At 67.6% G+C, this 56613-nt stretch carries 52 protein-coding genes (2 of these 52 running past the window's edge); 25 read left to right on the top strand and 27 right to left on the bottom strand.

The window, feature by feature from the left end; genetic code table 11:
- Positions 1-1617 carry the 3' portion of a putative bifunctional diguanylate cyclase/phosphodiesterase gene (locus H3H36_RS14270; RefSeq protein ID WP_182218689.1) on the top strand. The gene continues 657 nt to the left of window position 1, outside the view, so only the last 1617 of its 2274 coding nucleotides appear in the window; its start codon lies beyond the left edge, outside the window; its stop codon occupies positions 1615-1617.
- A gap of 28 nt (positions 1618-1645) precedes the next feature.
- Here the strand turns inward: H3H36_RS14270 and paaZ are convergent, their stop codons facing one another.
- The 12 genes from paaZ to paaA form a co-directional block, all read right to left on the bottom strand.
- A complete protein-coding gene (paaZ, locus tag H3H36_RS14265) occupies positions 1646-3694 on the bottom strand; it encodes a phenylacetic acid degradation bifunctional protein PaaZ (protein ID WP_182218686.1) in 2049 nt (682 codons plus the stop codon).
- A 56-nt stretch (positions 3695-3750) separates the two neighbouring features.
- Positions 3751-4362, bottom strand: a complete 612-nt coding sequence (gene paaY, locus H3H36_RS14260; RefSeq protein ID WP_182218684.1) for a phenylacetic acid degradation protein PaaY — start codon at positions 4360-4362, stop codon at positions 3751-3753.
- Positions 4363-4379: 17 nt separating this feature from the next.
- The gene (gene pcaF, locus H3H36_RS14255; protein ID WP_182218681.1) at positions 4380-5585 is read right to left on the bottom strand and encodes a 3-oxoadipyl-CoA thiolase; all 1206 of its coding nucleotides are present in this window, start codon (positions 5583-5585) and stop codon (positions 4380-4382) included.
- A 35-nt stretch (positions 5586-5620) separates the two neighbouring features.
- A complete protein-coding gene (gene paaK / locus H3H36_RS14250) occupies positions 5621-6943 on the bottom strand; it encodes a phenylacetate--CoA ligase PaaK (RefSeq protein ID WP_182218679.1) in 1323 nt (440 codons plus the stop codon).
- Between the two features lie 78 nt (positions 6944-7021).
- Positions 7022-7432, bottom strand: a complete 411-nt coding sequence (gene paaI, locus H3H36_RS14245; RefSeq protein WP_229219921.1) for a hydroxyphenylacetyl-CoA thioesterase PaaI — start codon at positions 7430-7432, stop codon at positions 7022-7024.
- 133 nt (positions 7433-7565) lie between these two features.
- Positions 7566-9119, bottom strand: a complete 1554-nt coding sequence (gene paaH, locus H3H36_RS14240) for a 3-hydroxyacyl-CoA dehydrogenase PaaH (RefSeq protein ID WP_182218673.1) — start codon at positions 9117-9119, stop codon at positions 7566-7568.
- Positions 9120-9121: 2 nt separating this feature from the next.
- Positions 9122-9913 carry a 2-(1,2-epoxy-1,2-dihydrophenyl)acetyl-CoA isomerase PaaG gene (paaG, locus tag H3H36_RS14235; RefSeq protein WP_182218671.1) on the bottom strand — a complete coding sequence of 264 codons (792 nt, stop codon included), beginning with the start codon at positions 9911-9913 and terminating at the stop codon, positions 9122-9124.
- A 33-nt stretch (positions 9914-9946) separates the two neighbouring features.
- Positions 9947-11026 carry a 1,2-phenylacetyl-CoA epoxidase subunit PaaE gene (gene paaE, locus H3H36_RS14230; RefSeq protein WP_182218668.1) on the bottom strand — a complete coding sequence of 360 codons (1080 nt, stop codon included), beginning with the start codon at positions 11024-11026 and terminating at the stop codon, positions 9947-9949.
- A 5-nt stretch (positions 11027-11031) separates the two neighbouring features.
- Positions 11032-11571, bottom strand: a complete 540-nt coding sequence (gene paaD, locus H3H36_RS14225; protein ID WP_229219913.1) for a 1,2-phenylacetyl-CoA epoxidase subunit PaaD — start codon at positions 11569-11571, stop codon at positions 11032-11034.
- Positions 11571-12326 carry a 1,2-phenylacetyl-CoA epoxidase subunit PaaC gene (gene paaC, locus H3H36_RS14220; RefSeq protein ID WP_182218666.1) on the bottom strand — a complete coding sequence of 252 codons (756 nt, stop codon included), beginning with the start codon at positions 12324-12326 and terminating at the stop codon, positions 11571-11573. Before paaC ends, paaD begins: the two co-directional genes overlap by 1 nt.
- 15 nt (positions 12327-12341) lie before the next feature.
- Positions 12342-12626 (bottom strand): 1,2-phenylacetyl-CoA epoxidase subunit PaaB, encoded by a 285-nt coding sequence (gene paaB / locus H3H36_RS14215; RefSeq protein WP_154360552.1) that lies wholly within the window; start codon positions 12624-12626, stop codon positions 12342-12344.
- Between the two features lie 25 nt (positions 12627-12651).
- Positions 12652-13641 carry a 1,2-phenylacetyl-CoA epoxidase subunit PaaA gene (gene paaA / locus H3H36_RS14210; protein WP_182218664.1) on the bottom strand — a complete coding sequence of 330 codons (990 nt, stop codon included), beginning with the start codon at positions 13639-13641 and terminating at the stop codon, positions 12652-12654.
- Positions 13642-13829: 188 nt separating this feature from the next.
- Between paaA and paaX the strand changes: the two genes are divergently transcribed.
- Positions 13830-14759 (top strand): phenylacetic acid degradation operon negative regulatory protein PaaX, encoded by a 930-nt coding sequence (paaX, locus tag H3H36_RS14205; RefSeq protein ID WP_229219912.1) that lies wholly within the window; start codon positions 13830-13832, stop codon positions 14757-14759.
- Positions 14760-14810: 51 nt separating this feature from the next.
- On the opposite strand, the gene H3H36_RS14200 is transcribed toward paaX, so the two are convergent.
- Complete coding sequence (locus tag H3H36_RS14200) at positions 14811-15434, bottom strand: hypothetical protein (protein WP_182218663.1); 624 nt, start codon at positions 15432-15434, stop codon at positions 14811-14813.
- A gap of 226 nt (positions 15435-15660) precedes the next feature.
- Here H3H36_RS14200 and H3H36_RS14195 point away from each other — a divergent pair, with 226 nt between their 5' ends.
- Complete coding sequence (locus H3H36_RS14195) at positions 15661-16314, top strand: TetR/AcrR family transcriptional regulator (protein WP_182218662.1); 654 nt, start codon at positions 15661-15663, stop codon at positions 16312-16314.
- Positions 16311-17180: an alpha/beta hydrolase family protein gene (locus H3H36_RS14190; RefSeq protein WP_182218661.1), complete on the top strand. Its 870-nt coding sequence runs from the start codon at positions 16311-16313 to the stop codon at positions 17178-17180. The genes H3H36_RS14195 and H3H36_RS14190 overlap by 4 nt, the downstream gene beginning before the upstream one ends.
- Here H3H36_RS14190 and H3H36_RS14185 read toward each other — a convergent pair.
- Positions 17161-18246 carry a TRAP transporter substrate-binding protein gene (locus H3H36_RS14185; RefSeq protein ID WP_182218660.1) on the bottom strand — a complete coding sequence of 362 codons (1086 nt, stop codon included), beginning with the start codon at positions 18244-18246 and terminating at the stop codon, positions 17161-17163. The genes H3H36_RS14190 and H3H36_RS14185 overlap by 20 nt on opposite strands.
- 187 nt (positions 18247-18433) lie before the next feature.
- Here H3H36_RS14185 and H3H36_RS14180 point away from each other — a divergent pair, with 187 nt between their 5' ends.
- The 7 genes from H3H36_RS14180 (at position 18434) to H3H36_RS14150 (ending at position 25652) form a co-directional block, all read left to right on the top strand.
- A complete protein-coding gene (locus H3H36_RS14180) occupies positions 18434-19561 on the top strand; it encodes a M14 family metallopeptidase (RefSeq protein ID WP_182218658.1) in 1128 nt (375 codons plus the stop codon).
- 195 nt (positions 19562-19756) lie between these two features.
- The gene (locus tag H3H36_RS14175; protein ID WP_220459738.1) at positions 19757-20968 is read left to right on the top strand and encodes a cytochrome-c peroxidase; all 1212 of its coding nucleotides are present in this window, start codon (positions 19757-19759) and stop codon (positions 20966-20968) included.
- A 24-nt stretch (positions 20969-20992) separates the two neighbouring features.
- Positions 20993-22348 carry a putative porin gene (locus H3H36_RS14170; RefSeq protein ID WP_229219911.1) on the top strand — a complete coding sequence of 452 codons (1356 nt, stop codon included), beginning with the start codon at positions 20993-20995 and terminating at the stop codon, positions 22346-22348.
- 14 nt (positions 22349-22362) lie between these two features.
- Entirely contained in the window at positions 22363-22896 is a 534-nt protein-coding gene (locus H3H36_RS14165) for an FMN-binding protein (RefSeq protein ID WP_182218656.1), read from the top strand.
- Positions 22893-23732, top strand: coding sequence for an FAD:protein FMN transferase (locus tag H3H36_RS14160; protein ID WP_182218655.1), 840 nt, complete (start codon positions 22893-22895; stop codon positions 23730-23732). The genes H3H36_RS14165 and H3H36_RS14160 overlap by 4 nt, the downstream gene beginning before the upstream one ends.
- Positions 23733-23740: 8 nt before the next feature.
- Positions 23741-24229, top strand: a complete 489-nt coding sequence (locus H3H36_RS14155) for a DUF4405 domain-containing protein (protein ID WP_182218654.1) — start codon at positions 23741-23743, stop codon at positions 24227-24229.
- 232 nt (positions 24230-24461) lie between these two features.
- Positions 24462-25652, top strand: coding sequence for a hypothetical protein (locus H3H36_RS14150; RefSeq protein WP_182218652.1), 1191 nt, complete (start codon positions 24462-24464; stop codon positions 25650-25652).
- 4 nt (positions 25653-25656) lie between these two features.
- On the opposite strand, the gene H3H36_RS14145 is transcribed toward H3H36_RS14150, so the two are convergent.
- From H3H36_RS14145 to pmbA, 3 genes are all read right to left on the bottom strand, one after another.
- Positions 25657-26115, bottom strand: a complete 459-nt coding sequence (locus H3H36_RS14145; protein WP_182218649.1) for a cache domain-containing protein — start codon at positions 26113-26115, stop codon at positions 25657-25659.
- Between the two features lie 180 nt (positions 26116-26295).
- Entirely contained in the window at positions 26296-27390 is a 1095-nt protein-coding gene (locus tag H3H36_RS14140; protein WP_182218647.1) for a TRAP transporter substrate-binding protein, read from the bottom strand.
- Between the two features lie 140 nt (positions 27391-27530).
- A complete protein-coding gene (gene pmbA, locus H3H36_RS14135) occupies positions 27531-28883 on the bottom strand; it encodes a metalloprotease PmbA (RefSeq protein ID WP_182218645.1) in 1353 nt (450 codons plus the stop codon).
- A gap of 95 nt (positions 28884-28978) precedes the next feature.
- Here pmbA and yjgA point away from each other — a divergent pair, with 95 nt between their 5' ends.
- The 3 genes from yjgA (at position 28979) to H3H36_RS14120 (ending at position 30955) form a co-directional block, all read left to right on the top strand.
- Positions 28979-29581, top strand: a complete 603-nt coding sequence (gene yjgA / locus H3H36_RS14130; RefSeq protein WP_182218643.1) for a ribosome biogenesis factor YjgA — start codon at positions 28979-28981, stop codon at positions 29579-29581.
- The gene (gene mog, locus H3H36_RS14125; RefSeq protein ID WP_182218641.1) at positions 29574-30182 is read left to right on the top strand and encodes a molybdopterin adenylyltransferase; all 609 of its coding nucleotides are present in this window, start codon (positions 29574-29576) and stop codon (positions 30180-30182) included. The genes yjgA and mog overlap by 8 nt, the downstream gene beginning before the upstream one ends.
- 104 nt (positions 30183-30286) lie before the next feature.
- Positions 30287-30955, top strand: a complete 669-nt coding sequence (locus tag H3H36_RS14120) for an alpha/beta hydrolase (RefSeq protein ID WP_182218639.1) — start codon at positions 30287-30289, stop codon at positions 30953-30955.
- A 28-nt stretch (positions 30956-30983) separates the two neighbouring features.
- Here H3H36_RS14120 and H3H36_RS14115 read toward each other — a convergent pair whose 3' ends face one another.
- The gene (locus H3H36_RS14115; RefSeq protein ID WP_182218638.1) at positions 30984-31538 is read right to left on the bottom strand and encodes a carboxymuconolactone decarboxylase family protein; all 555 of its coding nucleotides are present in this window, start codon (positions 31536-31538) and stop codon (positions 30984-30986) included.
- A 232-nt stretch (positions 31539-31770) separates the two neighbouring features.
- On the opposite strand from H3H36_RS14115, the gene H3H36_RS14110 reads away from it, so the two are divergent.
- Positions 31771-33225, top strand: a complete 1455-nt coding sequence (locus tag H3H36_RS14110) for a DUF4214 domain-containing protein (protein ID WP_182218637.1) — start codon at positions 31771-31773, stop codon at positions 33223-33225.
- Between the two features lie 180 nt (positions 33226-33405).
- Positions 33406-34746, top strand: a complete 1341-nt coding sequence (locus tag H3H36_RS14105; RefSeq protein WP_182218636.1) for an aspartate aminotransferase family protein — start codon at positions 33406-33408, stop codon at positions 34744-34746.
- A gap of 69 nt (positions 34747-34815) precedes the next feature.
- Here H3H36_RS14105 and H3H36_RS14100 read toward each other — a convergent pair whose 3' ends face one another.
- The 4 genes from H3H36_RS14100 to H3H36_RS14085 are packed head-to-tail and all read right to left on the bottom strand — an operon-like array spanning position 34816 to position 39320.
- A complete protein-coding gene (locus H3H36_RS14100; protein ID WP_182218635.1) occupies positions 34816-35670 on the bottom strand; it encodes a fumarylacetoacetate hydrolase family protein in 855 nt (284 codons plus the stop codon).
- Between the two features lie 55 nt (positions 35671-35725).
- Positions 35726-36571, bottom strand: a complete 846-nt coding sequence (locus H3H36_RS14095; RefSeq protein WP_182218633.1) for a 2OG-Fe(II) oxygenase — start codon at positions 36569-36571, stop codon at positions 35726-35728.
- A gap of 27 nt (positions 36572-36598) precedes the next feature.
- Positions 36599-37903 (bottom strand): MFS transporter, encoded by a 1305-nt coding sequence (locus tag H3H36_RS14090; protein WP_182218631.1) that lies wholly within the window; start codon positions 37901-37903, stop codon positions 36599-36601.
- A gap of 10 nt (positions 37904-37913) precedes the next feature.
- Positions 37914-39320, bottom strand: coding sequence for a KamA family radical SAM protein (locus H3H36_RS14085; protein WP_182218629.1), 1407 nt, complete (start codon positions 39318-39320; stop codon positions 37914-37916).
- Between the two features lie 250 nt (positions 39321-39570).
- On the opposite strand from H3H36_RS14085, the gene H3H36_RS14080 reads away from it, so the two are divergent.
- The 6 genes from H3H36_RS14080 (at position 39571) to H3H36_RS14055 (ending at position 48073) form a co-directional block, all read left to right on the top strand.
- Entirely contained in the window at positions 39571-40038 is a 468-nt protein-coding gene (locus tag H3H36_RS14080) for a cache domain-containing protein (protein ID WP_182218626.1), read from the top strand.
- Positions 40039-40078: 40 nt separating this feature from the next.
- Entirely contained in the window at positions 40079-41779 is a 1701-nt protein-coding gene (locus H3H36_RS14075) for a methyl-accepting chemotaxis protein (protein ID WP_182218624.1), read from the top strand.
- 160 nt (positions 41780-41939) lie between these two features.
- The gene (locus H3H36_RS14070; RefSeq protein WP_182166279.1) at positions 41940-42806 is read left to right on the top strand and encodes an HDOD domain-containing protein; all 867 of its coding nucleotides are present in this window, start codon (positions 41940-41942) and stop codon (positions 42804-42806) included.
- A 57-nt stretch (positions 42807-42863) separates the two neighbouring features.
- Positions 42864-44057: a DUF2863 family protein gene (locus tag H3H36_RS14065; protein WP_182218622.1), complete on the top strand. Its 1194-nt coding sequence runs from the start codon at positions 42864-42866 to the stop codon at positions 44055-44057.
- Positions 44058-44223: 166 nt separating this feature from the next.
- Positions 44224-45396 carry a tetratricopeptide repeat protein gene (locus H3H36_RS14060; protein WP_182218620.1) on the top strand — a complete coding sequence of 391 codons (1173 nt, stop codon included), beginning with the start codon at positions 44224-44226 and terminating at the stop codon, positions 45394-45396.
- A 115-nt stretch (positions 45397-45511) separates the two neighbouring features.
- Entirely contained in the window at positions 45512-48073 is a 2562-nt protein-coding gene (locus H3H36_RS14055) for a BACON domain-containing protein (protein WP_182218618.1), read from the top strand.
- Positions 48074-48089: 16 nt separating this feature from the next.
- On the opposite strand, the gene H3H36_RS14050 is transcribed toward H3H36_RS14055, so the two are convergent.
- Both H3H36_RS14050 and H3H36_RS27355 read right to left on the bottom strand, forming a co-directional pair.
- A complete protein-coding gene (locus H3H36_RS14050; RefSeq protein WP_182218616.1) occupies positions 48090-48623 on the bottom strand; it encodes a DNA-deoxyinosine glycosylase in 534 nt (177 codons plus the stop codon).
- A 102-nt stretch (positions 48624-48725) separates the two neighbouring features.
- A complete protein-coding gene (locus H3H36_RS27355) occupies positions 48726-48860 on the bottom strand; it encodes a hypothetical protein (RefSeq protein ID WP_255461861.1) in 135 nt (44 codons plus the stop codon).
- Positions 48861-49023: 163 nt separating this feature from the next.
- Between H3H36_RS27355 and H3H36_RS14045 the strand changes: the two genes are divergently transcribed.
- The 3 genes from H3H36_RS14045 (at position 49024) to H3H36_RS14035 (ending at position 50952) form a co-directional block, all read left to right on the top strand.
- Entirely contained in the window at positions 49024-49953 is a 930-nt protein-coding gene (locus H3H36_RS14045) for a DMT family transporter (protein ID WP_182218614.1), read from the top strand.
- A 3-nt stretch (positions 49954-49956) separates the two neighbouring features.
- The gene (locus H3H36_RS14040; protein WP_182218612.1) at positions 49957-50445 is read left to right on the top strand and encodes a GNAT family N-acetyltransferase; all 489 of its coding nucleotides are present in this window, start codon (positions 49957-49959) and stop codon (positions 50443-50445) included.
- Positions 50446-50775: 330 nt separating this feature from the next.
- Complete coding sequence (locus H3H36_RS14035; protein WP_182218610.1) at positions 50776-50952, top strand: hypothetical protein; 177 nt, start codon at positions 50776-50778, stop codon at positions 50950-50952.
- Here the strand turns inward: H3H36_RS14035 and H3H36_RS14030 are convergent.
- The 3 genes from H3H36_RS14030 to hutI form a co-directional block, all read right to left on the bottom strand.
- A complete protein-coding gene (locus H3H36_RS14030; RefSeq protein WP_182218607.1) occupies positions 50938-52509 on the bottom strand; it encodes a glycine betaine ABC transporter substrate-binding protein in 1572 nt (523 codons plus the stop codon). The genes H3H36_RS14035 and H3H36_RS14030 overlap by 15 nt on opposite strands.
- A 184-nt stretch (positions 52510-52693) precedes the next feature.
- On the bottom strand, positions 52694-55375 hold the full coding sequence (locus H3H36_RS14025; RefSeq protein WP_182218605.1) for a zinc-dependent metalloprotease: 2682 nt from the start codon (positions 55373-55375) through the stop codon (positions 52694-52696).
- A 92-nt stretch (positions 55376-55467) separates the two neighbouring features.
- Positions 55468-56613, bottom strand: partial view of an imidazolonepropionase gene (hutI, locus tag H3H36_RS14020; RefSeq protein WP_182218603.1) — the 3' portion only. It continues 81 nt past the right edge of the window; only the last 1146 of its 1227 coding nucleotides appear in the window; the start codon falls outside the window, past its right edge — the gene reads right to left on this strand; its stop codon occupies positions 55468-55470.

Genomic DNA, 56613 nt, shown 5'->3' with positions numbered 1-56613 from the left:
TTCCTGCTGGCCGGCGTGCTGCTGGTGACGTTGCTGCTGCGCGTGCTGTGGCTGCTGCGCACCACGCTGGGCGCCTCCGTGACGACGCTGCACGCCAGCATCGCGCGGCTGGGCAGGGGCGACTTCGTCACCCCGATCACGGTGGAACCGGGGCGCGAGAACAGCGTGCAAGGCTGGCTGGCGGCCACCCGCGCCAAGCTGGCCAGCAGCGACGCCAGCCGCGCCGCGGCCGAGGAACAGGTGCGCTACCTGGCCCATTTCGATCCGCTCACGGGCCTGGCCAACAGCAACCAGATGCAGCTGCTGGCCCGCCAGGCGTTCGCCGACGCCGGCCGGGCCGGCCAGCCGGTGGCGCTGCTGTTCCTGGACCTGGACAATTTCAAGGACATCAACGACGCGCTGGGCCACGGCACGGGCGACGCCGTGCTGGCCGAACTGGCGCGCCGGCTGCGTGCCCAACTGGCCCACGACGACGTGGGCTGCCGGCTGGGCGGCGACGAATTCGTGCTGCTGCTGCGCGGCGCCGGACGGGCCGAGGCCCCCGCGCGCGCGCAACAGCTGCTGGCCGCCGTCGCCGCGCCGTGCCGGATCGAGCAGTACGACCTGAACCTGTCGGCCTCGATCGGCATCGCCCTTTACCCGGACGACGGCACCGAGCTGGAGCTGCTGCTGCAGCGGGCCGACATGGCCATGTACAGCGCCAAGCATGAAGGGCGCAACGGCTACCGCCTGTTCGCGCCGGCCATGCAAGCCCATTTCACGCGCCAGCTGCAACTGGTGGCGGCGCTGCGCCAGGCGCTGGGCAGCGCGCAGTTGCAGCTGGTGTACCAGCCGCAGGTGGCGCTGCACAGCGGCGCCGTGGTGGGGGCGGAAGCGCTGCTGCGCTGGCGCCACCCGGAACTGGGCGAGGTGGCGCCGGACGAGTTCATTCCGGCCGCCGAACACAGTGGCCTGATCGTGCCGCTGGGAGCGTGGGTGCTGCGCCAGGCCGTGCGCCAGGCGCGGACCTGGCGGGACGCGGGCTTGCCGCCGTTGACGATGGCCGTCAACCTGTCGGCCGCGCAGTTCCGCCAGCCCGGCTTGCCGGAGCTGGTGAGCCAGGTGCTGCGCGAGGAGGGGCTGGCGCCGGACTGCCTGGAACTGGAACTGACGGAAGGCGTCGCCATGCACGATCCGCACGGCGCCGTGCACACCATGAACAGCCTGCACGAGCGGGGCGTGCGCATGGCGATCGACGATTTCGGCACCGGCTTCTCGTCACTCAGCTACCTCAAGCAGTTCAAGATCTGCAAACTCAAGATCGACCGCAGCTTCGTGCGCGACATCGGCGATAACCCGGAAGACCAGGCCATCGTGGCGGCCATCGTCAGCATGGCGCGCGGGCTGGGCCTGAGCACCATCTCGGAAGGGGTAGAGACGGAACAGCAGCTGGCCATGCTGCGCGAGCAGGGCTGCGACGAAATCCAGGGCTACTACTACAGCCGGCCGCTGGCGGCCGACGCCTTCGAGGCCTTCGTGCGCGCGCGCCTGGCCGCGGTCCGCCTCGCCAGCGACGACGGGGTCAGTGCCAACAATCGTACACAGGCTCGGCCGATATTCGGCTCGGCTCGTGTCTGAATGCCGGACCTGACCCCGATTATGCTGATTAGCGCTTCATTACCAGCGTCAGGATGTCGTAGCTGGCCACCAGATCGTCGTGCTGGTTGGTCACCTGCACGTCCCACGCTACCACGCCCTGGCCCACGCCCTTGTCGTCGGTGCGGTTGCGGTCCACCTTGCGCTTGCACGTGAGGCGGGCGCGGATGGTATCGCCGATCGCCACCGGGGTGATGAAGCGCAGGTTGTCCAGGCCATAGTTGGCCAGCACGGGTCCGGGCGCGGGCGAGACGAACAGCCCGGCCGCCGCCGACAGCACGAAGTAGCCGTGCGCGATGCGCTTGCCGAACTGGGTGTCGCGCGCGGCGATCTCGTCGAAGTGCATGTAGAAGTAGTCGCCCGAGACGCCACCGAAGTTGACGATGTCCGCTTCGCTCACGGTGCGGCGGTGGGTCAGCAGCGAGTCGCCGATCTGCAAGTCCTGGAAGTACTTGCGGAACGGGTGCTGCTCGCTCTCGCGCACGGCCGCGCCGCGCACGTATTCGCCGGTGACGGCAGCCAGCATGGTGGGCGAGCCCTGGATGGCGGCCCGCTGCAGGAAGTGGCGCACGGCGCGGATGCCGCCCAGTTCCTCGCCGCCGCCGGCCCGGCCCGGCCCGCCGTGCTTGAGCTGCGGCAGCGGCGAGCCGTGGCCGGTGGAGTCGACGGCCGCTTCGCGGTCCAGGATCAGCACGCGGCCGTGCGAGGCGGCCGCCAGCGGCACGCAGTAGGCGGCCGTGCGCACGTCCTTGGTCACCAGCGTGGACACCAGGCTACCCTTGCCGCGCGCGGCCAGCGCCATCGCTTCGGCCATGCCGTCGTAGGCGATGATGGTGCTGACGGGACCGAACGCTTCCACGTCATGCACGGCGTCGTTGCGCAGGCCGTCGCGGCACAGCAGCAGCGTGGGAGCGAAGAAGGCGCCATGCTCCACGCCTTCGCCCACGGGCTTGAAGCCGTCGCCGGCGCCGAACACGATCTCGTTCCCGCGCGCCAGCATGGCCACCCGTTCGGCCACGTCGCGCTGCTGCTCCTTCGAGGCCAGCGCGCCCATACGCACGCCTTCCACCGACGGGTCGCCCACGGCCACCTTGGCCAGCCGCTCGCGCAGCCGTTCGCCCACGGCCTGCACCTGCTGCCGCGGCACGATGATGCGGCGGATGGCCGTGCACTTCTGGCCTGCCTTGCCCGTCATCTCGCGCGCCACTTCCTTGACAAACAGGTCGAACTCGGGATCGTCCGGCGTCACGTCCGGCGCCAGGATGGCGCAGTTGAGCGAGTCCGCTTCGGCCGTGAAGGGAATCGAGTTGGCCACCAGGTTGGCGTTGGTGCGCAGCCGCGCGGCCGTGTCGGCCGATCCCGTGAAGGTGACCACGTCGGCACCCGTCAGGCGGTCCAGCAGGTCACCCGTGCCGCCGATCACCAGTTGCAGCGCGCCTTCGGGCAGCAAGCCCGATTCGTGCATCATGCGCACCAGCGCTTGCGTCAGGTAGCTGGTGGCCGTGGCGGGCTTGCCGATGCAGGGCATGGCGGCCAGGAAGCTGGGCGCGAATTTCTCCAGCAGACCCCAGATGGGGAAATTGAAGGCGTTGATGTGCACGGCCAGCCCACCACGCGGCACCAGGATGTGGGTGCCGGCGAAGCCGCCGCTTTTACCAAGCGACATGGCCGGGCCTTCGTGCAGCACGTTGGACGAGGGCAGCTCGCGGCTGCCCATGCTGGCGTAGGCGAACAGGGTGCCGGTGCCGCCTTCGATGTCGACCCAGCTGTCGGCGCGGGTGGCGCCCGTCAGGTGCGAGATGGCGTACAGCTCCTCCTTGCGGCCCACCAGGTACAGGGCCAGCGCCTTCAGGCGCGCGGCGCGCTGCTGGAAGTCCATCGCCATCAGGGCCGGCACGCCCGTGTTGCGGGCGTAGTGGACGGCTTCGCCAAAGTCGATGCGCTCGGCGTGGGTGTGGTAGATGACGGCGTTGGTCAATGCGTTGTGCAGCGGCGTGGCCGCCTCGGCGCCGAGCCAGCGGCCGCCGATCAGGCTTTGCAGGGTGGGGGTGTGAGCCATACTCTTGTCTCCGTTCGATGCTTGGTCAGGCCCGCGCGGCGGGCCGGGTTGTTGTATCAAGGCGCGGCGTTCTTGTGCAGGTGCAGCGGCAGCGAGGTTTCCCATTCGATGCGCTTGCGGTCCGGCTCCACTTGCGTCAGCGCTTCCACTTCGCGCATCGTCTGCAGGGAGCGCACGGCCAGTTCCTGGTATTGCGCCGTGCCGTCGCTCTTCCAGCGGATCTCGTCGTCGCTCAGCGTGCGCAGCACGCGCGCGGGCGAGCCCACGGCCATGCTGCGCGGCGGCACCACCATGCCGGCCTTGACGAAGGCCATTGCGGCCACGATGCTGTCGGCGCCCACTTCGGCCTTGTCCATCACCACGGCGTTCATGCCCACCAGGGCGTTGCGGCCGATACGGCAGCCGTGCAGCACGGCGCCGTGGCCGATGTGGCCGTCGCGCTCGACCACCGTGTCGCAACCGGGGAAGCCGTGCATGACGCAGGTGTCCTGCAGGTTGGCGCCCTCCTCCAGGATCAGGCGGCCGAAGTCGCCCCGCAGCGCGGCCAGCGGACCGATATAGCAGCGCGGGCCGACCACCACGTCGCCGATCAGCACCGCGCTCGGGTGCACGTAGGCGGTGGGATGGACCACCGGCGTGACCCCGTTGATTTGATAGACTTTGACCATGGGGCCGCTCCTTTGCGTTACACGCGCTCGATGATCAGGGCGATACCCTGGCCCACGCCGATGCACATGGTGCACAGGCCATAGCGTCCGCCCGTGCGTTCCAGCTGGTTCAGCGCCGCCAGCACCAGCCGCGCGCCGGACGCGCCCAGCGGGTGGCCGATGGCGATGGCGCCGCCGTTGGGATTGACGTGCGGCGCGTCGTCGGCCAGGCCCAGGTCGCGCGTGACGGCCAGGCCCTGGGCGGCGAACGCTTCGTTCAATTCAATCACGTCCATCTGGGCCAGCGTGAGGCCCGTCTGGGCCAGCACTTTCTTGGTGGCCGGCGACGGCCCGAAACCCATGATGCGGGGCGCCAGGCCGGCCGTGGCCATGGCCACCACGCGGGCGCGCTTTTTCAAGCCGTACTGTTCGGCGGCGGCGGCCGAGGCCAGCAGGATGGCGCAGGCGCCATCGTTCACGCCCGAGGCGTTGCCGGCGGTGACGCTGCCGTCGGGCGTGACCACGCCTTTCAATTTAGCCAGCATGTCCAGCGTGGTGTCGGGACGGGGATGTTCGTCCGTGTCCACCACCTTGGGCTCCCCTTTTTTCTGATGCAGGGTGACGGGCACGATCTCGTCGCGGAACACGCCGGCCGCGTGGGCGGCGGCCCAGCGCTGCTGGCTGCGCACGGCGAACGCATCCTGGTCGGCGCGGCTGATGTTGAACTCCGTGGCCACGTTCTCGGCCGTCTCCGGCATGCTGTCGATGCCGTAACGGGCCTTCATCAGGGGATTGACGAAGCGCCAGCCGATGGTGGTGTCCTCGATTTTCGCGGCGCGCGAGAACGCGCTGTCGGCCTTGCCCATCACGAACGGGGCGCGCGTCATGCTTTCCACGCCGCCGGCGATCACCAGCTTGGCCTCGCCGGACTTGATGGCGCGCGCGGCGATGCCCACCGCGTCCAGGCTGGAGCCGCACAGGCGGTTGATGGTGTTGGCCGGCACCTCCACCGGCAGGCCGGCCAGCAGCGCGGCCATGCGGCCCACGTTGCGGTTGTCCTCGCCGGCGCCGTTGGCGCAGCCGTAGTAGACGTCGTCCACGGTGGCCCAGTCCACGCCGGGGTTGCGCGCCATCAGGGCGGCGATGGGCAGCGCGGCCAGGTCGTCGGCGCGCACGCCGGCCAGGGCGCCGCCGTAGCGGCCGAAGGGGGTGCGGATGGCGTCACAGATAAAGGCGTCGTTCACGTAGGCTCCTCGTTAGGATGGATCGATGAAGGGATTCAGGATTTTGGGCGTTTGTCGACCACGCGCCTGGCTTTGCCCGTCAGCGTGCGTTCGATGCTGTTGGCCGCCAGCAGGCGCACCTTGGTGCTCACGCCCACGTAGGTCTTGATGTGGTGCTCCAGTTCACGCGACAGCGCTTGCGTCTCGAACTCCGTCAGGCGGCCCGACACTTCGGGGCGCAGCTCGCCGATCACGTCCAGCTTGTCGAGGTGGCCTTCGCGCGAGACCACCAGCTGGTACACGGGCGCCAGCTTGGGCATCTTCAGCACCAGTTCCTCGATCTGGCTGGGGAACACGTTCACGCCACGGATGATCAGCATGTCGTCCGAGCGGCCCGTGATCTTGCCGATGCGGCGCATGGAGCGCGAGGTGGGCGGAAGCAGCCGCGTGAGGTCGCGGGTGCGGTAACGGATCACGGGCAGCGCTTCCTTGGTGAGCGAGGTGAACACCAGTTCGCCCTCGCTGCCGTCGGGCAGCACTTCGCCCGTTTCCGGGTCGATGATCTCGGGGTAGAAATGGTCTTCCCAGATCACGGGGCCGTCCTTGCTCTCGATGCATTCGCTGGCCACGCCCGGCCCCATCACCTCGGACAGGCCGTAGATGTCCACCGCGTCGATGCCGGCGCGCCGTTCGATCTCGGCGCGCATGGCGTCCGTCCAAGGCTCGGCGCCGAAGATACCGACCTTGAGCGAACTGGCCGCCGCGTCCAGGCCCTGGCGCTGGAACTCCTCGACGATGTTGAGCATGTAGGATGGCGTGACCATGATGATGGACGGCTTGAAGTCCTGGATCAGCTGCACCTGCTTTTCCGTCTGCCCGCCGGACATGGGCACCACCGTGCAGCCGAGCCGCTCGGCGCCGTAGTGCGCGCCCAGGCCACCCGTGAACAGGCCGTAGCCGTAGGCGATGTGCACCATGTCGCCGCGCCGGCCACCGGCCGCGCGGATCGAGCGGGCCACCACGTTGGCCCAGGTGTCGATATCGTTCTGGGTGTAGCCCACCACGGTCGGCTTGCCGGTGGTGCCGCTGGACGCGTGCACCCGCACCACCTGCTCGCGCGGCACGGCGAACATGCCGAACGGGTAGTTATCGCGCAGCTCCTTCTTGCCCGTGAACGGGAAGCGGGCCAGGTCGGCCAACGTCTTCAAATCGTCCGGGTGCACGCCGGCCGCGTCGAACGCGGCCCGGTAGTGCGGCACGTTGTCGTAGGCGTGGCGCAGCGACCATTGCAGACGCGCTAGCTGCAGCGCCTGCAATTCATCCTTGCTGGCGCGTTCGATGGGCTCCAGATCGTCCGGGCCGGGAATACGATTTACCATTGCTCTCTCCTTGCGGGCGCCACGGCGCCCGGTGCTGCGATGTGCGGCGGATCAGCCCTGCGGTGCGGCCGGCTGCGGCTATTGCGGCGATTGCTGTGATTGCGGCGGCGGTGTCACCTCGCCGCTCACGCGGTGCGATTTGCCGCGCATGAGCGCCAGCACCCGCCCGCTCTGGTCACTGACCCGGATGTCATAGACCCCGCTCTTGCCGGCCAGCGCCTGCTCCACCGCTTCCGCGGTCAGCACGTCGCCCAGCCGGCCGGGGGCCAGGTATTCAATCGTGCAGCCGGCGCCCACCGTGTTTTGGTTGTGGCTGTTGCACGCGAACGCGAAGGCGCTGTCGGCCAACGCGAAAATAAAGCCGCCGTGGCAGGTCTGGTGCCCGTTCAGCATATCTGCCCGCACCGGCATGCTCATGCGCGCATAGCCGGGACGGATGGAGTCGAGGGTCATGCCCAGCCCCTGGCTGGCCGGATCGCGCGCGTACATGGCGGCGCCGGCCGCCTCGGCCAGCGCCTGCGCCTGTTCGGACGTCAGCGCGGGGCGGTGGGCGTGCGCGTCCTGGTGCGCTTGTTTGTGCGCTTGTTTGTGCGCCTCCTGGTGGGCGTCCTTATTGGCGACGTTATGCATGGATGGCGGCTCCGCAAGCTTGACGGCGGCGCAGCAGTGGCGAGACGCGGTAGCGGTCCTCGCCATAGCCTGCGGCCAGGTTGTGCAGCACGTTGACGACATGGCCCACGCCCACGGCGTCGGCCCAGGCCAGCGGGCCGCGCGGATAGTTCACGCCCTTCTGCATGGCGATGTCGGCCGCCTTGGCGCTGCACACACCCTGGTGCACGGCGTCGGCCGCCTCGTTGGCCAGCATGGCGACGGTGCGCATCACGGCCAGCCCCGGCACGTCGTCGAGCCGGGTGACGGTGAAGCCGGCCGCCTGGAACAGGCCGACGACGGCGTTGAACGCGGCCGGCGAGCACTGGTCGGCGCAGGCAACGGCGATCCGTTTGGCCGTGGCGAAGTCCAGCGCCAGGTCGAACAGCACCGTGTCGGCGTGCTGGTTGTCGCGCGCGCGGGCGGTGGCCGTGCGGCCGTCCGTCAGGTAGACGGCGGCGCCGTTGCAGTGGAAGGCTGGCGCCTCACCGCTCGCATGGCCTTCCGGCGCGTGACGCAGCGGCACGCTGATGCCATGTTCGCGCAGGCGCGAAGCCAGCGCTTCGATCACGGGGCTGTGCGTGCCCGGGCCCACTTCATAGTTGACCTGTGCCGGGCAAGGCTGCGGCGCCTCGGCGCGCGGTTGCGGCGCGGCTGCGCCTGCGCCATACGGATAGCAACCACGGCCCGATTTGCGGCCCAGGAAACCGGCGTTCACCAACTCCTGTTGCTGCACGGACGGGGTGAAACGCGGGTCATTGAAATAGGCTTCAAACACGGAGCGGGTGACGGAAAAATTGACGTCATGGCCGATCAGGTCCATCAGCTCGAATGGGCCCATGCGGAAGCCTCCCGCCTCGCGCAATACGGCGTCGATGGTGGCCGCATCGGCCGCCTGCTCGTTGAGCAAGCGCCAGCCTTCCGCGTAGAACGGCCGCGCCACCCGGTTGACGATGAAGCCCGGCGTGGACTTGGCGTGCACCGGGCTCTTGCCCCAGGCGGCGGCCGTGTCGAACACGGTGGCCGCCACGGCGGCGTCCGTGGCCAGCCCGCTCACCACTTCCACCAGCGCCATCAGCGGCACGGGATTAAAGAAATGCATGCCCACCAGCCGCTGCGGCGCACGCAGTGGCGCGCCGATGGCCGTGACGGAAATGGAAGACGTGTTGGTGGCCAGGATGCAGTCGTCACCGACGATGGTTTCCAGCTCCGTGAACAGGGCGCGCTTGGCGTCCAGATCCTCCACGATGGCTTCCACCACCAGGTCCGCACCGGCCACGTCGGCCAGCGTGGCGGCGGCCTGCAGGCGCGCGCCGGCGGCCGCCGCGTCGGCCGCGCTCATGCGCTCCTTTTCCACCAGCTTGTTGAACATGCCGATGACGCCGGCGATGGCCTTGGACACCGCTTCCGGCCGGGTGTCGTACAGCTTGACGGTGTAGCCGGCGGCGGCCGCCACCTGGGCGATGCCGCTGCCCATGGCGCCGCTGCCGATCACGGCCACCGTGCGCGAAGTCGGGAGCGCGGCCATCGTCATTTACCCGTGAAATTCGGCGCGCGCTTGGCCATGAAGGCGGCCACGCCTTCGCGGTAATCGTCGCTGTTACCCAGTTCGCTCATCATGCCGCATTCGAGCGTGAGCTGCTGTTGCAGGGTGTTGGCCGGGCTGGCGTACAGCGCCTGCTTGGTGAAGGCCAGACCCTTGGTGGGCGCGCTGGCAAAATGCTTTGCCATGGCGGCCGTCTGCGCCGCCAGTTCGTCGTCGGGCACGCACTTCCAGATCAGGCCCCAGGCTTCGGCCTGCTCGGCGCTGAGCTTCTCGCCCAGCATGGCCATGCCCATGGCGCGCGCCGTGCCCACCAGCCGTGGCAGGAAATAGGTGCCGCCCGTGTCCGGGATCAGGCCCAGCTTGCAGAACACTTCCACGAAACTGGCCGATTTGGCGGCCAGCACGATGTCGCAGGCCAGCGCCAGGTTGGCGCCCGCGCCGGCGGCCACGCCGTTCACGGCGCAGATGACAGGCATGGGCAGCGCGCGCAGCGCCAGCACCAGCGGCGCGTAGTTCTTCTCCACCGAGTCGCCCAGGTCCACGCCGCGCGCGCCCGGTTCCACGGCGCGGTCGGCCAGGTCCTGACCGGCGCAGAAACCGCGCCCGGCGCCCGTGAGCACGAACACGCGCACGCTCTTGTCGCCGTTCACGCGGTGCAGCGCGTGCTTGACTTCATCGTGCATGGCCTGGGTAAAGCTATTGAGCTTGTCCGGGCGGTTCAGCGTGAGCTGGGCTATGCCGTCGGTGATCTCGAACAGGATGTTTTCGTAGTTCATGGCGTCTCGCGTAGGGTTGTTCGGTTGGTGTTTTTATTCAGCCTGGTCGAAATCGACCACCAGCGTGTCCGTCACGGGGAAGCTCTGGCAGCTCAGCACGAAGCCACGGGCGATCTCGTAGTCTTCCAGCGCATAGTTGACGTCCATGTCCACCTTGCCGTCCACCACCTTGCAGCGGCAGGTCGAGCATACGCCGCCCTTGCAGGAATAGCGCATGTCGATGCCGGCCCGCAGGCCCGCGTCCAGCACGGATTCCTTGTCCTTGTCCATGGTGAAGGTGGTGTGGTTGCCGTCCATGATGACCGTCACTTGCGTCTCGTGGCGCGCCAGCGCCGGATCGAGCGCGCGCTTCTGGTGCTGGTGCTTGGGGATGCTGGCGGCGAACAGTTCGATCTTGATGTGCGCCTTGGGCATGCCCGCTTCCTGCAGCGCCTCCGACACGCCGTGCATCATGTCCTCCGGGCCGCAGATGAAGGCCACGTCGTAGTCCTTGATGGCTATCCAGTGCTGCAGGAACTGCTGGCATTTTTCCTTGGTGATGCGGCCGTTGAACAGGTCGATGTCCTGCTGCTCGCGGCTCATCACATAGGCCAGATTGAGGCGCTCCAGGTATTGATCCTTGAGGTCCGTCAGCTCCTCCTTGAAGATCACGGACGAGGAAGCGCGGTTGCCGTAGAACAGGGTGAAGCTGCTGTTGGGCTCCGCCACCAGCGTGGTCTTGATGATGGACAGGATGGGCGTGATGCCGCTGCCGGCCGCGAAAGCGACGTAGCGGCGGCGGCTTTGCGGGTCGAGCGGCACGTTGAAGTGGCCCATGGGCGGCATCACGTCCAGCGTGGCACCCGGCTTGAGCGTGTCGTTGGCCCAGCCCGAGAACAGGCCGCCCGTGGTGCGCTTGATGGCCACGCGCAGCGCGCCGTCCTGCACCGCCGAGCAGATCGAATACGAGCGGCGCACGTCCTCGCCGTTGATGTGGGTGCGCAGCGTGAGGTGCTGGCCCTGCTGGAACGCGAAGCTGTCGCGCAGTTCCGGCGGCACGGCGAAGGTGACGGCGATGGTGTCGCGCGTTTCATTGCGCACCTGCGAGACGGTCAACGGATAGAATTTGCTCATGGTGGTCAGTGGCACTTGAAGTAGTCGAAAGGCTCGCGGCAATTCAGGCACTTGTAGAGCGCCTTGCAGGGCGTGGAGCCGAACTGGCTGGTGAGTTCCGTGTGGGTGGAGCCGCACTGCGGGCAGGCGACGACGGGTTGCGCGCCCAGTCCCGGCAAGGCACCCCGTTTGACGCCATCGCGCAGACCGCTGATATCAATCGCCTGCTGCACTGGCGGGGCGATGCCGTAGCCGCGCAATTTGGCCTTGCCCGATTCGCTCATCCAGTCGGTGGTCCAGGCGGGCGTGAGCTGGGTCCGCAGCCGCACGTCGGCCACGCCGCGCGCGCGCAAGGCGTCCGTGACGGCGTCCGCGATCACCTGCATGGCCGGGCAGCCGGAATAGGTGGGCGTAATGGTGACGGTGCAGGCGCCGCCTTCGGCCACGTCGACCGCGCGCACGATGCCCAGGTCCACCACCGAGATCACGGGAATCTCGGGGTCGGCCACCTCGGCCAGCCAGGCCCACACCTGCTCGGCGGTGACGGCGGCGGCTTGCATGGCCATCACCACTCCGCGCCCGGATAGGCGCGCTGCAGGAACTGCATCTCGGCCAGCAGGTAGCCCAGGTGTTCGCTGTGCACGCCCTGCTTGCCGCCCTTTTGCATCCACGCGTCCGGCGACGGCATGACGAGGGTGGCCTCGGCGAAGATGGCGGCCACGTGTTCCAGCCACTGGGCCCGCAGCGGCGCGGCGGCCGGCGCCACGCCCGCGTCCACCATGGCCTGGTCGACGGCGTCGTAGTTGAACATCTCGCCCGTGTACATCCACAGTGCGTCGGCCGCGGCCTGCACCTTGGCGTGGCTCTCGGGCGTGCCGTCGCCCATGCGCACCACCAGGTCGCCGCTGCGGCGCAGGTGGTAGGTCACTTCCTTGAGCGACTTCTCCGCGATAGCGGCGATACGCGCGTCGGACGACTTGGTCAGCGCGCCGATCAGGAAGTAGTGCCAGGTGTCGAAGAAGAACTGGCGCATCATGGTGTCGGCGTAGTTGCCGTTGCGCTGCTCCACCAGCAGGCAGTTGCGGAACTGGTGCGCGTCGCGGTGGAAGGCCAGGCGGTCCTCGTCGCGGCCTTCGCCTTCCAGCTCGCCCGCGTAGCTGTACCACAAACGGGTCTGGCCCAGCAGGTCGAGCGAGACGTTGGTGAGCGCCATGTCCTCTTCCAGCGCCGGCCCCTTGCCGCACAATTCGGAGATGCGCTGGCTCAGCACGAGGGCGTTGTCGCCCAGGCGCAGCAGATAGTCGAACTTGTTGTGATCCACGGTGCGCGCTCCCGCTTACAGGTTCTTGACTTCTTCCGGCATCGGGAAGAAGGTCGGATGGCGGTACACCTTGCTGTTCGATGGCTCGAACAGCGCACCCTTGTCGGCCGGGCTGCTGGCCACGATGTCGGCCGCGCGCACCACCCAGATGCTCACGCCTTCGTTGCGGCGGGTGTAGACGTCGCGCGCGTTATTGACCGCCATTTCGGCGTCCGGTGCGTGCAGGCTGCCCACGTGCTTGTGCGCCAGGCCGTGCTGGCTGCGGATGAACACTTCCCACAATGGCCATTCTTTGCTCATGCGATTCTCCTCGGTTTGGTGTTTTTCAGGCCGCGGCCTTGGCGGTGGCGTGCTTGTCGGCGTAGGCCGTGAGCGCGTCGCGGAACCACTGGCCGTCTTCGTAAGCCTTGACGCGGGTGGCCAGGCGTTCGCGGTTGCACGGGCCGTTGCCCTTCAGGACGGCGTGGAATTCGTCCCAGTCGATTTCGCCGAATTCGTAATGGCCCGTCTCGGCGTTGAACTTGAGCTTGGGGTCGGGAATGGTCAGGCCCAGGTACTCGGCCTGGGGCACGGTCTGGTCCACCATGCGCTGGCGCAGTTCGTCGTTGGAGAACAGCTTGATGCGCCACTGGGCCGATTGGGCGCTGTTGACCGAGGCCGCGTCCGACGGGCCGAACATCATCAGCGATGGCCACCACCAGCGGTTCAGCGCATCCTGCGCCATGGCCTTCTGCTCGGGCGTGCCGCGCGCCAGCGCCAGCATGATGTCGTAGCCCTGGCGCGCGTGGAACGATTCTTCCTTGCAGACGCGGATCATGGCGCGCGAATACGGGCCGTACGAGCAGCGGCACAGGGGAATCTGGTTGATGATGGCCGAGCCGTCCACCAGCCAGCCGATGGCGCCCATGTCGGCCCACGACAGCGTGGGGTAGTTGAAGATGCTCGAATACTTGGCTTTGCCGGCGTGCAGGGCGGCCAGCAATTCGTCGCGCGAGACGCCCAGCGTCTCGGCCGCGCTGTACAGGTACAGGCCGTGGCCCGCCTCGTCCTGGATCTTGGCCAGCAGGATGGACTTGCGCTTGAGCGTGGGGGCGCGCGTGACCCAGTTCCCCTCGGGCAGCTGGCCCACGATTTCCGAGTGCGCGTGCTGCGAGATCTGGCGGATCAGCGTCTTGCGGTAGGCGTCCGGCATCCAGTCCTTGGCCTCGATCTTCACGCCCGCATCGATGCGCTCCTGGAACGCGCGTTCTTCCGCGCTCATGTCATCCAGGTTGCGAACTTGCTTGAGCCCCGTTTCCACCATCTGTGCGTACATGATTGATCTCCAAGTGAGAAGAACGCATCATACGATACGAAATTTCGTTTGACTACACATTTTTTGAGTCACATCGAAATTTCGTATCTTGTCATATGCAAGTGTGAAAATAATCCTGCGCCCAAGCCGGGGCAAAGTAAACTGCTGCCTGGTTTGAATCATTAAATTTGCGGAAACAGATTTTGCCCATGACGACAACGATGACTTGCGACGACTGGATAGCCCATTTTCTGGCCACCGAGCCACCCCGCTCCAAGTCGCTGGTGGTGACCATTTTCGGCGACGCCATCGTGCCGCACGGCGGCATGGTGTGGCTGGGCAGTTTGATCAACCTGCTGGAGCCGTTCGGCGTGAACGACCGGCTGCTGCGCACCTCCGTGTTCCGCCTGGCGCAGGAAGGCTGGCTGGGCGCGCAGCGCGACGGGCGCCGCAGTTCGTACGCGATTCCGGCCGACGCCATGGCCCGGTTCAGCCGCGCCTACCGCCGCATCTACGCACCGCTGCAACTGCACTGGGACGGCAACTGGACCCTGTTATTGAGCGCCGGCGGCAACATCACACCGGCCGAACGCAGCGCGCTGCGCAAGGAACTGTTGTGGCAGGGCTACAGCATGATCGCGCCCGGCATCTTCGGCCATCCGGCCGCCGAGGCCGACGTGCTGGAAGCGCTGCTGGGCCGCGTGGGCGTGCAGGGCAAGCTGTACGTGTGCCGCGCCAGCACCCTGCCGCAGGTGAGCGCACGCCCGCTGAGCGACATGGTGGCCGAGGGCTGGGACTTGTCGGACGTGGAAGCGGGCTACCAGAATTTCATGGCCCAGTTCACGCCGCTGCTGGACTTGCTGCGGCCGCAGCCCGCCGTCTCTACCCAGCAGGCGTTCGTCGTGCGCAGCCTGCTGATCCACGCCTACCGCCGCGTCCAGCTGCACGATCCGCAACTGCCCGTGGAACTGCTGCCTGACCCGTGGCCCGGCACCCAGGCTTATGAACTGGCGCGCGACATCTACCGCCTCGTGTTCGCGCAAGCCGAGGAGTTCATCATGGCCACTTTGCGCCGCGAGGACGAACACGCCCCCGAAGCGGACGACAGCTTCTACCAGCGCTTCGGCGGGCTGCGCTGAGCCGCGCCGTTTCCCGGGGAGACGCGCTGATCGCCATTGGTTCCCGGATCATCATTCAAATGCGACGTCCTCGATACGGAAGCGGAATTTGCGCCGTTCGGGCAGGTTCCAGCCGGGGCCGGGCGGCACGTTGCGCGGCGCCGGAGCGGGTGGCAGTTGCACGACCGGGGCGGGAATCTTGGCCGCCAACAGCGCCAGCACAAACTTGGTCATGTCGTCCGGCGGGGCGGCAGGCGCCGCCAGTTTCGCTTGCCTGGCCTGCTCACGGCGCAGGCTGCTGGCCAGATAAAAGCGCTCGTCGCCGGGCCTGCGGATAGACAGGTCTGTCCAGGCATTGCGCGTGGTGCGGGCGAACGACTGCGCGAACTGGTTGGGCGAGACGGCCTGTCCACGGTGGATGATGCGATCGCCTTCCACCCGTGCGTAGTTATGTTCGCCGTAGCTCCACGAACGCAGCACCGTCCCCTCCGGCAGGAACAGCGACTTCCATTGATAGCCGCGCACGCTGTCCGCGTCCGCGCCAAGATGCCGCACTTCCCGCGCGTTGATCCAGCTGTTGACGGCATGGGATATGGCCTCGGCCAGATCTTGCGGGCCACCGTTGTCCTGGCGCAGGTGCGCGACCAGCCGCGATAAGGTGCTGCTGTGGAGGGGCAGGCTCACTGTGGATTCCATTCTATTTCTCCTTCTGTTTTTTTCTGCATCCTTCTCTTTAGATCGGAAAACGCGAAATAGGTTCATGCCGAAGAAAGCAGAAGAAAATAGAAGCGGAAATAGAAGCATCTCCAGAGGGGCCCAGGGCAGCCAACAAGGCGGACATTGCCCGCTTCCGGCTTTGCACGGATGCCTCTACCCGACAATGTTCTTGACTAGAATTAGATTCTAGAACAATATTCTAGTCATGAAGACAATCGAGACCACCGTCCCGCTCGACCGCAAAAGCGCCATCCTGGCCGCCGCGCTTGCCGTGTTCGCCGAAAAAGGCATCGAAGCGGCCACCATCGACGATATCCGCCAGCGCAGCCAGGCCTCTGTGGGCAGCATCTACCACCACTTCGGCACCAAGGAAAACATCGCCGCCGCGCTGTTCGCGCAGGGACTGGACGATTACTGGAACGGCCTGCTGGCCGGTGTGCGCGAAGCGGAAGATGCGCGCGCCGCCATCCACATCCTGCTGGCTACCCACCTGGACTGGATCGTGGCGCGGCCCGAACTGGCGCGCTTCCTGTTCGCGCGGCGGCAAGCTGTGAGCCCGGCCCACGACCAGGCTATCCGCCAGCTGACAGCCGACCACTTCAAAACCATGCTGGCGCTGCTCAAGCCCTGGTTCCAGCAAGGGATCTTGCGCCGTCTCGCGCCCGAGCTGTACGCCCCGCTGCTGCTGGGCCCCGCGCAGGAACTGGCGCGCCACTGGCTGGGTGGCAGGCTGCGGCAAGACCCGCGCGCCGCCATCGACGAACTGAGCGCCGCTGCCTGGCGCAGCCTGGCCACGGACGAAGCCTTGGCCGCCACCCTATCTCTGCAGCGCCCCGCCCACAAGGAGCCAGGCAAATGACCCGTACCCGCCACACCCTGCACGCCCACGACGGCCACGCGCTGACCGCGTATTCCCACGAACCGGCCCAGGCGGTGCGGGCCACCCTCGTGATCGGCCCGGCCATGGCCGTGCCCCAATCGTTCTACAACGACTTCGCCGCCTTCCTGGCCAAACAGGGTTACCGGGTCTGGACCTTCGACTACCGGGGGATGGGCGAATCGCGGCACGGCGCGCGGCGCGCCTGCACGGCCAACATCACGGACTGGGTCACACTGGATTACGACGCGGTGCTGCACCACGCCAGCGCCGCGCAGGAAGGCCTGCCGCTGTTCGTGCTGGGCCATAGCCTCGGTGGCCAGACGGTGCCGCTGCTGCCTTCGATAGAAAAAGTGAGCGGCGTGATCAACATCGCCGTCGGCAGCGGCGCGCTGCGCCACAACCAGCCCGGCGTGCGCCGCAAGGCGCCGTTGATGTGGCACGTGTTCACGCCGTTGCTGTGTCCCGTGTTCGGCTACTTCCCCGGCGCACGCATCGGCGTGGTGGGCGACATACCGCGCCGCGTGATGTATCAGTGGCGGCACTGGTGCCTGCAGCCCGACTACCTGCTGCAAGGCGAACCGGGCGCGCGCGAGGCGTACGCGCGCGTGCGCCAGCCCGTGTTGGGGCTGACGTTCACGGATGATGAACTGCTGCTGGAATCAGGCTCGCGCATGCTGCACGAGGCCTACCGCGGCGCGCAGGTGGACTACCGCGAACTGAGTCCCGGCCAGTTCGGCCTCAAGCGCATCGGCCACTTCGGCTTCTTCCGACGGGAGCAGGAAGCCATCCTGTGGCCGCTGGTGAGCGACTGGCTGGCACAGCGCCTTACTTGCGTCCAGCGCTGATCAGGTAGTTCTGCATGGTCGCTTCGGCCACCGAGGCCCACTGGTTCTGGTCCTGGCGGAAGCGCTTCCATGGCTCGTAGATCTTCTTGAACTTGGCGTTCTTGGCCGCTTCCTCCTCCATCACCTGCTGGGTGACCTTGTAGGCTTCGTCCATGATGTCCTTCGAGAACGTATGCAGCTTGATGCCGGCCTTGAGCAGGCGCGCCAGCGCAGCCGGGTTCTTGGCGTCGTACTCGGCCTGCATCACCACGTGGCACTCGTAGCTGGCCGCTTCGATGGCGGCCTGGTATTCCTTGGGCAGCTTGTCCCACTCCTTGTGGTTGACGTAGAACGACAGCTGCGGGCCGGCCTCCCACCAGCCCGGCGCGTAGTAGTGCGGTGCCACGCGGGCCAGGCCCAGTTTCTCGTCGTCATACGGCCCCACCCACTCGGCCGCGTCGATGGTGCCCTTTTCCAGCGCCGCGTACAAGTCGCCGGCCGGAATCTGCTGCGGCACTACGCCCATGCGCTCCATTACGCGGCCGGCGAAACCGGCCACCCGCATCTTCATGCCCTTCATGTCGGCCACGGAGCGGATCTCCTTGCGATAGAAGCCGCCCATCTGGGTGCCCGTGTTACCGGCCATGAAGTTGACGATGCCGTAGCCCTTGAAAAATTCGCGCATCAGCTCACGGCCGCCGCCCTGGTCGAACCACGCGGTCTGCTGGCGCGACGTGAGGCCGAACGGCACGGCGCAGTCGAACGCGAACGCGGGGTCCTTGCCGAAGTAGTAGTAGGACGGCGTGTGGCCCATCTCCACCGTGCCGGCCTGCACCGCGTCCAGCACCTGGAAGCCGGGCACGATCTCGCCGGCCGCGAAATTGCGGATCACGAACTTGCCGCCCGTGAGCTCGGCCACGCGCTTGCTGAACTTGTCGCAGGCGCCGAAGATGGTATCGAGCGTCTTGGGGAAGCTGGACGTCAGGCGCCAGTTGATGGCGGGCTGGCTTTGCGCCAGCGCTGGCGCGGACAAGGCGGCGGCGGTGGCGCCGGCGGCCGATTTGGTGAGGAAGGAACGACGCTGCATGAACTGGACTCCAAAGTTGGTTGCACTGGAACGACAAGCGGGCCGTTAAGTGTAGAGCCATCTTGCCAGAGGGGCAATCGCGCACGCCCCGTTTGCGGGCTGCACGGCGCCAAAGCTTGTATCATTGCGACAATTGCGCCACAAGCGCAGTCCACTTTTTTCTCTGAATCCAACAGGACCCTAAGCAATGCCCATCAAAATCAGCCATCAATTCGATGCCGGCGCGATCGACGTGCTGCGCGCGGACGACCCTTCCGCCATCGAGCTCAATATCCGCAAGGACTCGCACGCCGACATCACCCAGTGGTTCTTCTTCCGCGTGCAGGGCGCGCGCGAGACGGCGCTCACCATGCGCTTCCTGAACGCCGGCCAGAGCGCCTACCCGGACGGCTGGAAGGACTACGAGGCCGTGGCCAGCTACGACCGCGAAACCTGGTTCCGCGTGCCCACCAGCTTCGACGGCCAGGTCATGACGATCGACCACACGCCTACCCACGACAGCGTGTACTACGCCTATTTCGAGCCCTACTCGTGGGAGCGCCACCTTGCCCTGCTCGATTCGGCACAGCTGTCGCCGCTGGTGCAGCTGGTGGACCTGGGCAGCACCGTGGACGGCCGCGACCTCAACATGCTGGTGATCGGCAATCCGGCCGCCGAGAAAAAAGTGTGGGTGATCGCCCGCCAGCATCCCGGCGAAACGATGGCTGAATGGTTCGTCGAAGGCATGGTCGAAGCGCTGCTGGACCCGGCCAACCCGTTCGGCCGCCAGTGCCTGGCGGAGGCCGAATTCTACGTGGTGCCGAACATGAATCCGGACGGCGCCGTGCGCGGCAACCTGCGCACCAACGCGGCCGGGGCCAACCTCAATCGCGAGTGGATGAACCCGACCATGGCGCGCAGCCCGGAAGTGTTCCTGGTGCGCGAGAAGATGCACGAAGTGGGCTGCGACCTGTTCCTCGACGTGCACGGCGACGAAGGTTTGCCCTACGTGTTCGTGGCCGGCAGCGAATCGCTGCCCGAGTTCACGGCCGAGCAGGCGGCGGCCCAGCAGAAGTTCATCGCCGACTTCAAGATCGCCAGCCCGGACTTCCAGGACGAACATGGCTACGGCGCCACCCCGTTCACGGCCGAGACGCTGACCATGGGTTCGCCCTACGTGACCCACGCCTTCGGCTGCCTGTCGCTGACGCTGGAAATGCCATTCAAGGACAACGCCAACGATCCCGATCCCGAAGCGGGCTGGAGCGGCGCCCGTAGCGCCGAACTGGGCAAGTCCATCCTGCAACCAGTGTTGCAAGCGCTGCGCGCACAGTAAGTACTCACTTACATCTGTGGGGGGTCAGGTCCGGCATTCAGACACGAACTCATGTCGGAATGCCGGACCTGACCCTCGTTTGCCTCTTTCGAATCCCCCCCACCAAATCAAGCTAGGCCAACCGGCGTATTGCCTTCAAACAAATCGCAAATTATAATCATTCTCATTTGCAGTTAAACCACCAACTTCATTGCAATGCGAATGACTCTTTCCGCGACCATGACGCGCCTGGCGGGCGCCGCCCTGCTGCTGGCCCTGAGCGCCTGCGGCGGCGGTTCCACCTCCGGTAACAGCACCGCCCCCACGCCCACCTCCAGCCTGAGCGAACCGGCCCAACTGGGGGCGCTGATCTTCAGCGACCAGTCGCTGTCCGCCTCCGGCCGCCAGTCCTGCGCCAGCTGCCACAACCCGGCCAACGCCCACGGCCCCACCAGCGCGCTGGCGGCGGAACCGGGCGGCCCGGACGGCACCACGCCCGGCTTCCGCGCCGTGCCGTCGCTGCGCTACCTGGAACGCACGCCCGCCTTCGCGTTCGCCAAGGATGGTACGCCCACGGGCGGTTTCGACCGCGACGGCCGCGCCCAGTCGCTGGCCGAGCAGGGCCAGCGTCCGTTCCTGGCGCCGCACGAAATGGCCAACGCCAGCGTAGCCGACGTGATCGCGCGCCTGAAACAGACGTCGTACGCGGCCCGCTTCCGCCAGCAGTTCGGCGACACCATCCTCGACCAGCCCGAGCAGGCGTTCAGCCGCATGACCTACGCACTGCAGCAGTTCCAGCTGGAAGACCCGTCGTTCCACCCCTACGATTCCAAGTACGACCTGTTCCTGGCCGGTAAAGTGAAACTGGCCGACGCCGAACTGCGCGGCCTGGCCCTGTTCAACAACCCCACCAAGGGCAATTGCGCGGCCTGTCACACGAGCGCGCGCGGCGCGGACGGCGCGGCGCCCCTGTTCACCGACTTCACCTTCGACAACCTGGGCGTGCCGCGCAACCCGCGCCTGGCCGCCACCGCCGACCCAAGCTACTTCGACCTGGGCCTGTGCGGCCCGGACCGCACCGACCTGTCCGAGCGCGCCGACCTGTGCGGCGCCTTCAAGGTACCCACGCTGCGTAACGTGGCCACGCGCAAGGTGTTCTTCCACAACGGCGCGTTCAGCAACCTGACCGACGTGGTGCGCTTCTACGTCACGCGCGACACCAATCCGGCGCTGTGGTATCCGGTCAACGCCGACGGCACGGTAGAGAAGTTCAACGACATGCCGCCCCAATACCGCGCCAACGTGAACGTGAAGGAAGTGCCCTACAACCGCCAGCCCGGCATGGCGCCCGCGCTGTCGCCGGCCGAGATCGACGACCTGGTGCAGTTCCTCGGCACCCTGACCGACGGCTACAAGAATCAACCTTAAGACCCGCAGACGAGAGAGAACAAGATGAGCCAAACGATGAGCAAGATGATGAACAAGCGCGTGATCGCCGCAGCCCTGGCGGCCGCCTTCCTGGGCGCACCGCTGGCCGCCACGGCCGGCGAGGCGGAACTGATGCAGCGAATCGAAAAGATGGCCGCCGAACTGGAACAGCTGAAGGCGGAACTGCGCGCCAGCGTGAAGAAGACGGAAGCCGTCGAGCAGCGCCAGCAAGCCATGGCCGCCGCTCCGGCACCAGCGCCAGCCGCCGCTGCGGCTGCACCTGCCGCCGCACCGCAAGCGGCCGCCGAACTGGCAGCCGCCTCCGCACCGAAAACCATCGTCACCGGCTACGGCGAAATCAATTACAACCGCCCCACCAAGGACGCCAGCGCGGCCCAGGCCGACGTGCGCCGCGCCGTGATCGGCATCACCCACCGCTTCGACGACAAGACCAAGATGGTCTCCGAGTTCGAATGGGAACACGCCGTCGTCTCGGCTGACGACAAGGGCGAAAGCGAGATCGAACAACTGTACATCGAGCGCGAATTTTCCAACGGCCTGCGCGGCAAGGCCGGCCTGTTCCTGATCCCATCGGGTCTGCTCAACACCAACCACGAGCCGACCGCCTACTACGGCGTCGAGCGCAACTTCGTCGAGACGGCCATCATTCCGTCCACCTGGCGCGAAGTGGGCGTGGGCCTGTCGGGCGACACGGCCGCCGGCCTGACCTGGGACACGGGCATCACCACCGGCTTCGACCTGGGCAAGTGGGACGCCGCCTCGGAAGAAGGCCGCGAATCGCCGCTGGGCGCCATCCACCAGGAAGGCCAGCAAGCCAAGTCGCGCGACCTGAGCGTGCACGCGGCCCTGAACTGGCGCGGCGTGCCCGGCCTGCTGGTGGGCGGCTCCGTCTTCACCGGCAAGGCTGGCCACAAGGCGGCCGGTTTCGCCGGCCAGGACGCCCGCGTCACCGTGTACGACCTGCACACCCGCTACACGCCGGGCCACTGGGACCTGGCGGCCCTGTATGCGCGCGGCCAGATCAGCAACACGGAAGCGCTCAACGCCACGCTGGTGGGCAGCCCCACCCCGGTGCCGAGCAGCTTCGCCGGCTGGTATATGCAGGCGGCCTACCAGTTGCTCAAGTCGGGCGACTACGTGCTGAGCCCCTTCGTGCGCTACGAGCAGTTCAACACGGCCAAAACCTACGCCGCCCTGCCGCAAGGGCTGGACGTGGCCACCGGCACGGACGAGAAAGTGGCCACCGTGGGCGCCAACCTGAAAGTGGGCGAAGGCGTGGTGCTGAAGGCCGACTACCAGAAATTCCGCGAAGACAAAACCCGCGACCGCCTGAACCTGGGCGTGGGCTTCTCCTACTGATACGGGGGCCGGCCATGCGCTACCTTGCCCTGATCCCGCTGGCGGCCGGCGCCGCCTGCGCGCCCGCCTTCGCCACCCAGTACCTGAACGTGGAGCAGGCGCAAAAACTCATGTTCGCGGACGCCACCAGCTTCCGCGAACAGAACGTGGCGCTCACCCTGCCGCAGATGCAGCAGGTGGAAAAGCTGGCCGGCCTGCCGGCCCGCTCCGTGAACTGGCGCGTGTTCGGCGCCTACAAGGGCGACGCCCTGCTCGGCTACATGGTGCTCGACGACGTGATCGGCAAGTTCGAGCTGATCTCGTACGCCGTCGGCCTCAATCCGGACGCCACCATCCGGCAAGTGGAAATCCTGACCTACCGCGAAAGCCACGGCGGCGAAATCCGCACCCCGGCCTGGCGCCGCCAGTTCGTCGGCAAGACGGCGCCAGCGGGACTGGCCATCGGCGACGGCATCGCCAACATCAGCGGCGCCACGCTGTCGTGCACCCACCTGACGGATGGCGTGCGGCGCATCGCCGCCATCGCCCAGGTGGTACTGAAAAAATGATACGGCGCGCCCAGCCCTGGCTGGGAACCATGGTGGAGATCACCGTGGCCGGCGCCGACCTGGCCCCGGACGCCCAGCAAGCGGCCTCACAGGCCATCACGCAAGCGTTCGCGCAAGTGGCGCTGGTGCACCGCCTGATGAGTTTCCACGACGGCGCCAGCGACGTGGCCCGCCTCAACCTGGCCTGGGCCAGCGAAACCATCGCCGTCCATCCCCACACCTGGCAGGTGCTGCACCTGGCCCAGCAAGTGGCCGATCAATCGGACGGCATCTTCAACATCGCCTGCGCGCCGCGCCTGGTGGACTGGAACTGCCTGCCCGCGCCGCACCCCGACCTGCCGGCCTACCGCCCCGGCGTGACGGTGCTGCGCTGCGAGGCCAACCACATGGTGCGCAAGGCGGCGCCGGGGTGGGTGGACCTGGGCGGCATCGCCAAGGGCTACGCCGTGGACCTGGCCATCGCCGCGCTGCGCGAAGCCGGCGTGGTGAACGCCTGCGTCAACGCCGGCGGCGACCTGCGCGCCATGGGCGAAGCGCCTTGGCCGGTGGCGATCCGCGATCCGCGCGCGCTGGCGCAGGCGGGCGCCCGCGTCACCATCCGCAACGAGGCGCTGGCCACCTCGGCCAACTATTTCACGGCGCGCCAGCACGCCGGGCACACCGTCAGCGCGCTGGTGGACGGCCGCGACGGCGCCCCCATCACGGATGGCGCCAGCGTCTCCGTGCGGGCCGAAAGCTGCGCCGTGGCCGACGCGCTGACCAAGGTGGTGCTGGCCAGCGGCGACTGCAACCATCCGGCGCTGCGCGCCATGGGCGCCAGCGCGCTTCGCTTATAATCTCGGCGATGCATACCCAGACCACCCAACAACGGGCCGCGGCCCGGCTCCATATCAACCTCAAGCTGGAACGCTGGCACCGCCGCTGCGTGTACGCCAGCCTGGCCCTGCTGCTGGCCAGCGGCGCCGCCTGGCTGGTGGCGCGCTACTGGCTGCGCCAGGCCGGCCAATTCGGCGAAACCGTGCACCCGCTGGAACCGTGGTCGATGAAGCTGCACGGCGCGGCCGTCATGCTGACCCTGTTCTTCCTGGGTAGCCTGATGAACGCCCACATCCGGCGCGCCCTCAAGGCCGGCCGCAACCTGGCCACGGGCTGGGGCATGATCATCACCATGCTGTTCCTGATCGCCACCGGCTTTGGCCTGTACTACCTGGCCGGCGAGAGCGACCGCCCCGTGTGGTCGGCGCTGCACTGGGTGGTGGGGCTGGCCACGGGGGCATTGTTCGTGCTGCACATCGTGCTGGGACGGCGCACCAATCCGCACCGCCCGCACTAAACCACGCCAATCGCCCAGCCGCCGCACGCTGGCCACGCACAGGCCACGCACCGGCCACACACGGGCCAAATACAGGCCACGGACAGGCCACACCCAGGCCACACCCAGGCCATCAACAGGCAACACGCAGGGCACATACCAGCGCCTCCCCTGCGGCGCCGCAAAGCTGGCGGCCGCAGGAAAAATACACTGGACTCCATCGCGCGCCCACGCGCCGCTACGGAGATCCGCCATGAAGCTGCCCACCTGCCCGTCGCCACGCCGGGCCTGCATGCTGGCCATGCTGGCCAATCTGCTGCTGACCGCGTGCGGCACGCCCTACCATCCCCCCGTGAACCTGCAGGCCGACACCCGCTTCCCCGGCCTGGCCGACCTGCTGGCCAATGCCGGCGGCCAGCCGGTCGACGTGCTGCTGGTGCACGGCATCTGCAGCCACGACGCCAGCTGGGCCCCGCGCGTGGCCACCCAGCTGGGCCAGGCCATGGGCGCCGCATCGCCCGGGCCGGCCCCGGCCCCGCCGCCGGCCGAGGATGGCCGCGTGCAGATTGTCCCCACCACACTGGCCACCCGCTACGGCAAGCTGCGCGTGGACGCCTTGATCTGGTCGCCCCTGACCCGCCGCATCAAAAGCCAGTTGTGCTACGACCACAGCGAAGCATCCCCCGAATGCGCAGGCCAGCCCACGCTCGGCCTCACGCGCGCACGCCTGAACGCGCGCGGCAAGGACACGCTGGTGGACGACTGCCTGCCCGACGCCATCATCTACGAAGGCGCCGCGCGCGAGCGGATGCAGCTGGCCATGCGCGACGCCATCGTGCAGGTGCTGGCGGCACGGCAGAAGGAAAATGAAGAACAGGCGGGGAGCCAGGCGGCGCAAGTGCCGCTGGTGGTGATCTCGCACAGCATGGGCAGCAAGCTGCTGTTCGACACGCTGTTGCGCATGACAAGCGAAGACAGTGCCTCGCCGGCGGCGCGGCTGGCGCGGCAAGCCGTGGACCGGCTGCGCTACCTGGTGATGGCGGCCAACCAGATTCCGTTGCTGGCGATGGCCGATCAGCCGCTGGCGGCTGGCAACGAGATGCGCGCCCCGGCCGCACCGCCAGACAGCTTGCAGCAGCTGCTGGCCTTGCGCCGCGCGGGCGCAGCGGTGGCAACGACAACGCCGGCGAAGGCGGGGGTGATCACGCCGCCATTGGTGCTGGTCGGCTTCACCGACCCGAACGACCTGCTGTCCTACACCCTGCCGCCGCAACGCTACGACGGCGCCGGCGTGGTGGTGTTCAACGTCCTCGTCTCGAACGCCCCCACCTGGCTTGGGCTGCTGGAGCGGCCCGACCTGGCCCACCTGGACTACCTGGGCAACCCGGACGTGGAGCGGCTGATCGTGTGCGGCCAGCCGGCCAGCGCGCGCTGTGGAAAGTAGATGCTTACTTGTCCTTGTAGATGCCGCAGCTGACGATCAGGTCTTCGTATTTTTCGAAATACATGGACTTCGGCTCCAGTTCCTTGGAGATGGGATTGACGAACTTGTAGTCCTGCCAGCCCTTGCCCTTGGTCTTGGCCATTTCCAGGCGCTCGCGGATATACAGCTTGCCATCCTGGTCCTTGATGTCGATCAGGTTCACGCCCTGCATGCGCTTGTTGGCGCCATGGGCCAGTTCCACGCCCTTCAAGTCCATGATGGTCACGTACAGGTCGCGGTCGCGATAGGTGGGGCTGAGGGTATTGATCTCCGCGATGGTCTTGTCGCGGCCATTGGCCTTGATGGCGGCGATCACCTTGTGCACCATCTGCACGGCCTGCTCGGCCGTCCCGTGTTCTTCCGCGTAGCAGTTGCTGACCAGGCACAGCGCGCTGACCAGGAATGCCGAAATGAATTTGCGCATGTTGATATCTCCGTTGATGGTGAACCGCCGAATAATAAAATCAACAAGTTTTCTGGCGGGAAAACTACCAGTATCGCCCCGTATGCCGCCGCGCTTCAATAAGGGACACTACGTAAAAACAAATGGGGACGTAGCACACACCGGGATAATGTGCCACGTCCCCAATTGTTCATTGCGGGCTTAACGGCCGCCGCGGCCGGCGCTGATCAGGTAGTTCTGCATGGTCGCCTCGGCCACCGAGGCCCACTGGTTCTGGTCCTGGCGGAAGCGCTTCCACGGCTCGTAGATCTTCTTGAACTTGGCGTTCTTGGCCGCTTCCTCGTTCATCACGTCGTTGGCCGCCTTGTAGCACGCGTCCATCGTGTCTTTCGGGAAGTTGCGCAGCTTGACGCCGTTCTTCAGCAGGCGCGCCAGCGCCACCGGGTTCTTGGCGTCGTACTCGGCCTGCATCACCACGTGCGCCTCATAGGTCGCCACTTCCAGCGCGGCCTGGTATTCCTTGGGCAGCTTTTCCCATTCCTTGATGCCGACGTAGAACGAGAAATTGGCGCCCGCCTCCCACCAGCCCGGCGCGTAGTAGTACGGCGCCACCTTGTAGAAGCCCAGCTTTTCGTCGTCGTACGGGCCGACCCACTCGGCCGCGTCGATGGTGCCCTTTTCCAGCGCCGGGTAGATGTCGCCACCGGCCAGCTGCTGCGGCACCAGGCCCAGGCGCTCCATCACCTTGCCGGCAAAGCCGCCGATGCGCATCTTGGTGCCCTTCAGGTCGGCCACGGTCTTGACTTCCTTGCGGAACCAGCCGCCCATCTGGGTGCCCGAATTCCCGCCCAGGAAGTTGATGATGCCGTAGCCCTTGAAGAACTCGCGCGTCAGGTCACGCCCGCCGCCCTGGTCGAACCAGGCCGTGTGCTGGCGCGACGTGAGGCCGAACGGCACGGCGCAGTCGAAGGCGAAGGTAGCGTCCTTGCCGAAGTAGTAGTACGAGGCGCTGTGGCCCATCTCCACCGTGCCCGCCTGCACCGCGTCCATCACCTGCAGGCCGGGGACGATCTCGCCGGCCGCGAAGCTGCGGATATTAAACTTGCCGCCCGTGAGCTGGTGCACGCGGCGCGTGAAGGTGTCGGCCGCGCCAAAGATGGTGTCGAGCGATTTGGGGAAGCTCGACGCCAGGCGCCAGTTGATGGTGGGCAGGGCGTCGGCCGCCAGGGCCGGTGCGGCGATCACGCCGGCGCCCGTGCCCGCTGCCGCTTTCTTCAGGAAGGAACGACGTTCCATGCTGTTTATCTCCTCTGTGTGTGTGAAGGCATAACGCTGATGCACGTCACAGTGTATGAGTAGTGCGGAAAGCTTGCAACGAAAATAAAGACGGCCGCACAAGGCGGCCGTGCTGCACTGCGGCGCAGATCGACGGGCGATCAGGCGCCGGCCACCACCATCTTCTCGATCAGGATGGAGCCAGTCTGCTTGGTGCCGCGCACCAGCACATCGGCGCCCACGGCCACGATCTGGGCCAGCATGTCCTTCATGTTGCCGGCGATGGTGATCTCCTCGACCGGATACTGGATTACGCCATTCTCGACCCAGTAGCCGGAGGCGCCGCGCGAATAATCGCCCGTCACGTAGTTGGTGCCCTGGCCCATGAGCTCCGTCACCAGCAGGCCGGTGCCCATCTTCTTCAACATGGCGACGAAGTCGTCCGACGGTTTTGTATTGGACGAAGTGAGCGACAGGTTGTGGGAACCGCCCGCGTTGCCCGTCGTTTTCATGCCCAGCTTGCGGGCCGAATAGGTCGACAGGAAGTAGCCCTGCACCACGCCATCCTTGACCACGTCGCGCTTGACGGTGCGCACGCCTTCCTCGTCGAACGGGGCCGAGCCGACGGCGCCGATGATGTGCGGGTCTTCCGTGACCTGGATGTGGGACGGGAACACCGCCTTGCCCAGCGAGTCGAGCAGGAAGGTGGACTTGCGGTACAGCGCGCCGCCCGACGTGGCTTGCACGAAGGCGCCCAACAGGCCGGCCGCCAGCGGCGCCTCGAACAGCACGGGGCAGGTGCGGGTGTCGATCTTGCGCGCGTTCAGGCGCGCCAGTGCCCGTTCGGCGGCGTAGCGGCCGATCGCCTCGGGCGAGGACATTTTGGCCGGATCGCGCACCGAGCTGTACCAGTCGTCGCGCTGCATCTTGGCGCCCTTGCCGGCGATGGGCGCCACCGACAGCGTATGGCGCGAATAGGGATAGCCGCCGATGAAACCGCGCGAATTGGCCGACACGAAGTGCGACTGCTGCACGTGCACGCCGGCGCCCTCGCTGTTGGTGATGCGCGGGTCGACGGCGAACGCGGCCGCCTCGGCGCGCTGGGCCAGCGCCACGGCTTGCTCGGTCGAGATATGCCAGGGGTAGAACAGCTGCAGGTCACGCGGCGCCATTTCCAGCATGTCGGCGTCGGCCAGGCCGGCGCAATCGTCGTCGGCCGTGAAGCAGGCGATGTTGTAGGCCGCTTCCACCGTGGCGCGCAGGGCAGCCGGCGAAAAATCGGAGGTGCTGGCGTTGCCGCGCTTCTGGCCGATGAACACCGTCACGCCCATGCCCTTGTCGCGGTTCTGCTCGATCGTCTCGATCTTGCTCTTGCGGACCGAGACGGACAGGCCGCTGCCCTCGCTGATCTCGACGGCGCAATCGGTGCCGCCTTTCTCGCGGGCGTACCCGAGCACGTCGCGTGCGAGCTGTTTCAATTGGTCCTGGCTATGGGTAAAAACGGAGTCGCTCATGTGGTGATTTCTTCGGATGACCGCTAAAACAGTTATCATAGCAGTCGTTTACAGTTTATAGGGGCGGCCTTTGCGCCAAACCGCAAGTTAATATTATGGTAAATCCTAACCGCGGTGCCGTCGGCTACCAATCATCCGAGTTCGAGCAGGAATACGAACGCCCATCCAAATCGGAGCTCAAGCGCCAGATGAACGCGCTGCAGGAACTGGGCGAGGCGCTGGTGGCCGAGCCGCGCGACCGCGTCAAGCGCGTGCCCATGCCCGAGGACGTGCGCGACGCCATCCTCGAATGCCAGACCATCACCAACCACGAAGGCCGGCGCCGCCAGATGCAGTTCGTGGGCAAGAAGATGCGCACGCTGGACGAGGCCGAAGTGGCCCTGATCCAGAAGACCATCGACGGCTGGAAAGGCGCCTCCAAGGCCGACACGGCCGCCATGCACGCGCTGGAACGGCGCCGCGAGAAGCTGCTGGCCGACGACAAGGCGCTCACCGTGCTGCTGGCGGAGAACCCGGAACTGGACGCGCAGCACCTGCGCACCCTGATCCGCAACGCCCGCAAGGAGCAGGCCGAGAACAAGCCGCCCAAGGCCTACCGCGAGATTTTCCAGATCCTCAAGCAGGTCGAGGCCAAGAAGAACAAGCCGGCCGCCAGCGACGAAGTGGCCGGGGAAGACGGCGAGTACGACGATGAGTAACGATGCGGAACTGGTGATCGGCCTGGTGTCCGTGTCGGACCGCGCCAGCGGCGGCGTGTACCAGGACCTGGGCATCCCCGCCCTGCGCGACTGGCTCACGCGCGCGCTGACCACCCCGTTCCGGGTCGAGACCCGCTTGATCGCCGACGAGCGTGCGTTGATCGAGGCCACCCTGGTCGAGCTGGTGGACCAGGCCCGCTGCCACCTGGTGCTGACCACGGGCGGCACCGGCCCCGCGCGGCGCGACGTCACGCCCGAGGCCACGCTGGCCGTGGGCAGCAAGGAGATGCCCGGCTTCGGCGAGCAGATGCGCCAGATCAGCCTGCGCTTCGTGCCGACCGCCATCCTGTCGCGCCAGACGGCCGTGATCCGCGAGACGGCCGACCACGCGGCCCTGATCATGAACCTGCCCGGCCAGCCCAAGGCCATCCAGGAAACGCTGGAAGGCTTGAAGGACGCCAACGGCGCCAGCGTGGTGGGCGGCATCTTCGCCGCCGTGCCCTACTGCGTGGACCTGATCGGCGGCCCCTACATGGAAACCGATCCGGCCGTCTGCAAGGCGTTTCGTCCCAAGTCGGCGCTGCGCCCGGCCGCCACCTGATCCGCATGCGCCGGCGCGCCGCCTTGGCATGGGCTGCGCAGGCCGTACAGGCCGCCGGCGCACTGGCCACCGCCCCCTCTTACGCAAGAAAAGCAAGGAAAGCCATGAGCACTCTGCTGCAAACCATCGACATCGAATCGGCCCCGAACCCCAGCGTCGCCATCATCTGGATGCACGGCCTGGGCGCCGACGCCAACGACTTCGTGCCCATGGTGCGCGAACTGGACCTGGCCGGCCTGCCCGGCATCCGCTTCGTGTTCCCCAACGCCGAGATGATGCCCGTCACCATCAACGGCGGCTACGTGATGCGCGCCTGGTACGACATCGTGGCCACCGACCTGGGTCGCCACGAGGACGAGAAAGGCCTGCGCGTGTCGCAAGGCCAGGTGGAAGCGCTGATCGCGCGCGAGAACGCGCGCGGCATTCCGCTCGAGCGCATCATCCTGGCCGGCTTCTCGCAAGGCAGCGCCATGACGCTGCAAACAGGCCTGCGCCAGCCCGGCAAGCTGGCCGGCATGATGTGCCTGTCTGGCTACGTGCCGATCGCCGACAAGGCCATCGCCGAACACACGGCCGCCAGCAAGGCCACCCCAATCTTCATGGCGCACGGGCGCATGGACCCGGTGGTGCCGGTGGCGCGCGCCGAACAGTCGCGCGACCTGCTCAAGCAGCTGGGCTACCAGGTGGAATGGCACGAATACCCGATGCAGCACTCGGTGTGCCAGGAGGAAGTGGTGCACATCAGCGCGTGGCTCAAGAAGGTGCTGGCTTAAGACTGAAGCCTCGGCGTGGCGCCCGCCGCTAGTCCGGCAGCGGCGCCGCGCGCGATGGCGGCGCGGGCGTCTGCGCCGCATTCATCACCATCGCCAGGAAAGTGTAATAACCGTTTATTCCCATCAGGTCGACCACGCCGTGCTCGCCGAAGCGCGCCAGCGCGGCCGCGTAGGTGTCGTCGCCAACCCGCTGGCGCTGCTGCAGTTCGATGCAGAAGTCGTGCACCAGCGCCTCGTCTTCCGTCATGCCCTCGGGCCGGCGGCGCGCCGCGATGGCCTCGATAATGGCAGGCGCGATGCCGCTGTCCTGCGCGATGGGCGCATGGATGGCCCATTCCACCGGCTGGCTCCACTGCCGCGCCGTCACCAGGATCGCCAGCTCCGACAGGCGCGTGCCGATCGCGCTGCGGTAGCGCAGGTATTCGCCCATGCGCTGGGCCGCCTCCATCAGTTCCGGGCTGCGTATCAAGGGCACGAACGGGCCGTACAGCGCGCCGCGCGGGCCGTCGATCACGGCCTGCGCCGCCACCTGCTGGGCGGCGCTCAATCGCTCGAACGCGATGGGTGGAAGGCGGTCAGTCATTGCATCTTTTCCTGTTGTGAAGCGCAGGCCCATATTCGCGCAAATAGCGCCAGACGACAAGCCGGCCGTTCAGGCGCCAGACATCGCCATCAATAAAGTCATACCACCGGAACAACACCGCAAGTTATCAGTATGCAAAATTATTGACGCTTGTCATATAATTGCTTTGGTGAAATTTTTTTGATGGCGCGTTGCCCGATGCCGGCGGCGGGCATAACGATGACGAGGTCAAATGAGGATAATCCGAGCGGTGGCCGGCCTGGCCATCCTGCTGCTGGCCGGCTGCGGCGGCGATCAGAACAACGCCACACCCGATACGACGGCACGCGTATCACGACTTGGCGCCCAACGTCTTGCGGCGCCCGCCCCGGCGGCCGACTATGGGCCACTGGTCCAGCAACTCTATCTGGCCTATTTCGGCCGTGCGGCCGACAGCGGCGCGCTACCGAATTTCGAAGCGCAACTGGCCGCGCTGGGCGCGCCGACCGACATCCAGCAGCTCAGTTCCGCCTATCGCGACAACGCGGGGGTGCGCGCCCTGATCGACTCCTTTGGGGAAAGTGACGAGTCACGCAGGCTGTACAGCGGCGACACCGAGACTTTCGTGCGGGCCATCTACCAGAATGTGCTGGGCCGCGCCCCGCTCAGCGGCGGCCTGGCCTATTGGATCGATGCGATCGACCACCAGGGATTAAGCCGCGCCAATGCGTCGCTGTCGATCATGGGGGCGGCGCTGGTCAACGCCAGCGCGCAAGGGTTGCTGGACGCGGCCCTGATCAACAAGCGGGTGGCCGCCAGCGCCAGCTTCACTTCCGCGTTAAATACCACGGTGCTGGCACAGTCGTACAGCGGCAAGGCCGCCGCGGACCAGGTACGGGCCATGCTGGCCGCGGTGTCCGGCGGCACGGATTTGACGGCGTTCCAGGCCGTCATCGACAGCACCTTGCTGTCGTTAGCCCGCAGCAGCACGGACCGGCCGGACGATGCCAGCGGATCACAGGTACACGTCGTCTATGCCGTGCCTGCCGGCACGGCCGACCGCCGACTGGACTTGAGTGACCAACTGGTCAACTCGACCGGGTCGTTCAACAACTGGCTGGCGACCCAGACCGGCGGCCGCCGGCTGCGATTCGACACGGCGGGCGGCCGGCTGGACGTCACCTTCGTCAGCCTGCCCCGCAGCGACGCGGACTATGAGGCGCAAGGCGTGCGCAAGCGCGACACCATCGAGGCCGATCTGGTGGCAGCGGGCCTGGTCAGCGCGGGCAAGATCTACACCGTGTATTACGAGGGCAGCAATCCCCGCACGTGTGCCGATGCGCCACGCCCGCCCTACCTGGCGGGCCAGGTGATGGTGATGTATTTGCACGGCCTGGCCAACGTGGCAGGCGTGACGCCTTGCGACCAGAATCATTTCGCGGCCAGCCCCTCGGCCGCCGCCGGCTATCTGGACTTCGCCATGCTGCATGAAATCGTGCATACGCTGGGTGGAGCGAGCGACGGCGTGCCCAACCAGGTCGCCGGGGGCCATGTCAACACCAGTCCCACGGATTTGATGTATGCGGGGCCGCTGCCATGGCAGCCCAGTGTGCTCGACGCGAACAAGTCCAACTATTACAACCCCGCAGGCTTGCCCGCCGGCCTGTTCAACCTCGCGCAGTCCAGCTTCCTGATGCCGCCTCCATAAACAGGCAACGATGGCGCGCGCGATCTGGCCCGCCCCAAGCGGATCGCCGTCTCGCGCGCCCATACGGCTGATCGCCAGGCGCACGGGAAAAACCATACTCCTCGGCAAATATCAACAGGACGCGAGCCACTCCGGTATATCCTCGGCTGTCACCTTTCCCGCCCAGTCAACGAGGACGCCATGAGCCAAGCCAGCCACATCATCCACCGCAACCTGCGCCAGCAGCCGCCCACCGCCGTCGGCGCCGCCGGCATGCTGGTGCGCGACGCCAGCGGCAACCGCTATCTCGACGCCAGCGGCGGCGCGGCCGTATCGTCGCTGGGCCACGGCCACCCCGACGTGCTGGCCGCCATGCACGCGCAGATCGACCGCACCGCCTACGCCCACACGGGCTTCTTCACCACCGAAGTGGCCGAGCAGCTGGCGGCCCGGCTGGCGGCGGACGCGCCAGGCGACCTCAATCACGTCTACCTCGTGTCGGGCGGCTCGGAAGCGATCGAGACGGCGCTCAAGCTGGCGCGCCAGTATTGCGTGGAATCGGGCCAGCCGGAACGGACCATGTTCATCGCCCGCCGCCAGAGCTACCATGGCAACACGCTGGGCGCACTGGCCCTGGGCGGCAACGAGTGGCGCCGCCAGCATTTCGCACCGCTGCTGATGGACGTGGCGCGTGTCTCGCCCTGCTACGAATACCGCGACCGCGCGCCCGGCCAGAGCGTGGACGACTACACCCTGTGCCTGCTGGCCGAACTGGAGGCGTGCATCATCGAGACGGGACCAGAACGGGTGATCGGCTTCTGCGCCGAGCCGGTGGTGGGCGCCACCGGCGGCGCCGTGCCGCCCACGCCGGGCTACTTCCGCGGCGTGCGCGCCCTGTGCGACAAGTACGGCATCCTGTTCATCGCGGACGAAGTCATGTGCGGCATGGGCCGCACCGGCACCCTGTATGCGATCGAACAGGAAGACGTGGTGCCGGACCTGGTGGCGCTGGGCAAAGGTCTGGGGGCCGGCTACGCGCCCATCGGCGCCGTGCTGGCGCGCGCGCCCGTGGTGGCGCGCCTGCGCGAAGGCAGCGGCGTGTTCCAGCATGGGCATACCTACATGGGCCATCCGGTGGCGGCGGCCGCCGCGCTGGCCGTGCAGCAGGTGATACAGCGCGACAATCTGCTGGCCCAGGTGGCCGTGCGCGGCGCATCCTTGCGGCGCCAGCTGGAGCGCGCCTTCGGCGCCCATCCGCACGTGGGCGACATCCGCGGGCGTGGCCTGTTCCTGGGACTGGAACTGGTGCGCGACCGCGACAGCAAGGAACCGTTCGCGCCGGAGTTGAAGCTGCACGCCGCCATCAAGGAGCAAGCCATGGCGTGCGGCCTGATGGTGTACCCGATGGGCGGCACCATCGACGGCCGGCGCGGCGACCATATCCTGCTGGCGCCGCCGTTCATCGCCACCGAGGCCGACCTGGCCGAGATCGTGGCGCGGCTGGGCGAAACGCTGGCGCGGGCGCTGGCCGCTGTCCGCTAGCAAAATCGGGGACGTAACACGGTTTTCCCATACGGGAAAACCGTGTTACGTCCCCGATTTTGCTGGGTGTTAAGGGCGCGCTTGCCAGGCGATCACGTCGGCCTGCTGTTCGCCCAGTCCGGCGATGCCAAGCCGCAGCTGGTCGCCCTTCTTCAGGAAGCGCTGCGGCTTACGGCCCTGGCCCACGCCGGGCGGGGTGCCGGTGGCGATGATGTCGCCCGGCTCCAGCGTCATGAATGTCGACAGGTAACTCACCAGCTGGGCCACCGTGAAGATCATGGTCGAGGTGCTGCCGGTCTGCATGCGCTTGCCGTTCAGGTCCAGGTACAGGTCCAGCTGCTGCACGTCGTAGATGTCGTCCTGCGTCACCAGCCACGGGCCGACGGGGCCGAAAGTGTCGCAGCCCTTGCCCTTGTCCCATTGCGGACCGCGTTCGAGCTGGAACGCGCGCTCGGAGACGTCGTTGACGACGCAATAGCCGGCCACGTACTTGAGCGCATCCTGCTCGCTCACGTACTGGGCGCGCGTGCCGATCACCACGCCGAGTTCCACTTCCCAGTCCGTCTTCTTCGAACCCTGCGGCAGCATGATGGGATCGTCCGGGCCGTTCAGGCAGGTGGTGGCTTTCATGAACACGATAGGTTCCTTGGGCACGGGCATGCCCGCCTCGGCCGCATGGTCCGAGTAATTGAGGCCGATGCCGATGAACTTGCCCACCTTGGCCAGCGGCACGCCGTAGCGGGGATTGCCGCGCACGGCCGGCAGCGTTTCGGGATCGAGCTTGGCCAGCTTGCGCAAGGCCTTGGGCGACAACTGCTCCGGGCCGATATCGTCGATCACGCCCGACAGGTCGCGCAGCTTGCCGAAGTCGTCGATCAAGCCTGGTTTCTCTTTGCCGGGACGGCCGTAACGCACGAGTCTCATACTGTTCCTTGGTTGCCTAAGCGGGTTGGTTCAAGCCCGCCATTCTAACCGAAGGCTAATACACGGATTCGCGCAGCCACTTGTTGGCGATGATCTTGGTGCCGCGCACCACGGGGCAACCCGCGTGCAGGGTTTGCTGGTCGGGCCGGCCGCTGGCGTCCGTATTGAGGAAGAACAGCGCGTTGCCCTTGCGCGGGAACACTTCCAGGCCGATGTTGGGAAAAGCCGTGCCGCCGCCCTGCTCCACGTCGCTCAGGTAGAGGATGAAAGTGGCCAGGCGCTGGCCGCCGCGCCGCAGGTGGGCGCGGTGGCCATCCGCGTCGGGATTGAGCCAGTCGAAATGGGGCCGGTATTCCTGCGCCACGCCGTACTTCTGCAACTGGAACGGTTCGCCGTGCTCGACCGGCCACTGGGCAATGGCGGCCAGCCGCTGTTCGATGCGGTCGGCCAGCGCGCATTCGCCGCGCTGGATGAAGGCCATCTCGCTGGTGCGCCCGTCATGCACGGTGCTGGCCCCATCCTCCTCGCTGGTGACGGTGGAGCGCGTGTAGCGCCGCTCGCAGTGCGCCACGATGGCGTCGCACTCTGCCTCGCCCAGCACGTTCCCCAGCAGGACCACGCGCGGCTGGCGCAGCGCGCACAGGATGGCCACCTCGCGCCCCGCCACGGCCAGCCAGTTGGCGCTCGTGTCGACCTGGGGCATTCCTTGCTGCTGATCCCGCGCCGCAAGCGGGTCGGCGCCCAGCGCCTCGCCGATGGCGGCGCGCGCGAACGCCATGCTGTACTGGCCCGAACGGGCCATGCTGTCGGCCATGTCGCGCGGGCTGCAGTCCCGCGCCAGGTTATCCCTGATCCAGGCTTGCCAGTCGGGTGGCAAGGTGGCGAACACGGAAGTGGTCATGCATAACCTCCCCAGTTGAGTACGGAGTCAATGCGCCGGACTGCCGGATGGCAGGGTGATTTTACCCCCGCGCACGCCACTCGCGCGCGCCGGCGTGCGCGGGCGCCACTGGCGCCACACAAAATGCAACAGTCCCGGCAACTGCAGCGCCACCAGCACGGCGAAGCCACAGCGGTAGGCCGCAGCCGGATACTGGTGCAGCAGGTTGGCCTGCCAGCAGCCCACCAGCTGGCCGAAGCCGGCTTGCACGGCGAACGCGCCCAGGAAAATCAGCAGGTTCAAACAGGTGGCGGCCCGCCCCGTCAGGGCCGGCGGCATGCTCTGCGCGACGATCGCATATTCGATGCCGGTGCTGGTGCCCACCAGCGTAAACAGTACCGACAGCAGCTGGTAGCTGGGCGCGTAGCCGATCACAAAACCCAGCTGCACGGCGATGAACAGGGCGATGCCGGCCGCCGCCACCGTCAGCGGCCGCACGCCGCGCCGGCCAGCCCATTCCGTCACCATGCCGACGAAGATGGCGCCGAAGATGATGGCCGCCATGCCCAGGTACAGCAAATAGCCCACGGCCGCGTCGGAGAAGCGGGCCACGTCGCTGAGCCAGCGCCCTATCCACAGGCCCTGCATGCCGAAGAACACCGTATGCGGCACCAGCACCAGCGCCGTCGTCTCGCGGAACGCCGGGTGGCGGTACACGGCCAGCACGGCCTGGCGCGTGAGGGGCGCGCCTTGCGTGGGCGGCGGCGTGGGTGACAGCACGTGGATCAGCAAGCCGATGGCGGCCGCCGCCAGCCCCAGGCCGATGAACAGGCCGCGCCAGTCCGTGTAGTGCAGCGCCAGCCGCACCGGCAAGGTGGCCGAGGCGGCGCCCAGCCCGCCCACCGCGATCAGGTAGCCGTGCACGGACGGCAGTTTGGCCGGCGCGATCCAGGTCGAGACAGCCTTGACGGCCGACATGAAGCAGCCGCCCAATCCAAAGCCGATCACGGCCCGCGCCCATACCAGTTCGCTGAAGTTGCGCCCGCCCGAAAAGGCCAGCGCGCCCAGTGCCGCCACCAGCAGCAGCACCGGCTGCACCCGGCGCGGCCCCCAGCGGTCCAGCGCCATGCCCACCGGCAGCTGCACCAGCGCGAAGGCGAAGAAGAAGGCGCTGGTCAGCAGTCCTAGCTGGCCGGGGGTGAGGCCCAGCGCGGCCACCAGCTGCGGCGCCAGCATGGCGTTCACGGTGCGCATCAGGCAGGACAGGTAATGCCCGAGCGCGAACGGCAGGAACACCAGGCAGAACATGGCCGGCCCGCCCAGCTGTCCCGGTTGCCGCGTGGGCGTGGCCATGGCGTTCTCCCTAGGCCACGTTGCTGTGGACCGCGCAGGAAGCGCCGCCATCCTCGTCATGGCGGGCCGGCGTGAGCGGGATCACCTTGCGCGGCGTGGAGGGATGGCCATCGCCTTCCGTCTCGAAGAAGAACTTGTCGCGACCGAAGGCGGGGCGCAGGTCGTCCATCCAGGTCGCCTGCTCGTCGTAGCGGGCATAGAACGGCTTGCGCACCCAGTCCGCGTTGCGGGCCTGCAGGAACTGCAGTGCGAACACCTTCTCGCCACCGATGTGGGCCACGCCGTCGATCACCACCTTGCCGGGGAAGGCGCTCATGGACGGCCCGCGCACGGTGCGCGCCAGGCCCGACACCATCTGGTACGCGGCCTGGAAGATCTCGTGCGCCTTCACCAGCGGCAGCTGGAAGTATTCGCGCGGCCCCGTGTCGCGCTCGACGAACATGTAGTACGGGATGGCGCCCAGCCGCACGCCCGTCTGCCACAGCTCGGCCCAGCTTTTCGGGTCCTCGTTGATGTGGCGGATCAGCGGCCCCTGCATGCGCAGCGTGGCGCCCGTGCCGACGATGCGCTTGACGGCCTGCTGGGCGATGGGCTGGCGCAGTTCAACGGCATGGTTGTAATGGCCCATGATGGCCATGTTCTTGCCGCTGGCTACCACGCGTTCGAACAGGCGCAGCAAGTCGTCCGCGTCGGCGTCCGTCACGAAGCGCTGCGGCCAGTACGCCACCGACTTGGTGCCGATGCGGATGTTCTGGATGTGGGCCAGTTCCGGCACCAGCAGCGGCTCGATATAGCTGGCCAGCGAGCGGGTGTTCATGATCAGCGGATCGCCGCCCGTGATCAGCACGTCCGTCACCTCCGGGTGCTGCTTCAGGTACCCGGCCAGCTCGTTCGATTCGCGGGCGTCGAACTTCATGTCGTCCATGCCCACGAACTGGGGCCAGCGGAAGCAGAAGGTGCAATAGGCGTGGCAGGTCTGGCCGGCGCTGGGGAAGAACAGCACCGTCTCCTTGTACTTGTGCTGCAGGCCCTTGAGCGGCGCGTCGTTCACGCGCGGTACGTTGTGCGTCATCTGGCCGGCCGGGTGCGGGTTCATGCGCATGCGGATCTCGCGCACCAGCTTGACCAGCGCGGCCTGGTCGGCGCGGCCCAGCACCAGCTCGCGCAAGCGCGCGTACTCGTGCGCAGGCAGCATGTCACGGTGCGGGAAGGTGAGCCGGAAGATGGGGTCGTCCGGGATATTGTTCCAGTCGATCAGGTGCTCCATCACATAGGCGTTGGTGCGAAACGGCAGCACGTGCGACACCACCTGTACGGCTTCGCGCAACTCGGGCGCCATGGCGGCCCACTGGGGCGCCTGGGCGATGGTCTGGCGGATGTAGGGCTTGAACTTGACGCTGGCAGCTTCGGTAGTCATGGCGGGCTCCTGTGGCGTTGGGGTTGCCGGGAATTCCATGCTAGGCCGTGCGGCGCGCTCGGGGTTGCCGCACATCAACTAGCGGGTGAAAAAGTTGCGTTGTGGAATAAGTGCTTGACGCGCGCTGCCCGCCGGCGTCACACCGGGCCGCCCGCTTGCGATAACGCAAATGGGCGATGACAGCGGCGGCGTACAGTACGCCATGCGCACAGGCAACTTTTCCCCACTTACCACCCCATCAAGGACTGCCATGAACCGCTTACCACGCACCGCCGCCACCGCCGCCCTCCTGCTGGCCGGGCTGGCCGGCGCCGCCCACGCCGCCACCGAACCGACTGAAAAGGACGCCATCGCCATGGCCGAACGGGGCGCGGCCTACATGAAAAGCCACGGCCGCGAAGAAATGATGAAACGCATCAGCGCCAGGGACCCCGACTTCGTGCAGGGCGCACTGTACGTGGACATGCGCGACCTGCACACGGGCATCGTGCTGGCCCACCCGATCAATCCTTCCATCGTCGGCAAGGACTTGCTCGACGTGCCAGACGCCAGCGGCAAGCGCTACCGGCGCGACATCATCGAGCTGGCCCAGAAGCAGGGCAAAGGCTGGGTCGACTACCAGTACCGCAACCCCACCAGCGGCAAGATCGAACCGAAGACCACCTACATCCTGCGGGTCGGCGACGTGGTGCTGGAAGCGGGCATCTACAAGAAATAAAGCGAGCCATCGCCGCCATTCAACCGCGCCGGGAGCCACCATGCTGAAGCGACTGAGGATAGGTCCGAAACTGCTGCTGGCGCCCGGCCTGGTGCTGGTACTGCTGATGTGCACTTCGGGGGCCGGCTACTACGGCATGGTGCGCCAGAACGCATCGCTGGAGAACCTGGTGCAGGTGCGCGCGGCGCGCCTGAAGGCGGCCGCCGACGTGAGCGGCGAGGCCAAGCACGCGCACGCCAACATCTACCAATTGCTGGCCTGGACCAACGGCAGCTTCACCCAGGACCGGATCGGCGCGCTGGCCCGGGAACTGCGGGCCCGCCACGCCGCCATCGGGGCCCAGCTGGCGGCGCTGGCGGCCGTTGCCGAACCGGGCGAGCGGCCGTTCGTGGACGCCTCCACCGCGGCGCTGGCCGCCTACCGCAAGGCCGTGCGCGAGACCATGGAGATCGCCCAGGTGGACCAGTCGATCGCGGCCAACTCCATGGCCAAGGCCGAGCAGCAGTTCAGCCGCCTAAACGGCGCACTGGCCAAGCTGGCGGCGCTCGAGCAGCAACTGAGCGTGCAGGCGCACGGACGCGCCAAGGCTGAATTCCACACCCTGGGCCTGACCATGGCCGGCCTGTTGCTGCTGTCGGTGGCGCTGTCGCTGGTGGTGACGATGCGGGTGCGCGGCGCCATGCTGCGCGACATCCACGCCATCGCCGCCGTGGTGGTGAAGCTGGCCGCCGGCCAGCTGGCGCCCGGACGCGCCAACGATGGCCACGACGAGATCGCCCACACGGCCCGCCTGCTGGACGGCACCATGGCCCAGCTCAGCGCCACCTTGCGCACCATCCTGGGCGCCGTGCAGAACATCGACCTGGCCGCGCACGATATCGCCAGCGGCAACCTGGACCTGTCGAACCGCACGGAACGCCAGGCCGGCTCGCTGGAGCAGACGGCCAGCGCCCTGGACAGCCTGACCGGGGCCGTGCGCGACAACGCGGCCCACGCGCGGCAAGCCTGCCAGCTGGCCGACGGCGCCTCGCAGCTGGCCGAACGGGGCGGCGCGGCCATGGGCGAGGCCGTGGCGACGATGGACTCGATCCGCGCCAGCGCCGGCCAGATCGTCGACATCACGGGCGTGATCGACGCCATCGCCCTGCAAACCAATATCCTGGCCCTGAACGCGGCCGTCGAGGCGGCCCGCGCCGGCGAGCAGGGACGCGGTTTCGCCATCGTGGCGGCCGAAGTGCGCACGCTGGCGCACCGCTCGGCCGCCGCCGCCAGCCAGATCAAGGACCTGGTGGCCACCTCCGTGGCCACCATCGACACGGGCAGCAGCTCGGTGCGCCAGGCCGGCGAGCGCATGGGCGAGCTGGCCACTTCCGTGCGCCAGGTGAACGACATCATCCGCCGCATCAGCAGCGCCAGCGCCGACCAGGCGCAAGGCATCGCGGAAGTGAACCAGGCCATGGTCCAGATGGACGAGATGACCCAGCAGAACGCGGCACTGGTGGAACAGGCCGCGGCGGCGGCGTCCAGCCTGCAGGAGCAGACGGAAAACCTGACGCAGGCGGTGGCCGTGTTCCAGCTCGACGCGGGGGAGACGCCAACGGCGCCCGCCCCGGCTCCGGCCGCCGCGGCGGCCAACAACCCGGCGGCAATCTTGCCCAGCAGGCCACAGCCCACCCGGCCGGGACCGGCAAACATGACAAATGGACATCGAAACGGGCTGCGGCGCGCCCGCCGCGCGTGAAAATCCGCCATCGGCGACACATTTTCACGCCAAAATCGCGCAACCGGGAGCGGGAAGCGGCGATAATCGGAAGTGAGCGGACTCGGCGCGAGGCGCCCGGCTGGTTTATAGTGCTGGTTTTAGTGCCGCGCCGTCGCCGTCCCGTAACCCGAAAACCATCATGACCCCAGCCGCAGCCCCAGCCTTGCCAGTCGAAAACACGGTGGAAGACGCCCTGCTGCGTTCGATCCGCATCCCGCCTCGGCCCAGCCTGCTGGTCGACCTGCAACAGGAACTGGCCGAGCCGGACCCGTCGCCACGGCGCATCGCCCGCATCATCGGCAACGACGTGGGCATGTCGGGCGCCCTGCTCAAGCTGGCCAATTCGCCGTTCTACGGGGCCGGGCGCAAGGCCAAGTCGGTGGAACAGGCCATCAACTTCCTGGGCATCAACCACTGCGCGGCCCTGCTCACGGGTTTGCTGGCCAAGCAAGCCATCGAAGGCGACGGCGCCACCCTGGAGCAGTTCTGGGAAACCTCGGCCCGGCGCGCCCAGGCCCTGGTCTACACCTCGCGCCAGCTGCGCATCGCCCCGCCCGACATCGCCCACACTTTCGGCCTGTTCTGCGACATCGGCGTGCCGCTGCTGATGAACCGCTTCCCCGGCTACGTGGACACCTTCGCCGCCGCCAGCAACGACCCGGTGCGCCGCTTCACGGAAGTGGAAGACGCGCGCCACCAGACCAACCACGCCGCCATCGGCTGCCTGCTGGCGCGCAACTGGGGCCTGTCGCCGGACGTGTCGTGGGCCATCCTGCTGCACCACGACTACCGCGTGCTGGACGACCCGGCCACGGACGACGCCGTGCGCTCGCTGGTGGCGCTGTCGGTGCTGGCCGAAAAAGGCATCCAGCGCTACCATGGCAACCCGGTCTCGCTGGAGTGGGACAAAGGCGGCGCCCCGGCCTGCCGCCACCTGGGCCTGTCCGAGGACGAGACGGCCGACCTGCTGGACGAATTGCACGAAACCTTTCACAACGAGCGCTGACACCGCGCAGTCGCCCGCGCCGGGGCCGTCCGCACGGCCCCCTCATTTCAGGAAACCATGTCAAAAAACAAGCGCCCCGTGTCCCGCAAACCGGCCGACACGCCCGAACTCAAGGATGAACTGCTGACCCGCAACCTGTGCGAACTGGCCCTGGAACTGGCCGAGCAGGAAGACCCGGACACCATGAGCGAGCTGCTGCGCCAGCGCGCGACCACCTTCCACAAGCTGGTGCGCAAGCTGCTCAACCAGCACAAGGACGAGGTGCTGTACGGCGCCATCGAACTGGCCCAGGACGAGGACGTGGGCGCCTGCCGCTACCTGCGCGAAGCCATCGAGGAGGCGGCCGGCACCGTGCTGCTGCGGCGCGACAACGCCCCCACGCTGGAAATCGACGCCTTCGCCATCCCCGTGTTCGTGCACAGCACGGGCGGCCTGGACCCGGCCCAGGATTTTCAGGACCCGCAGGCCTACGACGCCCTGTTGGCCAGCTTCCAGCAGGGCGAACTGGAGAGTCCCAAGGCCAAGGTGGTGCTGATCGGCCACGCCTACGACCTGGGCGAGATCGACCGCATCACCTACAGCAACTTGCACGAGATGGTGCGCGAGGCGGCCACCTCGATGACGGAAAAGAAACTGGTGCCCACGCCGGCCATCGAACGCAGCCTGGCCGGCTGGACGGCGACACCATTCGGCCCCGAGGACGCGGCCGTGGAACTGCGCTTCCTGGTCGGCTTCGCGCTCAAGCGGGCCGACGACCCGTTCTACCGGGTGCCAGCCGGCGAGGCGGCGGCCGACGCCTATTTCGCGCGCCGCATGGCACGCTACCAGCGCTGGACCGAGCAGTACGGGCCGCTGGTGCGGCGCTGCCTGGGAGGTGCGCGGCCGCTGGAACTGAACTTCCTGTACCAGGACCTGTTCTTCGGCGCCAAGCAGCAGGGCGTGGCCGAACACGACATGCTGCAACTGCTGGCCACGCTGAACCAGGCGCTGGCGGCGCGCGGCGCCGCGCCGGAGCAGGCCACGGCCACCGTCGGCCCGGCCGGCGCCGACCATGCGCCGCAATTGCGCACCTGTCTGTACCTCGATGGCGAACCACTGGCCGCCTACGACAAGCCGCTGGATCCGGGCGCGGACCTGGAAACGGAAGTGGCCGATGTGCGCGACGCGCTGGCCAGCATCGGCCTGGGCCAGCTGTCCGTGGCCGCCGGATTCGACGCCGGCGGGGCCCCGCTGGCGCCGCCGGCGCGGTAAGGTCCGGGCCGATCGGGACGCACCTCCAGCCGTTTGACAGGGGCTAGGGAGCCGAGGATACTTGGCCTCTAGCGGCCCCCAGCCGCGGCCTGGGCGGTGCAGGCTACCAGCGCCGCCGCATAAAACCGGCGTCCCGCCCCGCGTGGGCGCCGCGGAGGAAATCATCATGTTGAGCCGTTTCGTTATCCTGTGCGCCGCCCTGCTGGCCGGTTGCGCCGGCCTGCCCCAGAACCGCGTCGCGGCCGTGCCGCCGGCGCGCCTGTTCCAGGACCAGTTGTTCGCGCCGCCGTCGGCCCCCATCAGCACCGACCAGCTGTTCGCCGTCACCCCGGCCATGGAAGCCTACCTGCAGGAACAGGTGCTGCACCAACAGCATGGCAAGGATAAGCGCCAGGCCCTGTTCGACGCCCTGTACCGGCGCGACAAGCTGCAACTGGAGTACGACTCGGCCGTCACCCGCAACGCCCAGCAAACCTTCGAGGCGCGGCGCGGCAACTGCCTGTCGCTGGTGATCATGACGGCCGCGCTGGCCAACAAGCTGGGGCTGGAAGTGCAATACCAGCGCATCACCATGGATGACGCATGGAGCCGCAGCGGCAACCTGTATTTCTCCAGCGGCCACGTGAACCTGATCCTGGGCCAGCCCAAGCTGGACCTGAGCAAGGGTTACAACTCGGCGCAGTACATGACGGTCGATTTCATCCCCATCCCGGCACTGGCCAAGCAGCAGGCCCAGCCGCTGGAGGAGCGCACCGTGGTGGCCATGTACATGAATAACCGGGCCGCCGAACTGCTGGTGCAAAACAAGCTCGACGACGCCTACTGGTGGGCCCGCGGCGCCGTCGGCCAGGATCCCGCCTTCCTCAACGCCTACAACACGCTGGGCGTGATCTACCAGCACCACGGCGACGTGGCGCCGGCCGAGCAGGTGCTGCGCTATGCGTGGAACCAGGCACCTGACAACACCGTGTTCCTGTACAACCTGGCCCAGGCGCTGGCCGAACTGGGCCGGCCCCAGGAGGCGCAGGCGCTGCGGGCGCGGCTGGCCCAGCTGGAACCGTATCCGCCGTTCTACTTCTTCAACCAGGGCCAGCAGGCGATGCGCGCCGGCGACTACGGACGCGCGCGCGACCTGTTCCAGCGCGAGCTGGACCGTTCGCCCGACTACCATGAATTCCACTTCTGGCTGGCCGTGGCCTCGTTCAAGCTGGGCGACCTGGCGCGGGCCGACATCCACATGAAGCAAGCCATGGAAAACAGCACCACGCGCGGCGACCACGACCTGTACGCGGCCAAGCTGGACCGGCTCAAGGCCTACGAGGCCCAGGCGACCCGGTAATGGCCGGCCCGCGCGCGGGCCCAGGTGTTGCGCCGGCCACCACAACGGCTTGACAGAATGTTGCGCATGCGCAACAATTGTAAAATATATAAACTGTCCGCCCGAGGATACCGCCATGCACCGACTCTGGTCCGCTCTTACGCTCGCCTCCCTGTTGACCGCCTGCGGCGGCGGCGGCGCGGGGGGCACGCCGGCCCCGGCCACCAGCGCGGCGCTCACGTTCAGCCCGGACAAGGTGGCCATCTCGGCCGTGGCTGGCACCACCGCCACGGCCACCGTCAACGCGGCCGTGGCGCGGCCCGCCGATTTCAACGGCGCCGCCGTCTATGCCTACCTGGTCGACAGTGCCGGCGTGCTGCTGCCCAACGCGCAGCTGGTGCAGGACAGCGCCCAGTCTTACCATGCCACCTTGCAGACGGCGGCCACGCTGGCCGCCGGCAGCTACCAGGGCAATTTCACCGTCAAGCTGTGCCGTGACAGCGCGTGCGCCAGCCAGTTTCCCGGCTCGCCCATGCAACTGCCTTATGCCATCGAAGTGGCGCCGGCCGGCTCGGCCCCCTTCACGGCCAGCAGCGCCGCGCCGCTGACGGTCACCATGCACCAGGGCGGCGCCGCGCCGGCGCCGGCCGCCATCAGCGTGCAGGCCACAGGGCGCAGCTGGAGCGCGGCCAGCGGCGCCGCCTGGCTCACCCTGAGCAGCACCAGCGGCAGCGGCAACGCCACCCTCACGGCCAGCTATACGCCCGCCAGCCTGGCGCCCGGACAATACAGCACCGCCATCACGCTGACGGCCGGCGACGGCCTGGTAGCCACCGTGCCCGTGTCGCTGACGGTACTGGCGCCGGGCTTCCAGCTCAGCAGCGACGGCGTCGCCTTCACCGCCATCAATGGCGCGCCCATCGCCTCGCAGGACGTGCAGTTCGCCACCGACAACGCCCAGGCCACGCGCTGGAGCGCGGCCAGCGGCGCGGGCTGGCTGCGCGCCAGCCCCAGCCAGGGCTACACTCCGGCCACCACCACGCTGTCGATCGACCCGACCGTCGGCGCCCTGGCCAGCGGCAACTACAGCACCAGTTTGACCCTGACGGCCGACGGCATCACGCCACGCCAGTTACCCGTGTCACTCAAGCTGGTGCGCGCCACCTTGCTGGCCTCGAACGCCGCCGTGACGCTGGGCGGCACGTACGGGCGCGACTTCAGCCCCCGCAACGTGACGCTGAGCCTGAACACGGGCACGAACCAATGGCCGTGGCTGCTCTCGGCCGTGCCGGCCTGGGCCGGCAGCAGCGCGGCCAGCGGCAATGTGGGCGCGGCCGGCAGCACCGTCACCATCACGGCCAACCCGGCCGCCGCCCCGGCCGGCAGCACGACGGTGCAAATGGTGGCCGCCGCCACCGTCAATGGCGACATCGTCACGGCCCCGGTGGCGCTCACCATCAACAAGGACAAGCACAAGCTGCTGCCCTCCGAGCTGGGCGTGGCCATGAGCGGCTCGCCCGGCTGGTCGCGCGTGACGCGGCGCGTGACCATCGTCGACAACTACGGCCTGGTGCCCGACTGGACCGCGGCCAGCGACCAGCCCTGGCTGACGGCCAGCGGCAGCGGCGCCAGCCTCACCCTGTCGGCCGACCCCAGCACGCTGGCGCCCAACTCGCTCAACTACGCCACCGTGACGGTGACCCCGACCGACCCCGCCATGGCGGCCGCCACCCCGATCCGGGTCGCGTTCTGGAAGGGCACGGCCAGCCCGACGGCGCCCGTGTCGCCCCACCCGCTGTACCGCAACATCGTGGCCGATCCGATCCGGCCGCTGGTGTACGCCCACAACGGCGGCACCACCATCGACATCTACAACGTCTACACTGGCCAGCTGGCCGATACGCTGACCGGCTTTGGCGGCGCGCTGGGCGACATGGCCGTGTCGGCCGACGGCACGCTGCTGTACGCGTACGACCTCGACAACAGCAAGCTGGAAGTGCGCGTGCTGGCCACCAAGGCCGTGCTGGCGCGCTGGCCGCTGGCGCACCAGCCCGACCGCAGTTCGCGCCTGACCCTGCTGCACCCCAACGGCGTGGATCTGGTGGCCCTCAACGACGGCAGCATCTACAACAGCGCCGGCAAGCTGCTGGCCAGCCTGCCGATCCAGGGCGGCACGCTGAGCGCGGCGGCCGACGGCAAGCGCCTGTATGTGCAGGACGAGGATGGCACGGCCGTGCACCTGGCCACCTACACCCTCGATTACGCGGACCTGGCCGGCGGCACCCTGTTCGCGGCGCAGTTGCCGGCCGCCACCCACCTGGGCAACGGCAGCGCCGGCCAGGACATCGCCACCAGCGCCGACGGCAGCACGCTGTACGCGGCCAGCAGCACGCCCACCCAGTGCAGCGTGCTGGGCACGAACGACCTGGGCACGCTGTCCTACCTTCCCAGCGGCAACAGCGCGCCCGACAACGTGGAAGTGGGCAGCGATGGGCGGGTCTATTGCGGCGTGGCCGGCAAGTCGGCCGCGGCCGACGTGTGGGTCTACAGCGCGGCCGGCGTGCTGCTGCAGCAGCTCAAGTTCGTGCCCGTGGGGCGCCAGCTGGCGCCGCGCCAGATGGTGATCTCGGGCGACGGCTTCATCCTGATTGGCCTGAACGACGACGGCGTGCTCAATATCGTGCCCGTGGGGCCGTGAGGTCGCCGCGGCCCACTCAGGCCAAGGCCTCGCGCAGCGCCGCCCAGCGCGCCATTTTTTGTTCAAACGGCAAGGTGTAGGCGGGACTGCTGGACGGCAAATCGAGCAAGCGCCAGCGCGCCGCATCGGACGCCAGTTGCTTGCGCCCCAGCCGGGCGGCAGTGCCGCCATTGAAGGCGATCAGGCCCAGCTGCGGCAGGCTTGCCACCAGCGCCAGCAGATCGTTGCTGGCGTGGTCGCGAATACCGCTATCGAGGCTGCCTGTCCGCTCGGCTTCGGCCACCACATCCCACAAGCCCACACCATGGGCCAACAAGGCCTGCAGGCGCGCCGCATACTCCAGCGCGACCAGGTCGATATCCAGCACTTGCGACATCAAGCCCCAGAATTTGTTCTGGCGGTTGCCGTAGTATTGCTGCAGTGCCAGCGATTGCTCGCCCGGCAAACTGCCCAGCACCAGCACCCGCGTATGGCGGTCGACAACGGGATCAAAACAACGCTTGCGCGCGGCCGATGGCGCCTGGGCTGGACGGAGGGATGGCGTGGACATGAACGGGCACTGGACGGCGCCAAGGTTGGCAACCTCGCCATGGTAGCACTCCGGCGGCGCGGCCACAGGCGCCCCCACCAGGGCCCGGGCCGGCCCTGTCGCCTAGGGTCGTCCCGCGATGGCAAACGCGAGCTGCCCACGCGCGGGACTATCGTCAGCCAGCGCGACAACGGCGGCCGTGCTCAACAGCACGTAACCGATCAGGGTGGCCACTTTGAATCGCAGCGAGGTAGGCATGAGCGTCTCCGGTGGGAAAGGATGGTTTTTTTATAATAGCCAGTTGGATGACCGGCGCCGCGCCTTCTTCCCCGCCACTGCGCCACATCAAGCACGGATGTGGTCTATTTGTCAATAAAGTAGCTGGCGAGCAAGTTTCCGGCAAGCCCGGTATACTGCAGCGATGTCCTCTCCCATCCTGTTTCTTGCCGCCTGCCTGATCTGGGGCTCGACCTTCTTCGCCATCACCTTGCAGCTGGGCCAGGTAGCGCCGGCCGTGTCCGTCGTCTACCGCTTCGCCATCGCCTCGGCCGTCCTGTTCGCCTGGTGCGCGGCGCGCGGCGACAGGCTGCGCCTGCCATGGCGCACCCAGCGCTGGCTGCTGCTGCAAGGCATCGCCAGCTTCGGCCTGAGTTACATCTGCACTTACACGGCCGAGCAATACCTGGTATCGGCCCTGGTGGCCGTGCTGTTCGCGCTGATGGTGTTCTGGACCCCGATCTGCAGCCACCTGATGCTGGGCACGCCGCTGACGGCCCGCATCTGGACGGCGGGCGCGGCCGCCATGGCCGGGGTCACGCTGCTGTTCTATCAATCCATCGCCAGTGCCGGGACGGCCGTGGCCGGCGCCGGCAACGGCCACTTCCTGCTGGGCCTGGGACTGGCCCTGTGCGCCACCCTCTCCAGCTCAGTCGGCAACGTACTGGTGGTCAAGGTGCGCCAACAATCGTCCAACGTACTGCTGACCATGGCCTGGTCCATGCTGTGGGGCACGCTGATGGTGGCCGCCTGGGTGCTCGTCAGCGGCCAGTCGTTCACGCTGCCGGCCACGGCCCGTTACTGGGGCGGCCTGTTTTACCTGGCCGTGTTCGGTTCCGTGATCGCGTTCGCCGCCTATTTCACGCTGATCCTGCGCATCGGCTCGCACAAGGCCGTCTACATCGGCGTCGTCACGCCCGTCATTTCCGTGCTGCTGTCGATCCGGCTCGAACACTTCCGCCCCGGCCCGCTGGAATGGCTGGGCATGCTGGTCTGCCTGGCCAGCGTGGCCTGGGCCTTGCGGGCCGACGCGCCCGCCCCTTCCGTCAACCCCAAACTTGAAAGCGCCGCATAATCCATGAGCAAGCCGCAACTGACCATCCGCCCCGCCACCCCTGCCGACGTGGACGCCATCTTCAGCATGATCCACGAGCTGGCCGTGTTCGAAAAACTGGAACACCTGGTGGTGGCCAACCCCGCCATGCTGCAAGACGGCCTGTTCGGTCCCCACCCCGCCTGCGAAGCCATCGTGGGCGAGGAAGCGGGCGAGGTGGTGACCTTCGCCCTGTTCTTCCACAACTTCTCCACCTTCCTGTGCCGCAAGGGACTGTACCTGGAAGACCTGTACGTCAAGCAATCGTGCCGTGGCAAGGGTTACGGCAAGCAGATGCTGGTGGCGCTGGCCCAACTGGCGGTGGCGCGCAACTGCGGCCGCTTCGAATGGTCGGTGCTGGACTGGAACGAAAACGCCATCAACTTCTACCGTGGCGTGGGCGCCGACGTGATGCCGGACTGGCGCATCTGCCGCGTCACCGGCGACGCCTTGCAGCAACTGGCAGCGGCTTAACGGACGGAAAAACCGTGTTACGTCCCCGATTTTGCGCCACGGGAAAATCGGGGACGTAACACGGTTTTTCTGTGTTGAAAAAAAATCCCACGAGCGCCAGGCGCCGCGTGGGATTGAACCCATGTTGAGTGGGAGGGGAGATTGAAGCAACGCCTTCACTATAATCGCCCGTCCGGCGGCGTGCGCAGGTACTTTACATTTGCTTACGCCAGCTCAATATTGCTTACATCGCACTAACTCGCGCGCGCCGGCCGGCGCCCATTGACGCGGCACAAAGCCCGCCCCGTGGCGAGCCGTACCATGGATTGTCACCACGTCCGGGAGCCCGCCATGAACAAGTTGCCGCCCTTCGCCTTGCTGCTCTACAAGGCTTACCTGTGCTGGCGGCTGGACCATTGCCAGCGCCACCTGCACACCATCGCCGCCCAGCGCGAGAACGACTTCCAGGCCGAACGCCTGCTGCACCGGGAAGTGGCCGTGGTGCGGGCCAAACTACACACGCTGTGACGCGGCCCGTCCCGCCAGCCGCTCCAGCAATTCAAACGCTCCCTGGGTCAGCAGGGCCAGCACGGCGGCCGGAATGGCGCCGGCCAGCAGCATGGCGTTGTCGTTCAACGCGAGGCCGATGGTGATGCGTTCGCCATAGCCGCCGGCGCCGATGAAGGCGGCGATGGTGGCCGTGCCGACGCTCATCACGGCGGCCGTCTTCACGCCGGCCAGGATCACGGGCAGCGCCAGCGGCAGCTCCACGTGCCATAAACGCTGGTACGGACGCAGCCCCAGGGCCAGCGCCGCCAGCCGCAGCCCTGGCGGCACCTGCAGCACACCGGTGCAGGTATTGCGCACCACGGGCAGCAGCGCGTACACGAACAGCGCCACCAGGGCCGGCACCGCGCCTATGCCCAGCAAGGGGATCAGCAACGCCAGCAGGGCCAGCGACGGCACCGTTTGCAGCACGCCCACCAGCGCCAGCACCACCTGCCGCAAACGCGGCACATAGGCGGCCAGCACGCCGAGCGGGATGCCCGCCAGGCAGGCCAGTGCCACCGCGACCAGCACCAGCGTGATGTGCTGGCGCGTGAGGAGCCACAGCTTGTCGTCGAAGACCTTGGCCAGCAAGCCATCGTGCGGGGCGGATGACGCCGGCGTCGCCACGGCCGATGACGCCAGTGTTGGCGTGGGCGATGGCACGGACGATGACACCCGCGCTGGCGGCATGGCCGGCGCGGCCGATGGCGCCGGCAGCGGATGCGCGGCCAGCCAGCCGCGCGCCACGGCCGCAAAACTCTGGCCGTCGATCTCGGCGGCGCCGTTCATGGCGATCATGTCGGCCGCGCTGATGCGGCCTTGCAGCCGCCCCAGCGCCGCCCATGCCGCCGGAAAGCGGGCCGCCGCATCGAGCCGGTACAGCAGCACGGCGTCGTAGCGGGGAAAATAGTGGCGGTCGTCGTCGAGCACGCGCAAGCCGTCGCGGGCGATCTTGGCGTCGGTCGAATAGATGTCGATCACGTCCACCTGGCCCTGCCTGAGCGCGTCGTAGGCGATGCCGTGATCGAGGCCGGCCGGCTGTTGCGGCAAGCCATAGCGCCGCGCCAGTCCGGGCCAGCCGTCGGCGCGGCCGATGAATTCATGCGACAGGCCAAAGCGCAGCGTGGGACGGGCCGCCAGATCGCTCAAGGTGCGTGGGCCATCGGGAGCGCCGCGCACGGCCAGCGCGTAAGTGTTGTTAAAACCCAGCGGCACGGCCACGCCCAGCCCCAGCGGCGCCAGTTCGCGGCCGATCTGTTCCAGCGTGGCCGGCGCTTTGTGGCGCAGGATTTCCTGGTCTATGGTGCCCAAGTATTCGGGATACAGGTCGATCTTCCCGGCCCGCAGCGCGGCCAGCACGATGGCCGTGTTGCCCAGCCCTTGCAAGTGTTCCGTGCGGGCATACGGCGCCGCCGTTTGCGCCAGCAACTCGCCCAGGATGTAGGATTCCGTGAAACGCTTGGAGCCGATGCGCAGCGTGGCTTGCGCGCCATCGGCCGGCGTTGCCGCCGCCGGCGATGTCGACGGCGCCGCCATCGCGCATCCGCATAGGAGCCAGCACGCGGCCAGCCATCGCAGCCGCACCAGCGGTCGCACCGCGTTGCCCCACCCGCTACGTTCGCGCACGCGCCCTCCCCTATCGTTCCGCCAGTGGGGCAAGCTTACCATCGCCGGCTCGCGTACGCGTACGTGCGCGGGCGCGAGTGCGCGCGGGGGAACGTCAGGCGCCCAGGCGCACCATGGACGCCTTGAGCGCCTGGTTCAGCGTTTCATAGCACTCGTCCAGGTGCGCCTTGTTCTCGCGGCTGCCCGGCTTGGCCAGCGCGGCGCGGATCTGGCGCTGCAGCTCCAGCGCATGCTCGCGCTGCAGGCTGCGCGCGTCGGCCGGCGTGGTGGCCGTCGGACGCAGCAGCATGGTCGCCAGCCGCTTCAGGTGGGCCCGTTGCAGGTTGCGCCGCATGCCCGTGATTTCCTTGCCCGTCCTCAGTTCACTCCACACGGCCGACTGCACGGTGCCATACAGCTCGTCGAGGCTGAGCGCCTTCTTGCCGTCGTCCAGCTTTTCCTGCGCGTCGAGCACACGGGTGGCCACCGCGTCCGACATCAGCTGATCCAGCGCCGCCGATTGCAGCATCAGCACGCGCCCGCCCACCGACACGTCCGGCCGCCCCCGCGATTCGAAGTGGTCCGGCCCCAGGCGGCTGATCATGGCGGGCGCGAACTTGAAGCTGTCGGCCTGGAACAGGCTGCCCGTCAACATCTGCAGCGCGGCGCGCTGGCGCGGCAGGGAGACCGGCGTGAACGTGGCGCGCCCCGTGCCCGCGTGGTCGCGCAGATAGGTCTGGCCGCCCACGTACTTGACCACCACCGGCAACGCGCGCGCGAACTGGACGAAGCCATAGTCGAAGCTGCGGCGCAGCGATTCATAGCTTTCGCCGGGCTTGAGCTGGCGCGTCTGCAGCCGGTCCCACAGCTCGCGCGACAGGGTCAGGCGCCGCTCCACGTAGGCCAGCGGATCGCTGCCCAGGTCGAAGGCATTGACATCGGGGTCGGCCGCCCGGCCATCGACTTCCTGGTCGGTGCCGAAGGCCAGTTGCGGCTCGTTCGAGCGGGCCGCGATCTTCGCCAGTTCATCCTTCTCCTGCTCCGCGGCGATCGGTTTATAGGCGTATTCGATGGCCCAGTAATCGTACGGCCCCAGCGCGGAGGCCACGTATTCGCCCTGGCGCTCGCCCTTGACGGACAGGTTGAACGGCGCGTAGTCCATCACGGAACCGGTCATGCCGTTGCGCTGCGTGAACGCGGGGTCCTGCAATTGCTTGAGGTCGTACACGGTGGAGGCGCGGAAGTTGTGGCGCAGGCCCAGCGTGTGCCCCACTTCATGCATGACGACGGAGCGCACGTAGGCCTGGGCCAAGGCGTCGGCCTGCGGGCTATCGAGTCCCACTTCGCCGCGCGCTTCCAAAAGGTCCAGCGCGAAGCCCATTTCCTGGGCCGAGTCCAGCATGTAGTCGCAATGCGTTTCGCCGTCGCCCGCCGCTTGCGCGACCGTGGCGGCTGCGCTCTCGCCGCTCTCGCCGGCCACGCGGCGGGCATCGCGCGCGAACACGTCGGAGATGGCGATATCGGCATCGAGGATCTCGCCGCTGCGCGGGTCGACCTGGGATGGCCCCACGGCGAAGGCGGCGTCGCTGCCGATGAACCAGCGGATCGACGCATGGCGCGCGTCGAGCGTGTCGAAGTGGTCCTGCTCCGTTTGCTGGCGCACGACGATGGCATTCCTGAAGCCGATCCGCTCGAACGCGGCGTTCCAGGCCAGCACGCCCTGCTCGACGGACTTGCGGTATTTTTCCGGGATGTTCTTGTCCAGCCAGTACACGATGGGCTGCTTCGGTTCCGACAGCGGCAGCGCCGGATCCTTCTTCTCCAGCCGCCAGCGCTCGATCACGTGGCTGGCCGTGGTGGGCCGGACATCGTCCGTGAAGTCCTGGGTGGTGGTAACGAAGTGGCCGATGCGGTCGTCGGCCGGGCGCGCGTGCATCGGTTCAGCCGGCAGCGGCATGAAGCTGTAGTAAAAACCGAGGAACATGCTGCGCGGGTCCGGCAGCGTGGTGGGCGGGCCGGGCAGCGCCACGGGCTGTGGCGTGATGGGCGACGCGCCGATACGCGGCACGGCATAGTGGGCACTCACACGCAAGCCCGTCATGGCCTCGTCGGCCCGCAGCGTGACGAAACTGCTGTTGCGCGCATCGAGTACGAACGGCAGCCGGTACGCGTATTCGAGCCGGGTGGAATAGCCGGGGATGTCGCTGAATAACAACGCATTGGCCTCGATCAGCACCCCGTGGGTCTGCGGATGGGGCGCGCTGGCCACGGGTGCGGCGGCCAGCAGGCTGTCCGAATACGCCTGCGACACGGCCAGCGCCTGCGGCGTGCCGCCGCGCGCGCTGTAGCGGGTGTTCTTGGCGATCATCTGCACCAGGTTGCCGATGCGGTGGAAATACACCACCTGGCTCTCACCCATCTGGCCACCGTACAGGCCACGCTCACCGATGCCGTTGGTGGTGTTGATGGACATGAAGATGGGCCGGTCGAACATCTCCGGGCGCAGCTCCAGCCACACTTTTTCATCCTTCTGGTACAGCGGCAAAAAGCCCGGCACGTGGGCTGCGCCGCGCACCACTTCCAGGAACGGCTTGGGCGCGGACGCCGCCGCCAGCATGGCCGCCAGCGGATTGGCCGGCGCCGCGGCCGGCGTGGCGGCCGCCGTAGTGGCACCAGCGTCGCCCGTATGTGGCGAGGTGGCCGGAGCGGGATCCTGCGCCAGTGCCTGGGCGGCCAGCGCCAGCAGCACGGTGGAAACGTGGGATTTCAGGGCGAACGACGGCGGTAACACGGGCATGGCGATCCTGGTACAAGCTGAGAGTCGGGAAAAACGCTCGTGATAATGTACCTGATCAAACCGCCGCACGGACGGAAATTCGAGGATTCCCTCTAAATCACGGGCGAGCGCCAGACGCCCGAATTGACCACGCCCACGCAGGGATTGAAGCCGATCGCGTACGACAAGTCAGCCGGCCGGTCGATGCGCCACAGCGCGAAATCAGCCCGTTTGCCCACGGCCAGGCTGCCGATGTCGTGCTGGCGCCCCAGCGCGCGCGCCGCGTGCACGGTGCAGCCGGCCAGCGCCTCCTGCGGCGTCAGGCGCCACAGCGTACAAGCCATGTTCATCGTCAGCAGCAGCGACGTCATGGGCGAGGTGCCGGGATTGCAGTCCGTGGCCAGCGCCATCGGCACACCGGCCGCGCGCAGGGCCGCCACGGGCGGCTGCACCGTCTCGCGCAGGAAGTAATAGGCGCCCGGCAGCAGCACGGCCACGGTGCCCGCGCGCGCCATGGCGGCCACGCCATCCGCGCTCAGGTGTTCCAGGTGGTCGGCCGACAGCCCGCCGTAGCGGGCCACCAGCTGCGCCCCGCCCTGGTCCGACAACTGCTCGGCGTGCAGCTTGACGGGCAGGCCGTGGCGCCGCGCGGCCACGAACACGCGCTCGGTCTGTTCGGCCGAAAAGCCGATGCGCTCGCAGAACGCGTCCACGGCGTCGGCCAGGCCCTGTTCGGCCAGCGTGTCGAGCATGCCGCACACTTCGGCGATGTAGTGCTCGGGGCGGCCCGCGAATTCGGGCGGCAGCGCGTGCGCGCCCAGGAAGGTGGTGGCCACGCTCACCGGCAGCTCGCGGCCCACGCGGCGCGCCACGCGCAGCATCTTCGCTTCCGTCTCCAGGTCCAGGCCGTAGCCGGACTTGATCTCGATGGTGGTCACGCCCTCGGCCAGCAGGCTGGCCACGCGCGGCATGCTTTGCGCCAGCAGCTCGTCTTCCGTGGCGGCGCGGGTGGCGCGCACGGTGGACATGATGCCGCCGCCGGCACGGGCGATGTCCTCGTAGGTGGCGCCGTTCAGGCGCGCCTCGAATTCGTCGCTGCGGTTGCCGGCGTGGACGATATGGGTGTGGCAGTCGATCAGGCCAGGCGTGAGCCAGCAGCCGCCGCCATCGTGCACGGCACGGGCCGAGTCCTGGGCGCCGGGCGGCAGTTCGGTGCGCGGCCCCAGCCAGGCGATGCGGCCGTCGCGCACGGCAATGGC

It is taken from the genome of Rugamonas fusca (assembly GCF_014042365.1).
GTDB lineage: Bacteria > Pseudomonadota > Gammaproteobacteria > Burkholderiales > Burkholderiaceae_D > Rugamonas > Rugamonas fusca.
This window is presented reverse-complemented; position numbering and strand designations above follow the sequence as displayed.

Bases quoted from the DNA above. Each gene is read 5' to 3' on its own strand.
- paaZ (WP_182218686.1), bottom strand. From the start codon at position 3,694: ATGGCTCACACCCCCACCCTGCAAAGCCTGATCGGCGGCCGCTGGCTC.
- paaY (WP_182218684.1), bottom strand. From the start codon at position 4,362: ATGGTCAAAGTCTATCAAATCAACGGGGTCACGCCGGTGGTCCATCCC.
- paaK (WP_182218679.1), bottom strand. From the start codon at position 6,943: ATGGTAAATCGTATTCCCGGCCCGGACGATCTGGAGCCCATCGAACGC.
- paaI (WP_229219921.1), bottom strand. From the start codon at position 7,432: ATGTACGCGCGCGATCCGGCCAGCCAGGGGCTGGGCATGACCCTCGAC.
- paaH (WP_182218673.1), bottom strand. From the start codon at position 9,119: ATGGCCGCGCTCCCGACTTCGCGCACGGTGGCCGTGATCGGCAGCGGC.
- paaG (WP_182218671.1), bottom strand. From the start codon at position 9,913: ATGAACTACGAAAACATCCTGTTCGAGATCACCGACGGCATAGCCCAG.
- paaE (WP_182218668.1), bottom strand. From the start codon at position 11,026: ATGAGCAAATTCTATCCGTTGACCGTCTCGCAGGTGCGCAATGAAACG.
- paaD (WP_229219913.1), bottom strand. From the start codon at position 11,571: ATGGCCATGCAAGCCGCCGCCGTCACCGCCGAGCAGGTGTGGGCCTGG.
- paaB (WP_154360552.1), bottom strand. From the start codon at position 12,626: ATGAGCAAAGAATGGCCATTGTGGGAAGTGTTCATCCGCAGCCAGCAC.
- paaA (WP_182218664.1), bottom strand. From the start codon at position 13,641: ATGTACGCACAGATGGTGGAAACGGGGCTCAAGCAAGTTCGCAACCTG.
- paaX (WP_229219912.1), top strand. From the start codon at position 13,830: ATGACGACAACGATGACTTGCGACGACTGGATAGCCCATTTTCTGGCC.
- H3H36_RS14200 (WP_182218663.1), bottom strand. From the start codon at position 15,434: ATGGAATCCACAGTGAGCCTGCCCCTCCACAGCAGCACCTTATCGCGG.
- H3H36_RS14195 (WP_182218662.1), top strand. From the start codon at position 15,661: ATGAAGACAATCGAGACCACCGTCCCGCTCGACCGCAAAAGCGCCATC.
- H3H36_RS14190 (WP_182218661.1), top strand. From the start codon at position 16,311: ATGACCCGTACCCGCCACACCCTGCACGCCCACGACGGCCACGCGCTG.
- H3H36_RS14185 (WP_182218660.1), bottom strand. From the start codon at position 18,246: ATGCAGCGTCGTTCCTTCCTCACCAAATCGGCCGCCGGCGCCACCGCC.
- H3H36_RS14180 (WP_182218658.1), top strand. From the start codon at position 18,434: ATGCCCATCAAAATCAGCCATCAATTCGATGCCGGCGCGATCGACGTG.
- H3H36_RS14175 (WP_220459738.1), top strand. From the start codon at position 19,757: ATGCGAATGACTCTTTCCGCGACCATGACGCGCCTGGCGGGCGCCGCC.
- H3H36_RS14170 (WP_229219911.1), top strand. From the start codon at position 20,993: ATGAGCCAAACGATGAGCAAGATGATGAACAAGCGCGTGATCGCCGCA.
- H3H36_RS14165 (WP_182218656.1), top strand. From the start codon at position 22,363: ATGCGCTACCTTGCCCTGATCCCGCTGGCGGCCGGCGCCGCCTGCGCG.
- H3H36_RS14160 (WP_182218655.1), top strand. From the start codon at position 22,893: ATGATACGGCGCGCCCAGCCCTGGCTGGGAACCATGGTGGAGATCACC.
- H3H36_RS14155 (WP_182218654.1), top strand. From the start codon at position 23,741: ATGCATACCCAGACCACCCAACAACGGGCCGCGGCCCGGCTCCATATC.
- H3H36_RS14150 (WP_182218652.1), top strand. From the start codon at position 24,462: ATGAAGCTGCCCACCTGCCCGTCGCCACGCCGGGCCTGCATGCTGGCC.
- H3H36_RS14145 (WP_182218649.1), bottom strand. From the start codon at position 26,115: ATGCGCAAATTCATTTCGGCATTCCTGGTCAGCGCGCTGTGCCTGGTC.
- H3H36_RS14140 (WP_182218647.1), bottom strand. From the start codon at position 27,390: ATGGAACGTCGTTCCTTCCTGAAGAAAGCGGCAGCGGGCACGGGCGCC.
- pmbA (WP_182218645.1), bottom strand. From the start codon at position 28,883: ATGAGCGACTCCGTTTTTACCCATAGCCAGGACCAATTGAAACAGCTC.
- yjgA (WP_182218643.1), top strand. From the start codon at position 28,979: ATGGTAAATCCTAACCGCGGTGCCGTCGGCTACCAATCATCCGAGTTC.
- mog (WP_182218641.1), top strand. From the start codon at position 29,574: ATGAGTAACGATGCGGAACTGGTGATCGGCCTGGTGTCCGTGTCGGAC.
- H3H36_RS14120 (WP_182218639.1), top strand. From the start codon at position 30,287: ATGAGCACTCTGCTGCAAACCATCGACATCGAATCGGCCCCGAACCCC.
- H3H36_RS14115 (WP_182218638.1), bottom strand. From the start codon at position 31,538: ATGACTGACCGCCTTCCACCCATCGCGTTCGAGCGATTGAGCGCCGCC.
- H3H36_RS14110 (WP_182218637.1), top strand. From the start codon at position 31,771: ATGAGGATAATCCGAGCGGTGGCCGGCCTGGCCATCCTGCTGCTGGCC.
- H3H36_RS14105 (WP_182218636.1), top strand. From the start codon at position 33,406: ATGAGCCAAGCCAGCCACATCATCCACCGCAACCTGCGCCAGCAGCCG.
- H3H36_RS14100 (WP_182218635.1), bottom strand. From the start codon at position 35,670: ATGAGACTCGTGCGTTACGGCCGTCCCGGCAAAGAGAAACCAGGCTTG.
- H3H36_RS14095 (WP_182218633.1), bottom strand. From the start codon at position 36,571: ATGACCACTTCCGTGTTCGCCACCTTGCCACCCGACTGGCAAGCCTGG.
- H3H36_RS14090 (WP_182218631.1), bottom strand. From the start codon at position 37,903: ATGGCCACGCCCACGCGGCAACCGGGACAGCTGGGCGGGCCGGCCATG.
- H3H36_RS14085 (WP_182218629.1), bottom strand. From the start codon at position 39,320: ATGACTACCGAAGCTGCCAGCGTCAAGTTCAAGCCCTACATCCGCCAG.
- H3H36_RS14080 (WP_182218626.1), top strand. From the start codon at position 39,571: ATGAACCGCTTACCACGCACCGCCGCCACCGCCGCCCTCCTGCTGGCC.
- H3H36_RS14075 (WP_182218624.1), top strand. From the start codon at position 40,079: ATGCTGAAGCGACTGAGGATAGGTCCGAAACTGCTGCTGGCGCCCGGC.
- H3H36_RS14070 (WP_182166279.1), top strand. From the start codon at position 41,940: ATGACCCCAGCCGCAGCCCCAGCCTTGCCAGTCGAAAACACGGTGGAA.
- H3H36_RS14065 (WP_182218622.1), top strand. From the start codon at position 42,864: ATGTCAAAAAACAAGCGCCCCGTGTCCCGCAAACCGGCCGACACGCCC.
- H3H36_RS14060 (WP_182218620.1), top strand. From the start codon at position 44,224: ATGTTGAGCCGTTTCGTTATCCTGTGCGCCGCCCTGCTGGCCGGTTGC.
- H3H36_RS14055 (WP_182218618.1), top strand. From the start codon at position 45,512: ATGCACCGACTCTGGTCCGCTCTTACGCTCGCCTCCCTGTTGACCGCC.
- H3H36_RS14050 (WP_182218616.1), bottom strand. From the start codon at position 48,623: ATGTCCACGCCATCCCTCCGTCCAGCCCAGGCGCCATCGGCCGCGCGC.
- H3H36_RS27355 (WP_255461861.1), bottom strand. From the start codon at position 48,860: ATGCCTACCTCGCTGCGATTCAAAGTGGCCACCCTGATCGGTTACGTG.
- H3H36_RS14045 (WP_182218614.1), top strand. From the start codon at position 49,024: ATGTCCTCTCCCATCCTGTTTCTTGCCGCCTGCCTGATCTGGGGCTCG.
- H3H36_RS14040 (WP_182218612.1), top strand. From the start codon at position 49,957: ATGAGCAAGCCGCAACTGACCATCCGCCCCGCCACCCCTGCCGACGTG.
- H3H36_RS14035 (WP_182218610.1), top strand. From the start codon at position 50,776: ATGAACAAGTTGCCGCCCTTCGCCTTGCTGCTCTACAAGGCTTACCTG.
- H3H36_RS14030 (WP_182218607.1), bottom strand. From the start codon at position 52,509: ATGGCGGCGCCGTCGACATCGCCGGCGGCGGCAACGCCGGCCGATGGC.
- H3H36_RS14025 (WP_182218605.1), bottom strand. From the start codon at position 55,375: ATGCCCGTGTTACCGCCGTCGTTCGCCCTGAAATCCCACGTTTCCACC.